Source organism: Klebsiella sp. K-3 (assembly GCF_051207495.1).
In the GTDB taxonomy this organism is placed as follows: domain Bacteria; phylum Pseudomonadota; class Gammaproteobacteria; order Enterobacterales; family Enterobacteriaceae; genus Klebsiella; species Klebsiella aerogenes.
On the sequence record NZ_JBPNXF010000014.1, the window covers coordinates 1 to 56,599 of the forward strand.

Annotated in this window: 56 protein-coding genes, 3 pseudogenes and 1 other annotated feature (1 of these 60 cut by a window edge); of the genes and pseudogenes, 22 read left to right on the forward strand and 37 right to left on the reverse strand. The window is 57.0% G+C overall.

Annotated elements, in window-relative coordinates:
- Positions 1–90 (forward strand): annotated as a pseudogene (locus tag ACSEMK_RS20845) (carbohydrate porin); the annotation flags it as partial.
- Between the two features lie 57 nt (positions 91–147).
- On the opposite strand, the gene phnV reads toward ACSEMK_RS20845, so the two are convergent.
- The 5 genes from phnV to phnR form a co-directional block, all read right to left on the reverse strand.
- Positions 148–945, reverse strand: coding sequence for a 2-aminoethylphosphonate ABC transport system, membrane component PhnV (phnV, locus tag ACSEMK_RS20850; protein WP_430915418.1), 798 nt, complete (start codon positions 943–945; stop codon positions 148–150).
- A 2-nt stretch (positions 946–947) separates the two neighbouring features.
- Positions 948–1,808 carry a 2-aminoethylphosphonate ABC transporter permease subunit gene (gene phnU / locus ACSEMK_RS20855; protein WP_087858896.1) on the reverse strand — a complete coding sequence of 287 codons (861 nt, stop codon included), beginning with the start codon at positions 1,806–1,808 and terminating at the stop codon, positions 948–950.
- Positions 1,808–2,920: a 2-aminoethylphosphonate ABC transport system ATP-binding subunit PhnT gene (phnT, locus tag ACSEMK_RS20860; protein WP_430915419.1), complete on the reverse strand. Its 1,113-nt coding sequence runs from the start codon at positions 2,918–2,920 to the stop codon at positions 1,808–1,810. Before phnT ends, phnU begins: the two co-directional genes overlap by 1 nt.
- Positions 2,921–2,925: 5 nt before the next feature.
- Positions 2,926–3,939: a 2-aminoethylphosphonate ABC transporter substrate-binding protein gene (gene phnS / locus ACSEMK_RS20865; protein WP_411325290.1), complete on the reverse strand. Its 1,014-nt coding sequence runs from the start codon at positions 3,937–3,939 to the stop codon at positions 2,926–2,928.
- A 179-nt stretch (positions 3,940–4,118) separates the two neighbouring features.
- Positions 4,119–4,838 carry a phosphonate utilization transcriptional regulator PhnR gene (gene phnR, locus ACSEMK_RS20870; RefSeq protein ID WP_045397821.1) on the reverse strand — a complete coding sequence of 240 codons (720 nt, stop codon included), beginning with the start codon at positions 4,836–4,838 and terminating at the stop codon, positions 4,119–4,121.
- Between the two features lie 141 nt (positions 4,839–4,979).
- On the opposite strand from phnR, the gene phnW reads away from it, so the two are divergent.
- Both phnW and phnX read left to right on the forward strand, forming a co-directional pair.
- Positions 4,980–6,083 carry a 2-aminoethylphosphonate--pyruvate transaminase gene (gene phnW, locus ACSEMK_RS20875; protein WP_213317683.1) on the forward strand — a complete coding sequence of 368 codons (1,104 nt, stop codon included), beginning with the start codon at positions 4,980–4,982 and terminating at the stop codon, positions 6,081–6,083.
- Positions 6,084–6,092: 9 nt separating this feature from the next.
- Complete coding sequence (gene phnX, locus ACSEMK_RS20880) at positions 6,093–6,902, forward strand: phosphonoacetaldehyde hydrolase (RefSeq protein WP_032715343.1); 810 nt, start codon at positions 6,093–6,095, stop codon at positions 6,900–6,902.
- Positions 6,903–6,907: 5 nt separating this feature from the next.
- On the opposite strand, the gene nepI is transcribed toward phnX, so the two are convergent.
- From nepI to ivbL, 9 genes are all read right to left on the reverse strand, one after another.
- Complete coding sequence (nepI, locus tag ACSEMK_RS20885) at positions 6,908–8,092, reverse strand: purine ribonucleoside efflux pump NepI (RefSeq protein WP_212769317.1); 1,185 nt, start codon at positions 8,090–8,092, stop codon at positions 6,908–6,910.
- 211 nt (positions 8,093–8,303) lie between these two features.
- Positions 8,304–8,756 carry a DUF1198 family protein gene (locus tag ACSEMK_RS20890; protein ID WP_430915420.1) on the reverse strand — a complete coding sequence of 151 codons (453 nt, stop codon included), beginning with the start codon at positions 8,754–8,756 and terminating at the stop codon, positions 8,304–8,306.
- 136 nt (positions 8,757–8,892) lie between these two features.
- Positions 8,893–10,284, reverse strand: coding sequence for a hexose-6-phosphate:phosphate antiporter (gene uhpT, locus ACSEMK_RS20895; protein WP_015369067.1), 1,392 nt, complete (start codon positions 10,282–10,284; stop codon positions 8,893–8,895).
- Positions 10,285–10,429: 145 nt separating this feature from the next.
- Positions 10,430–11,758: an MFS transporter gene (locus ACSEMK_RS20900; RefSeq protein ID WP_015369066.1), complete on the reverse strand. Its 1,329-nt coding sequence runs from the start codon at positions 11,756–11,758 to the stop codon at positions 10,430–10,432.
- An 11-nt stretch (positions 11,759–11,769) separates the two neighbouring features.
- The gene (gene uhpB, locus ACSEMK_RS20905; protein ID WP_430915434.1) at positions 11,770–13,254 is read right to left on the reverse strand and encodes a signal transduction histidine-protein kinase/phosphatase UhpB; all 1,485 of its coding nucleotides are present in this window, start codon (positions 13,252–13,254) and stop codon (positions 11,770–11,772) included.
- Positions 13,255–13,271: 17 nt separating this feature from the next.
- Positions 13,272–13,865 (reverse strand): transcriptional regulator UhpA, encoded by a 594-nt coding sequence (gene uhpA / locus ACSEMK_RS20910; protein WP_015369064.1) that lies wholly within the window; start codon positions 13,863–13,865, stop codon positions 13,272–13,274.
- Positions 13,866–14,015: 150 nt separating this feature from the next.
- Entirely contained in the window at positions 14,016–14,303 is a 288-nt protein-coding gene (gene ilvN, locus ACSEMK_RS20915) for an acetolactate synthase small subunit (RefSeq protein WP_016162014.1), read from the reverse strand.
- Between the two features lie 3 nt (positions 14,304–14,306).
- Positions 14,307–15,995 carry an acetolactate synthase large subunit gene (gene ilvB, locus ACSEMK_RS20920; RefSeq protein ID WP_047044651.1) on the reverse strand — a complete coding sequence of 563 codons (1,689 nt, stop codon included), beginning with the start codon at positions 15,993–15,995 and terminating at the stop codon, positions 14,307–14,309.
- A 104-nt stretch (positions 15,996–16,099) separates the two neighbouring features.
- A complete protein-coding gene (gene ivbL, locus ACSEMK_RS20925) occupies positions 16,100–16,195 on the reverse strand; it encodes an ilvB operon leader peptide IvbL (protein ID WP_016162016.1) in 96 nt (31 codons plus the stop codon).
- A 12-nt stretch (positions 16,196–16,207) separates the two neighbouring features.
- Between ivbL and ACSEMK_RS20930 the strand changes: the two are divergent.
- From ACSEMK_RS20930 to emrD, 5 genes and pseudogenes are all read left to right on the forward strand, one after another.
- Positions 16,208–16,376 (forward strand): annotated as a pseudogene (locus tag ACSEMK_RS20930) (hypothetical protein).
- A gap of 370 nt (positions 16,377–16,746) precedes the next feature.
- On the forward strand, positions 16,747–16,866 hold the full coding sequence (gene tisB / locus ACSEMK_RS20935) for a type I toxin-antitoxin system toxin TisB (RefSeq protein ID WP_004145059.1): 120 nt from the start codon (positions 16,747–16,749) through the stop codon (positions 16,864–16,866).
- 89 nt (positions 16,867–16,955) lie between these two features.
- Positions 16,956–17,402 carry a GNAT family N-acetyltransferase gene (locus ACSEMK_RS20940; protein WP_087858886.1) on the forward strand — a complete coding sequence of 149 codons (447 nt, stop codon included), beginning with the start codon at positions 16,956–16,958 and terminating at the stop codon, positions 17,400–17,402.
- Between the two features lie 67 nt (positions 17,403–17,469).
- Complete coding sequence (locus ACSEMK_RS20945) at positions 17,470–18,303, forward strand: DMT family transporter (RefSeq protein WP_047046121.1); 834 nt, start codon at positions 17,470–17,472, stop codon at positions 18,301–18,303.
- 175 nt (positions 18,304–18,478) lie between these two features.
- Positions 18,479–19,663 carry a multidrug efflux MFS transporter EmrD gene (emrD, locus tag ACSEMK_RS20950; protein WP_015369059.1) on the forward strand — a complete coding sequence of 395 codons (1,185 nt, stop codon included), beginning with the start codon at positions 18,479–18,481 and terminating at the stop codon, positions 19,661–19,663.
- 70 nt (positions 19,664–19,733) lie between these two features.
- Here emrD and dsdC read toward each other — a convergent pair whose 3' ends face one another.
- Positions 19,734–20,657, reverse strand: coding sequence for a DNA-binding transcriptional regulator DsdC (gene dsdC, locus ACSEMK_RS20955; RefSeq protein ID WP_430915435.1), 924 nt, complete (start codon positions 20,655–20,657; stop codon positions 19,734–19,736).
- 224 nt (positions 20,658–20,881) lie between these two features.
- Between dsdC and dsdX the strand changes: the two genes are divergently transcribed.
- Both dsdX and dsdA read left to right on the forward strand, forming a co-directional pair.
- On the forward strand, positions 20,882–22,219 hold the full coding sequence (dsdX, locus tag ACSEMK_RS20960; RefSeq protein WP_430915422.1) for a D-serine transporter DsdX: 1,338 nt from the start codon (positions 20,882–20,884) through the stop codon (positions 22,217–22,219).
- A 16-nt stretch (positions 22,220–22,235) separates the two neighbouring features.
- Positions 22,236–23,564 carry a D-serine ammonia-lyase gene (dsdA, locus tag ACSEMK_RS20965; protein ID WP_430915423.1) on the forward strand — a complete coding sequence of 443 codons (1,329 nt, stop codon included), beginning with the start codon at positions 22,236–22,238 and terminating at the stop codon, positions 23,562–23,564.
- Here the strand turns inward: dsdA and ACSEMK_RS20970 are convergent.
- From ACSEMK_RS20970 to ibpA, 6 genes are all read right to left on the reverse strand, one after another.
- The gene (locus tag ACSEMK_RS20970) at positions 23,561–24,049 is read right to left on the reverse strand and encodes a hypothetical protein (protein WP_047044633.1); all 489 of its coding nucleotides are present in this window, start codon (positions 24,047–24,049) and stop codon (positions 23,561–23,563) included. The genes dsdA and ACSEMK_RS20970 overlap by 4 nt on opposite strands.
- Positions 24,046–24,408, reverse strand: a complete 363-nt coding sequence (locus ACSEMK_RS20975) for a DUF202 domain-containing protein (RefSeq protein ID WP_015703888.1) — start codon at positions 24,406–24,408, stop codon at positions 24,046–24,048. Before ACSEMK_RS20975 ends, ACSEMK_RS20970 begins: the two co-directional genes overlap by 4 nt.
- Positions 24,398–24,745, reverse strand: a complete 348-nt coding sequence (locus tag ACSEMK_RS20980; RefSeq protein WP_015369053.1) for a YidH family protein — start codon at positions 24,743–24,745, stop codon at positions 24,398–24,400. Before ACSEMK_RS20980 ends, ACSEMK_RS20975 begins: the two co-directional genes overlap by 11 nt.
- 100 nt (positions 24,746–24,845) lie before the next feature.
- Positions 24,846–26,507 (reverse strand): putative transporter, encoded by a 1,662-nt coding sequence (locus ACSEMK_RS20985; protein ID WP_045395952.1) that lies wholly within the window; start codon positions 26,505–26,507, stop codon positions 24,846–24,848.
- A gap of 123 nt (positions 26,508–26,630) precedes the next feature.
- Positions 26,631–27,059, reverse strand: coding sequence for a small heat shock chaperone IbpB (gene ibpB / locus ACSEMK_RS20990; RefSeq protein WP_015369047.1), 429 nt, complete (start codon positions 27,057–27,059; stop codon positions 26,631–26,633).
- Positions 27,060–27,175: 116 nt separating this feature from the next.
- Complete coding sequence (gene ibpA / locus ACSEMK_RS20995) at positions 27,176–27,589, reverse strand: small heat shock chaperone IbpA (protein ID WP_015369046.1); 414 nt, start codon at positions 27,587–27,589, stop codon at positions 27,176–27,178.
- Positions 27,583–27,657, reverse strand: a sequence feature (ROSE (Repression Of Heat Shock gene Expression) occurs in the 5'-region of heat shock genes and acts as an RNA thermometer to modulate expression.). (Overlaps the previous gene by 7 nt.)
- Before the next feature lie 234 nt (positions 27,658–27,891).
- On the opposite strand from ibpA, the gene ACSEMK_RS21000 reads away from it, so the two are divergent.
- Positions 27,892–28,221 (forward strand): YceK/YidQ family lipoprotein, encoded by a 330-nt coding sequence (locus ACSEMK_RS21000; RefSeq protein ID WP_162750188.1) that lies wholly within the window; start codon positions 27,892–27,894, stop codon positions 28,219–28,221.
- Position 28,222: 1 nt separating this feature from the next.
- On the opposite strand, the gene ACSEMK_RS21005 is transcribed toward ACSEMK_RS21000, so the two are convergent.
- The 13 genes from ACSEMK_RS21005 to dnaA all read right to left on the reverse strand — a co-directional run bounded on the left by ACSEMK_RS21005 (position 28,223) and on the right by dnaA (position 44,203).
- Positions 28,223–29,449 (reverse strand): DUF3748 domain-containing protein, encoded by a 1,227-nt coding sequence (locus ACSEMK_RS21005; RefSeq protein ID WP_430915424.1) that lies wholly within the window; start codon positions 29,447–29,449, stop codon positions 28,223–28,225.
- Between the two features lie 51 nt (positions 29,450–29,500).
- Positions 29,501–30,838: an MFS transporter gene (locus ACSEMK_RS21010; protein WP_045395955.1), complete on the reverse strand. Its 1,338-nt coding sequence runs from the start codon at positions 30,836–30,838 to the stop codon at positions 29,501–29,503.
- A gap of 174 nt (positions 30,839–31,012) precedes the next feature.
- The gene (gene dgoD, locus ACSEMK_RS21015) at positions 31,013–32,161 is read right to left on the reverse strand and encodes a galactonate dehydratase (protein ID WP_430915425.1); all 1,149 of its coding nucleotides are present in this window, start codon (positions 32,159–32,161) and stop codon (positions 31,013–31,015) included.
- Positions 32,158–32,775: a 2-dehydro-3-deoxy-6-phosphogalactonate aldolase gene (locus ACSEMK_RS21020; RefSeq protein WP_004181595.1), complete on the reverse strand. Its 618-nt coding sequence runs from the start codon at positions 32,773–32,775 to the stop codon at positions 32,158–32,160. The genes dgoD and ACSEMK_RS21020 overlap by 4 nt, the downstream gene beginning before the upstream one ends.
- Positions 32,759–33,637, reverse strand: coding sequence for a 2-dehydro-3-deoxygalactonokinase (locus tag ACSEMK_RS21025; RefSeq protein ID WP_430915426.1), 879 nt, complete (start codon positions 33,635–33,637; stop codon positions 32,759–32,761). Before ACSEMK_RS21025 ends, ACSEMK_RS21020 begins: the two co-directional genes overlap by 17 nt.
- Complete coding sequence (gene dgoR / locus ACSEMK_RS21030) at positions 33,634–34,323, reverse strand: D-galactonate utilization transcriptional regulator DgoR (protein ID WP_015369039.1); 690 nt, start codon at positions 34,321–34,323, stop codon at positions 33,634–33,636. Before dgoR ends, ACSEMK_RS21025 begins: the two co-directional genes overlap by 4 nt.
- A 233-nt stretch (positions 34,324–34,556) precedes the next feature.
- A complete protein-coding gene (locus ACSEMK_RS21035; protein WP_430915427.1) occupies positions 34,557–35,699 on the reverse strand; it encodes a BamA/TamA family outer membrane protein in 1,143 nt (380 codons plus the stop codon).
- Complete coding sequence (locus ACSEMK_RS21040; protein WP_087858874.1) at positions 35,696–36,709, reverse strand: hypothetical protein; 1,014 nt, start codon at positions 36,707–36,709, stop codon at positions 35,696–35,698. The genes ACSEMK_RS21035 and ACSEMK_RS21040 overlap by 4 nt, the downstream gene beginning before the upstream one ends.
- Before the next feature lie 318 nt (positions 36,710–37,027).
- The gene (gene yidA / locus ACSEMK_RS21045; RefSeq protein ID WP_015369035.1) at positions 37,028–37,840 is read right to left on the reverse strand and encodes a sugar-phosphatase; all 813 of its coding nucleotides are present in this window, start codon (positions 37,838–37,840) and stop codon (positions 37,028–37,030) included.
- Between the two features lie 202 nt (positions 37,841–38,042).
- Positions 38,043–40,457, reverse strand: coding sequence for a DNA topoisomerase (ATP-hydrolyzing) subunit B (gyrB, locus tag ACSEMK_RS21050; RefSeq protein WP_087858873.1), 2,415 nt, complete (start codon positions 40,455–40,457; stop codon positions 38,043–38,045).
- A gap of 28 nt (positions 40,458–40,485) precedes the next feature.
- On the reverse strand, positions 40,486–41,559 hold the full coding sequence (gene recF / locus ACSEMK_RS21055; RefSeq protein WP_045378107.1) for a DNA replication/repair protein RecF: 1,074 nt from the start codon (positions 41,557–41,559) through the stop codon (positions 40,486–40,488).
- Positions 41,560–41,697: 138 nt separating this feature from the next.
- A complete protein-coding gene (gene dnaN / locus ACSEMK_RS21060; RefSeq protein WP_045378110.1) occupies positions 41,698–42,798 on the reverse strand; it encodes a DNA polymerase III subunit beta in 1,101 nt (366 codons plus the stop codon).
- Positions 42,799–42,802: 4 nt separating this feature from the next.
- Complete coding sequence (gene dnaA / locus ACSEMK_RS21065; protein ID WP_015703901.1) at positions 42,803–44,203, reverse strand: chromosomal replication initiator protein DnaA; 1,401 nt, start codon at positions 44,201–44,203, stop codon at positions 42,803–42,805.
- A 351-nt stretch (positions 44,204–44,554) separates the two neighbouring features.
- Here dnaA and ACSEMK_RS21070 point away from each other — a divergent pair.
- The 10 genes and pseudogenes from ACSEMK_RS21070 to ACSEMK_RS21115 form a co-directional block, all read left to right on the forward strand.
- Positions 44,555–44,605 (forward strand): annotated as a pseudogene (locus ACSEMK_RS21070) (hypothetical protein); the annotation flags it as partial.
- 217 nt (positions 44,606–44,822) lie between these two features.
- Positions 44,823–44,963: a 50S ribosomal protein L34 gene (rpmH, locus tag ACSEMK_RS21075; RefSeq protein ID WP_015369029.1), complete on the forward strand. Its 141-nt coding sequence runs from the start codon at positions 44,823–44,825 to the stop codon at positions 44,961–44,963.
- Positions 44,964–44,978: 15 nt separating this feature from the next.
- Positions 44,979–45,338, forward strand: coding sequence for a ribonuclease P protein component (gene rnpA / locus ACSEMK_RS21080; protein WP_015703902.1), 360 nt, complete (start codon positions 44,979–44,981; stop codon positions 45,336–45,338).
- Positions 45,302–45,559, forward strand: coding sequence for a membrane protein insertion efficiency factor YidD (gene yidD, locus ACSEMK_RS21085; protein ID WP_015703903.1), 258 nt, complete (start codon positions 45,302–45,304; stop codon positions 45,557–45,559). Before rnpA ends, yidD begins: the two co-directional genes overlap by 37 nt.
- Positions 45,560–45,561: 2 nt before the next feature.
- Positions 45,562–47,208: a membrane protein insertase YidC gene (yidC, locus tag ACSEMK_RS21090; RefSeq protein ID WP_015369027.1), complete on the forward strand. Its 1,647-nt coding sequence runs from the start codon at positions 45,562–45,564 to the stop codon at positions 47,206–47,208.
- A gap of 140 nt (positions 47,209–47,348) precedes the next feature.
- A complete protein-coding gene (gene mnmE / locus ACSEMK_RS21095; RefSeq protein WP_087858872.1) occupies positions 47,349–48,713 on the forward strand; it encodes a tRNA uridine-5-carboxymethylaminomethyl(34) synthesis GTPase MnmE in 1,365 nt (454 codons plus the stop codon).
- A gap of 197 nt (positions 48,714–48,910) precedes the next feature.
- Positions 48,911–50,095: an MFS transporter gene (locus ACSEMK_RS21100; RefSeq protein WP_113374100.1), complete on the forward strand. Its 1,185-nt coding sequence runs from the start codon at positions 48,911–48,913 to the stop codon at positions 50,093–50,095.
- Positions 50,064–51,023, forward strand: coding sequence for an HTH-type transcriptional regulator YidZ (gene yidZ, locus ACSEMK_RS21105; RefSeq protein WP_087858870.1), 960 nt, complete (start codon positions 50,064–50,066; stop codon positions 51,021–51,023). The genes ACSEMK_RS21100 and yidZ overlap by 32 nt, the downstream gene beginning before the upstream one ends.
- Before the next feature lie 309 nt (positions 51,024–51,332).
- Positions 51,333–51,917: a 4'-phosphopantetheinyl transferase family protein gene (locus ACSEMK_RS21110; RefSeq protein WP_395226735.1), complete on the forward strand. Its 585-nt coding sequence runs from the start codon at positions 51,333–51,335 to the stop codon at positions 51,915–51,917.
- A gap of 37 nt (positions 51,918–51,954) precedes the next feature.
- Positions 51,955–52,521, forward strand: a complete 567-nt coding sequence (locus tag ACSEMK_RS21115; protein WP_045378124.1) for an NADPH-dependent FMN reductase — start codon at positions 51,955–51,957, stop codon at positions 52,519–52,521.
- Between the two features lie 45 nt (positions 52,522–52,566).
- On the opposite strand, the gene ACSEMK_RS21120 is transcribed toward ACSEMK_RS21115, so the two are convergent.
- Entirely contained in the window at positions 52,567–53,904 is a 1,338-nt protein-coding gene (locus ACSEMK_RS21120) for an NCS2 family permease (protein WP_015369021.1), read from the reverse strand.
- A gap of 170 nt (positions 53,905–54,074) precedes the next feature.
- On the opposite strand from ACSEMK_RS21120, the gene yieH reads away from it, so the two are divergent.
- Positions 54,075–54,740, forward strand: coding sequence for a 6-phosphogluconate phosphatase (gene yieH / locus ACSEMK_RS21125; RefSeq protein ID WP_015369020.1), 666 nt, complete (start codon positions 54,075–54,077; stop codon positions 54,738–54,740).
- A gap of 69 nt (positions 54,741–54,809) precedes the next feature.
- Here yieH and ACSEMK_RS21130 read toward each other — a convergent pair whose 3' ends face one another.
- Together ACSEMK_RS21130 and ACSEMK_RS21135 are read right to left on the reverse strand one after the other, a co-directional pair.
- A complete protein-coding gene (locus ACSEMK_RS21130; RefSeq protein WP_430915428.1) occupies positions 54,810–55,529 on the reverse strand; it encodes a glucosamine-6-phosphate deaminase in 720 nt (239 codons plus the stop codon).
- A 49-nt stretch (positions 55,530–55,578) separates the two neighbouring features.
- Positions 55,579–56,599, reverse strand: partial view of an alpha/beta hydrolase-fold protein gene (locus tag ACSEMK_RS21135; RefSeq protein WP_430915429.1) — the 3' portion only. It continues 146 nt past the right edge of the window; the window shows 1,021 of its 1,167 coding nt (coding positions 147–1,167); its start codon lies beyond the right edge, outside the window; it ends in the stop codon at positions 55,579–55,581.

Consider the following 56,599-nt stretch of genomic DNA (forward strand, 5'->3'; position numbering starts at 1 on the left):
GATAACGAGCACACCGCGAAGGTCAACGACACCAACGACGAGCGGCTGGATTCGCTGAACATCGGCGGTATGTTTGAGGCCTGGTTCTGAGGCAATCCGATTCCCGGCTGGCGCTACGCTGAGCCGGGCTACAACTCCGGATACAACCTATCTCTGGCCTAATCGGCGGGCGATGCGCTCAAGCTTCATCATCAACAGCAGCGTGACGCCCACCAACACAATGGTCAGCGCCGAGCCATCAGCGATATTGCCGCGATCGGTGAGGCTGAAAATGGTCACCGGCAGCGTCGTCCAACCCGGCGGATAAATCATCACCGTCGCCCCTAACTCTCCCATCGACAGCGATAAACTCAGCGCCAGCGCTGAAATCATCCACGGCGTCATCAGCGGTAGCGTAACATGGCGCAGGCGATACCACGGCGAGGCGCCAAGACTGGAGGCGACGTTTTCAATATCGGCGGAAATCCGCGCCAGCCCGGTCGTTACGTTGCTGAAGGTAAAGGCGGAGATCAGCACAAAGTGCGCCGCCAGGACGATAAAGAAGGTGCCGTTCATCTGCAGCGGCCCCTGGCTGAACGCCACCAGAATGCCCAGCCCGACGGAAACCGAGGGGATGGCGCTGGGCAGATAAAACGCCAGGCCAAGATATTTCTGTAACTTCGCGCCATACTGGCGCAGCGCCAGCGCCGCCCACATCCCGCACAGCAGCGCCAGAAGGCTGGCGCAGAAGCCCACCATCAGGCTCGAAAACAGCGAATCCCACGCCGCGCCGCGAAAGGCGTTAACAAAGTGGGTAAAGGTAAAGCCGGTGGGCAGCAGGCCGTTCCATTGTTTACTCAGGCTGGAGAGTAAAATCACCGCCAGCGGCAGCAGGAAAACGCCGGCAAAAAGCGTCACCGCCAGCGCGCCCGCCGCCGCGCGGCCTTTACGCGACCAAATCAACATCGTTAACTCCTTACGCCAGTGCGCGCCGCAGCCAGCCGATAGAGCATAAACAGCCCCAGCGACAGCAGAATATTAATCAGCGCAATCATGCAGGCCACGCTGTAATCCGACTCCAGAATCGCCTTGCTGTAGACCATCATCGGCAGGGTATTAACCCCTTTGGCGCCAATAAACAGCACGATACCGAACTCGTTAGTGGTCAACAGCAGGCAAAGGCTGCCGCCTGCCATCAGCGCCGGTAGCGCCGCCGGGAAGATAACCTGGGTAATCACCCGTAACGGGTGAGCGCCGAGAATACTCGCCGCTTCCAGCTGGCTCTTATCTATCTGCCGCAGTCCGGCCATTAGCGGGCGCATCACCAGCGGCGTAAAGACGGTGATCTCCGCCAGGATCACGCCGTTAATCGAATAGAGAAAGTCTACCGGCGGCAGTTCAAAAGCAAACAACGCCATCAGGGTGCCGTTGAGCAGCCCCGCCGAGCCGTAAATAAAGGTGAATGCGAGGGTAATCAGGAAGGTCGGCAGCGCGATAAACGTATCGATGACCCGGCTCACCAGTTGGCTGCCGGGGAACGGAATAAACACCAGAATCAGCGCCAGCACGCTGCCGAGCACCAGGCAGCCGAGCGTCGCGAAAACGGCGATCTGCAAGGTATTAAACAATGCGCTGATAAAGCGCTTAGAGTCGATCACCTGCCAGAAAGTCTCGAGGCTTAGATTGCCGCTGGCGTCGCGTAACGCCTGTTCGGCGATCAGCAGTAGCGGATAGAAAAATAGCGTCGCCAGCACCAGCAGCGGCAACGCCAGCCACAGGTAAGGGCGTAGGTTTCGCGCCGGACGCGCAAGCGTGAGGGTTTGCGCCATTATTGCACCTCGATCAGAACCGCATCGCCAGGTTCAAAGTAGAGCGCCAGCTTGTCCCCTGCGCGCGGCAGTGGGTTTACGTGGGTCATCACAATCCGCACCGCTTCGCCAGCGACGTCGCACAGCAGATGCGTCAGATCGCCCTGCCAGTGTACCGAGGTCAGGGTAGCGTTGAGGCGATTACTGATTGCCGATCGCGGCGCCAGGCTCATGTGCTGCGGGCGAATGCATAACAGCTTGTTGTTGCCATGCAGGCCGCCCCGGCTGAAGGCGTTAATCAGGCCGCCGCCGCAGCTCACGCTAACCAGCCCCGGCTCGGTACTGTCTTTCAGCGCCGTTGCCTGCAGGATATTGGCGCGGCCGAGGAATTCGGCGCTAAAGCGGTTCGGCGGATAGTGGTACAGCTCGTGCGTTTCACCGTGGGCGATCAGCGAACCGTCTTTCATGATGCCGATTTTGTCCGCCAGGGTCAGCGCTTCGGTTTGATCGTGGGTGACGTAGAGGATGGTGAGCTCCGGCAGTTCGCGATGCAGACGGGCAATCTCTTCCACCATGTTATGACGAATTTGCGCATCCAGCGCCGACAGCGGTTCATCAAGCAACAGCACCCGAGGACGCACGGCAATCGCGCGGGCTATCGCGACGCGCTGCTGCTGGCCGCCAGAAAGCTGATGCGGGTAGCGGGTGGCATAATCCGCCATACCGACAATTTTTAAGGCTTCAGTCACCCGCTCGGCGATAAGCCCCCTGGGCTGCTTTTGCGCCCGCAGGCCGAAAGCAACGTTATCTTCCACCTTCATATGCGGGAACAGCGCGTAGTTCTGCACCACCATCGCCAGCCCGCGTTTGTACGGCGGCAGCTGGGTGACGTCCGTGTCGCCAATCAGGATCCGACCGCCAGCCGGTTGCACAAAACCGGCAATCGCCCGCAGCACCGTGGTTTTCCCGGAACCGGAAGGGCCTATCAGCGCCAATACTTCTCCGGGTTCAATGGTCAATGACAGCGGTTTTAAGACCACGTTGCCGTGGTATGAAACGCGCAGCGAGTCCAGGGTGATCCCGGAAGTCCCCGCCAGCGACGGGGAAGGAGTGACGGTGGTTTTCATCAACATCAGGCTTACTCGCTATCGGTCACTTTATGCCAGCGGGCGATATCCGCCGACAGCGATACTGCAACGTCGTCCCAGTTCGGCTCCCAGCTCTTCACGCCGTCGAGCGCCGCTTTCGCCGCCTTAAAGTTAGCGTCATCCGGCGCCACATCACTGCGTACCGGCAGGCCCCAGGAGAGCGCGCTAACGCTGGATTGCGCTGGTTTATCCAGCAGGAAATTAATCAGCTTCTTGCCGTTTTCGCTGTTCGGTCCGTTCTGCACCAGCCCGATGGTATAGGGCAGCGCCAGCGCGCTGCGCTCGCCTTTGTCATCCGCCGGCCAGAAAATTTTAACGTTCGGGTTACGCGCCATCTGCGACAGGTTCATCTGCAAATCGCCGTTGGCGACGTACAGCTCGCCTTTGTTGACCAGCGCCGTCAGCTTACCGGTCGAGGCCGATGGGCCGACATTATTGGCCTGTAGCTTACCCAGATATGCAAAACCGGCGTCTTTACCGCCGAGGCTGTGGAACGCCTGCAGCATCACCGCGGTACCGTCGCCCGCCTGCCCCGGCGTGGAGTACTGCAACTTGTTCTTAAAGCGGCTATCCAGCAGATCCTGCCAGCTGGCCGGCGCGGTTTTCAGCAACTGGCCGTTATAGATGAAGGTCAGATAGTTGTTCACCAGCGGCGCGTAGCGGTCGTTAGCGCCGGGGATCTGCGCGCTACCCTGCGGGGTAAAGGTTGCCAGCAATTGCTCTTTCGCGGCGCGCTGGATAAACGGCGGCACCGTGACCAGTACATCAGCCTGTGGATTGGTGCGCTCCTTGGCCAGACGTTCAACAATCGCGCCGGAGCCGCCTTCCACATACTGCACTTTGATGCCCGTCGCTTTGGTGAAGGCAGCGAACTGGCTCTGATACCAGCTGTTATCGCCGTCATGCAGGCCGTCGGCGGAATAAACCGTGACGACGCCGTCCGCCCAAACCGGAGAGCTGGTCAGCGCGAACAGGGACAGCAGAGCAAGTCGGGAGAGTTTCATCGTTTAAGCCTCATCGGATAGTCAGTTATTCTGGTGTAGACCAGATTTGCTTTCACGCTACCGAGGGTTTATGACAAAACGATGAAAGAAGTGTGTCGAAAGAGTTAAAACGAGGGGAGGTGCGTAGCCCCGGCACGCGCAAGCGCCACCGGGGAGATCAAAAAATTTAACCAATAAAATCAATGGGTATCGACTTCGATCCGCAGGCTGTCATGCCGCCAGTATTCAATATCGTAATCGAGAATACGCCCATGCTGATCGTAATTCAGCCGGCGCAGCAGCAGCGCCGGGCGCCCTTCCATCACCCCCAATGCTTCGGCAGCCTGCGGCGGCATTGAAGTGGGATAAAACGACAGATGCATACTGGTATAGATCAGGTCGTACTGAGTTTGATAAATCTCGGTCAGACTGCCGTTAAGATCGTGGCGCAGCAGTTCAGGCACCCGTGCGGGCAGACAGTGGTTTTCGCAGTAGCACACCGGCCGGCCGTCGGCATAGCGCAGCCGGGTCAGCAAATAGACCTGATCGAAGGGCTGCAGCGCCAACGGCGCCATCACATCCAGCGGCACGGCAGCCAGGCGGCCATCAAGCAGCACCGTTTTCGGTTCGCGCCCCTGCTCGAGACACAGCTTGTGGAAGTTGGTATTTTGCGTCGGATCCAGCCATAGACGCTCCGGCGTCACAAACCAGCCGCGGCGGTCGGCGCGGTAAATCACGCCGCTGGCCTCCAGCTGCGCCAGGCTCTCACGCACCGTAATCCGGGTCGTGTTGAACAGCGCGCACAGCTCGCGCTCGGAAGGCAGCTTGTCGCCGCTTTTGAGGGCGCCGTTTTGAATACGCGCCTGCAGCTGCGCTTTAATCATCAGGTATTGCGGCATCTCGCCAGAGGGTGATTTCATGTTTACTCACTGCCACTTTTCGTGCGCTCATTATACATAGCCAGATGAATTTTTTGTTGCAGCGCCACATTTCCTTTGACCCTTCCCCGGCTTTGTCTCCATGATAAATATAAATCTGGTATAGACCAAATGGTGAGACAAATGACTTCACGGAACTACCTGCTGCTGACCCCCGGCCCACTAACCACCTCCCGTACGGTAAAAGAGGCGATGTTGTTCGACAGCTGCACCTGGGATGATGATTACAATCTCGGCGTGGTACAGACCATTCGCCAGCAGCTGGTGCAACTGGCTACCCCAGCCGACGGTTATACAGCGGTACTGCTGCAGGGCAGCGGCAGCTACGCGGTCGAAGCGGTGCTCGGCAGCGTCATCGGCGGACAGGGCAAAGTGCTGATCGTCAGCAATGGCGCCTATGGCGCGCGTATGATTGAGATGGCGCAGCTGATGGGCATCGCCTGCCACCCTTACGACTGCGGCGAAGTCGCACGCCCTGATGCGGCGGCGATCGAACAGATCCTGCAGAACGACCCGGCGATCACCCATATCGCGATGGTACATAGCGAAACCACCACCGGCATGCTGAATCCGATCGAAGAGGTGGCCGAACTGGCGAAACGGTACGATAAACGCTATATCGTCGATGCGATGAGCAGCTTTGGCGGCATTCCGTTGGATATCGCCGCGCTGAATATTGATTACCTGATAAGCTCCGCCAACAAATGTATTCAGGGCGTGCCGGGCTTTGCCTTCGTGATTGCCCGCGAAGCGGAGCTGGCCGCCTGCAAAGGCCGTTCACGCTCGCTGTCACTGGATCTATATGCCCAGTGGCGCTGCATGGAAGATAACCACGGCAAGTGGCGCTTCACCTCGCCGACCCATACCGTGCTGGCCTTTGCCCAGGCGCTTAAAGAGCTGGCGCAGGAGGGCGGCGTTAGCGCGCGCCATCAGCGCTACCGCAACAATCAACGCCGTCTGGTGGCAGGGATGCGCGCGCTCGGCTTCCGGCCGCTGCTCGACGATAGCCTGCATTCGCCGATCATTACCGCCTTTTATTCCCCGGATGCGCCGCAGTATCGCTTTCACACCTTCTACCAGAAGCTGAAAGATCAGGGCTTCGTTATCTATCCGGGCAAAGTATCGCAAAGCGACTGCTTCCGTATCGGCAACATTGGCGAAGTCTACGACGCCGATATCACCGCCCTGCTGGCGGCTATCGACAACGCCATGTACTGGAAACAATAAGGAACCGCCATGAACCGTATTAGCGCACTGATCCTTGACTGGGCAGGCACCACCGTAGACTTCGGCTCTTTCGCCCCGACGCAAATTTTCGTCGAGGCCTTCCGCCAGGCTTTCGATATTGAGATCACTCTTGAAGAGGCCCGCGTGCCGATGGGGCTTGGCAAGTGGCAGCACATTGAAGCGCTGGGCAAACTCCCTGCTGTCGATAGCCGCTGGCAGGCCAAATTCGGCCGCGCGATGACTGCCGCCGATATCGATGCGATCTACGCCGCGTTTATGCCGCTGCAAATCGCTAAGGTTGTCGATTTTTCCGCACCGATTGCCGGCGTTGTCGACACCCTCGCCGCGCTGCGCGCCGAGGGCCTGAAGATCGGCTCCTGCTCAGGTTATCCGAGGCCGGTGATGGAAAAGCTGGTACCGGCCGCCGCCGCCCATGGCTACGCCCCGGACCACTGGGTCGCTACCGATGACCTTGCCGTCGGCGGTCGACCGGGCCCGTGGATGGCGCTGCAGAACGTGATTACCCTGGGCATAGACGATGTGGCCCACTGCGTGAAGGTCGATGACGCCGCACCGGGCATCAGCGAAGGGTTACATGCCGGGATGTGGAGCGTCGGCCTCGCGGTGTCCGGTAACGAATTCGGCGCTACCTGGGAGGAGTACCAGGCGATGTCGAAAGAGGAAATCGCCACCCGTCGCGAGCGGGCGGCAGGCAAACTGTATGCCGCCGGGGCTCACTATGTGGTTGATACCCTGGCGGATCTGCCGGAAGTGATTGCCGACATCAACGCCCGGCTGGCAAAAGGCGAGCGGCCGTAAGCGGGTTAATTCACCTTCACTTTGGTCGTCACCAGCAGGCCGGTAAACAGCATTAATATTCCTGACAACACCAGCGGCGACAGCAGCCCTAAGTGGTCGAGCGCAACGCCGCCGACCGCGGCGCCGCAGGTGTTGGCAAGCTGGATCACCGCCACCTGAATCGACCCGGCTTTTTCCGCCTGATCGGAGAGAGAACGGGTGATCCACGTTGACCACCCCACCGGGATTAGCGCAAACGCGAAGCCCCAGATAATCGCCACCGTCGAGGCGACGATTTTGCTTTCTCCCCACAGTACCAGCGCCACTGCGCAGGCGGTCAGCACCAGCGGCGAAATCGCCAGCGCCGCTTTGACCGAGCGCTTCAGCACCACCGAGGAGAGCGAGGTGCCGATAAAGCTGGCGATACCAAAGCTCAGCAGCACCAGCGTCAGGCCGTCGACGTCAAAACCGGCGAGGGTCATGTAAACCGGGCGAATATAGGTAAAGAAGGCGAACTGTCCGGCGAAGGCCATGAAAATGGCGCACATCCCGGCCATCACCCCCGGACGCTTCAGCAGACCAAACATATTTTGCTGCTGAGCCGCCGATTCACCCGGCAGCGACGGCAGCGCTTTCAGCACCCAGAGTGTACACAGCACGCCCATCACCGCCGCGCCGTTAAAGACGTTGCGCCAGCCGATAAGCCCGCCAAGGAAACTGCCCAATGGGGCGGCGATCACCAGCGCGATTGATACCGCGCCGAAGATAATCGATAGCGCTTTCGGTACCACGCGCATCGGCACCAGACGCATGGTCAGCGACGCCGACATCGCCCAGAAACCGCCGAGCGCCAGACCCAAACAGGCGCGTCCCAGCAGCAGCAGGGTGAAACTATCGGCAAACGATACCAGCAGGCAAGAAAGGGTCAGCAGCAGCGAAAACAGGATAACCACGTAGCGGCGATCGGTTTTGCCGATAACCGTGGTGATAAACAGGCTGGAAAACATCGCGACGAATGCCGTCGTCGTCACCGATTGCCCGGCCATCCCTTCGGAGATGCCTAAATCCAGCGCCATCGGCGTCAGCAGACTAACCGGCAAAAACTCGACGGTAATCAGGCAGGCGACGCAGAAAGCAACCGCGAAGACCGCCGACCAGTTTGGCCGCGCGAGATCGCTTGCATGGGGTTTGGCTTCATTTGAATGACTCATGAGTTACCTGCGAAGAAAGTGGCGGAAAGCTGCGCAGTGTAACATTTTGTATGTGACGTACTTAACGTTTTCGCAACTCTTCTCGCTTTTCATAACGTAATACAAAAGCGTAGCCTGAGAATACAGACCTCGTCATTCTGCCGGATGGCGCTTACGCTTATCCGGCCTACAAGTGACGAGTGCGTAAACCACAGGCCGGATAACAATGAGATCAGTGCAACCAGTGCACGCCGTCTTCCGGGAGAAACAGATCGTTATAGCGCTGCTGTAGGTTATGTAAATCGCTCACATCCGGGTCCAGTTCGCGCAGAAAACCTTGCGCCAGGCGGATCTGTACGTCGGTAATCGGCGCCGCTAATCGCGCTTTTTGCATCAGGCGATACCAGTAGTGCAGGTTTTTCTCGCTGGCGTCGACAATCGCGACCTGCCAGATAAGCAGCACCTGCGCGGCGTTCTGCAGATGTGCTTCATTGGGCCGCTCCAGGTAACGCAAATACTCATTACCGGCGGTTTTTCCCAGCTGATCGATCATCGATTCCAACGGAACAGGCGTAATGCCAAGGCGTTCGCTCAGGCGGCGAATCGCGCGGCGTGAATCAGAGGTAAGCACCCGAAATCCCACAACAAATACCACTACCAGGGTGGCCAGTCCTATCCAGATCATGCATCCTCTCATCCAATCGCGGCCTCACTATCATAATGGGAATTTGCCTGCTGTCGACTGTCGGACCTGGCATATTACGCAAGAAATAAAAAAGCCCGGCGCAATGGCCGGGCAAGGTTACCAAATACCTGGTGAATCAGGCAGTCTGCAAAACTCGATTCTTTTTCTCGCGGCGAATTTTACGCTCTTCGAAGATAGCCACGATGGCCATCAGGCAGATACAGCCGATGGCGGCGGCGTCCAGCGCCGCAAAGGTGCCGGCCCAGCCGGTCAGGCCGAAGACCGGCGTGCCGTCGGCGATCATCCCGAGACCCAGTTTGGCGAAGCTATCGCCGATCAGATAGGCGAAGGTGCCCTTGATTCCATCGGCGGCGCCGATCGCTTTTTTCGGCACAAAGCCGACGGCAGCGACGCCGATCAACAGCTGCGGACCAAACACCAGGAAGCCCAGCGCAAACAACGAGGCCAGATAGACGTACTGGTTGCTGGCATGTTGGTAAACCCCGAGGGTGGCGATAATCAGCGCCAACGCGACGCAGGCCACCAGCGCGCGGCGGCCGTTGGCCAAGTCCGACAACCAGCCCCACAGTAGCGTGCCAACCAGCGCGCCGACTTCAAACAGGGTAAAGCCCTGAATCGCCACCTCTTTAGACAGCTTCAGCTCCTGGAAAGCATACACGGTGGACCACTGATCGATACCGATACGCACCACGTAGAGGAAGATGTTGGAGAAGCACAGCAGCCAGATCACTTTGTTTTTCAGCACGTACTCAACAAAGATCTGCCACTTGGTCATCGCATTTTCTTCGGTTTCTTTGTCCTCTTCGCTAATCGCTTCGCCAAACAGCTCTTCCGCCGTGCCAAGGCCGTAGGATTCCGGAGAGTCGCTACCGTAACGCAGGCCAATAAAGCCGACGATCAGCGCAATAATCGACGGGAAGATAAACATGCCGATCACGTGGCCGTCGAACAGATAGTTGGCGCCAAACAGCGCCACGCCCGCCGCGCCCGCGCCGCCGAGGTTGTGGGAGATATTCCAGAAGCCGAGGAAGGTGCCGCGTTTGCGTCTGGGCGTCCACTTGGTGATGGTGGAATAGCTGCACGAGCCGCCGGTGCTCTGGAAGAAGCCGCTCAGCGCATAGAAGGCGATCATCAGGAACAGGCTGGTTGAACCCGCCCCCATGCTGGCGCTAAAGCCCAGCATACAGATGGCGGAGAGGATCAGCATAAACGGCAGGAACTGCTTGGTGTTTTTACCGTCGGCATAATAAGAGACCAGCGTCTTGCCCACACCGTAGGTAATGGAAAAGCCCAGGCCAATCATCCCCAGCTGCGTCATGCTCAACCCGTAGGTGGAGATCATGTCGTTCTGCGCGATGTTAAAGTTCTTGCGGATCAGGTACATGGTCAGGTAGCCGATGAAGACCACCAGGTAGGACTGCATGAAAGGTTTGAACCACATTTTGCGCCGCACGTCGAGCGGCAGATCCAGGGTCGGCTTGCGCACCTGATTCAGAAAGGCCAGCATGGGTATCTCCTGAGCTGATTTTTTATGCCTGCGTAATAACCAGGCATTGTAAAAACCAGCGCGCCGTCTGGCCTGAGACGGCGTCCAGGTGAAACCGGGAAAATTTCTTAGTTTTGCCCCGTTCGCGGCGAAAGGGTGAGCTACATCACGCTTCGCTGGCGGTACGCGGCGCCTGCGCGTTTAAAAACGGCAGCAGCAGCAGCGCGGAAATGCCGGCGGCAATCGCAATCACCACGAAGAATCCGGTCCAGTGCCAGATATCCATCACCTGCGCCAGCGGCCAGCCGGAAAGCGAGGCGCCAAGATAAGCGAACAGGCCGACAAACCCGGTCGCCGCCCCGGCGGCTTCTTTATGCGAACATTCCGCCGCCGCCATACCGATCAGCATCTGCGGGCCGAAAACGAAGAACCCGGTGGTGAAGAAGCAGGCCGCCTGCATGACGTAGCTGGCGAACGGCATCAGCCACAGCCCGCCAACCGACAGCAAAATTCCGGCGGCGAAGATCAGGTTCATCGGCCCGCGATTGCCGTTAAACAGCTTATCCGAGCCCCACCCCGCCACCAGCGCGCCGATAAAACCGCCCAGCTCAAACATGGTCACCGCCGAGTTAGCGGTCACCAGATCGACGCCAAGCGTCTCCGACATATACAGATTGCCCCAGTCGTTAATCGCCGCCCGCACCACGTACACCAGCACATAGCACAGCGATAACAGCCAGATATAGGGATTGGCCAGCACGTAGCGGGTCAGTATCTCTTTACGCGTCAGCCCTGCGCCTTCCTGCTGCTGGGCGATTTCCAGCGCATCGTGACGCCAGTCGCCTACGGCGGGTAACCCCACCGCCTGCGGGCGATCGCGCAGCCGCCAGCACAGATACAGTCCGGCGAGGATCGCCAGACAGCCGGCAATCGTCATCCCCATTCGCCAGCCGTAATGCAGCGCCGCCGCCCCCACGACCATTGGGATCAGCGCGCCGCCGACGTTATGCGCGGTATTCCACAGCGCCCACCAGCCGCCGCGTTCGGTCCGCGAATACCAGGCCGTCAGCAGCCGGGCGCACACCGGCGAGCCCCAGCCCTGGAAGAAGGCATTCAGCGCCCACAGCAGCGCGAAGGCCCATAGCGAAGTAGAAAAACCGAACAGGATATTCACCACCCCGGTGGCGATGAGCCCCAGCCCCATAAAATAGCGGGCGTCGGAGCGGTCGCTGACGATACCGGAGAAAAATTTCGACAGCCCGTAAGTGATGTAAAACAGCGTGGCCAGTAGGCCAATATCGCTACGAGTCAGTACATTGCTGGCCAGAATTTCAGGCACCGCGGCATTAAAGCTTTTGCGGGTGAAATAAAACAGCGCGTAACCAAGCCAGATGGTAAGCAGGATATGGCGACGCCAGTAACGATAACGCTCGTCCAGCTCGCGTTTATCGCTAATCGGCGCGGCGTCCGGCGGCGCTTTTAAAAAGGCAAACATCGGCGCTCCTCTCAGACGTAACGCAGCGGTAAATTGACGCACACGCGGGTACCGTGTGTGCAGGAGATAGTTAACGTACCGCCCAGCGCTGTCACGCGCTCACGCATGCCGGTCAGGCCGAACCCCTGCAGATTCGACCCCGGCGGCAGGCCGCAGCCGTCATCTTCCAGCACCAGCATCAATCGCCCATCCTGCTGCCAGCCCTGGAGGGTGACGGCGCTGGCGCTGGCGTGCTTGACGATATTATTCAGTCCCTCCTGGCAAACGCGAAACAGCGTCACGCGCTGGTTTTCGCTCAGCCCCGCCTCGTTAATCCGCCATTCGAGATGACTGACGATACCGCGGTCTTCCAGTTCCATTTCACGCATCAACGAACGTACCGCCTGTTCAAGCGGCAGATCGTCAAGCTGGCGCGGACGCAGACGACCAAGCAGTCTTCGCACAGAGTCGTAAACCCCCAGCGACAGCTGTTCTATCAACTGGCCGCTCTGCCGTACGCTGGCGTTGTTTGGCGCCAGACGCTGCACGATCCCCGCCTGGGTGCGAATTGCCGTGATAGTCTGGCCAATATCATCGTGGAGCTCGCGCGCCACGTCACGCCGCACGCTCTCTTCCGTTTCCAGCAGGCGTTCCGCCAGCCGCCGATTACGCGCCAGCTCGTTCTGTAGCGACAGGTTAAGCTCGCGCAATCGCTGGATCCCCGCGCCCAGCAGCAGTCCGGTCAGGCTCTGCGCCAGCAGTGAAAGCAATAAATCAACCGGGTGATCGTGCCAGGTCTGGCTGGCAATCAGCGCAATGGCGTTCATCAGGGTGGCGATCAGCGCCCCCTGCCAGCCGTAGTGCCAGGCGAGAGCGATAATCGGCAGCGCCAGACAAAAAGGGGTAAAGCGGGAGAGTTCGGCGGGCAACCCGAGCTGTAGCCACAGGCTGACGGTAAAGAGCAGCAGGTACCAGATCAGATGCCGGCCACGCCAGTTAACTGGCTGCGACACCAGCGACGGCCCCAACGGCTGCCAGACGGTACTGGTCAGATAATGCCAGATAACCAGGCAGGTCGGCGCCAGCGTCAGGCCGCCGGTCAGCGTCAACAACAGCGCGGTCAGTCCCTCACTGCCTTCTTGCGCCAGCCACGGCAGCGATTGCAGCAGCGAGGCGGCGATCAGCGCCCCGCCCTGGCGCAACAATGTCAGCCAGTCTCGCTGCTGGCGATAGCGTGAAATCAATGCCACCGGCAGCAGGGTCAGCAGACTTCCGGTCATCAATATTATCGGGTGCGCCAGCGCCACTTCCTGCGCCAGCCAGAAGATAAGCAGCCACTCGGCTCCCAGCAGCACCGGCCAGTAGCCACGCGGGCATTGCAGCATCAGCCCTAAACGCAGGCCAAAGGGAAACAGCAGCACCGCTAAATCCGCGCGTTCCACCAGATGCAGACTGATACTCCACAGGCAGAACCAGGCGGCTGAGAAGATAAAGGCGCAGCCGATCACCGACAGCAATCGTGAAACGACGGTGTTCATTGCCAGCTATCGAACATGCGGCGCGCCAGCTCAACGTCGTTACTGACGCCCAGTTTTTCCAGCAGGTTGGCGCGATGAACGTGAACGGTTTTCGGCGACAGACCGAGCTCGGCGGCGATCTCTTTCACCGCCATACCCTGCGCCAGCTTTTCCGCCACCTGGCGTTCGCGTTTGGTGAGCGGATCCTGGCGCCCGGCGGCCAGCTTCATGGCGATATCCGGCGTGAGATAGCAACCGCCCGCCGCCACCGTACGGACCGCGGCGATCAGTTCATCCGGACTGCAGCGTTTCGACAGGAAGCCGCGCGCGCCGGCGTTCAGCGCCTGCTCGATCAGCGCCGGGCTATCGTGCACCGACAGCATGATGGTCGCCATCCCCTTCGGCAACTGGCTTAACAGCTCCAGCCCGGAAATATCCGGCATTGAGATATCGCAGATACAAACCTGTACACCGCGCCCCGGTAGCCCCGCCAGCGCCTCGCGTCCACAGCCGAATTCAGCGACAACCTGAAAATCAGCTTCCAGCCCCAGTAGCTGAGCAAAACCGGAGCGGACAATCAAATGATCGTCAATAAGGGCGATGGTAGTCATGGTGTTTCCTGGTGCCTGAAAGCGCCGGATGGCGGCGTAAACGCCTTATCCGGCCTACGGATTCACTCCCTGTAGGCCGGATAAGCGCAGCGCCATCCGGCAAAGGCGCTTACCTTAGCGGTAAGCGCGTAGCTGTTCAAGCCTTGAGCGCTATTCGAAGAACACCGCAATTTTGTTAAACATGGTGGGATCGGACTGGTTACGCGCCACATTGGTGACATCTTCCAGCTTTTCAATCTGACTAATCATCTGCCCCAGTCGCTGGTCATCATTTACCAGCAGCCAGATGCGGCTATGCTCGCTGCCCTGGATCGGCAAGCAGAGAATGCCTTCAACGTTAAACGCGCGGCGGGCAAATAGCCCGCAGACGTGGGTCATGACGCCAGGGTGGTTGCGGACGGTGAGTTCCAGAATGACGTTATCGTGTTGCTTTTGCATGGCTTATTCCCCCACCATCTCAGTATTGGCCGCACCCGGCGGTACCATCGGATACACTTTCTGCTGCGCGTCGATACGCACGTGGATCAGCGCCGGGCCGGGACGGTCGATAATCGCCTGCAGCGCCGCTTGCGGATCGGCTTCGTTATTTAAATCACAGGTTTGCAGACCAAAACCGGCGGCGATCTGCATAAAGTTAATCATCCCCGGATAGGTCGCGGCGAAGACACCCTGCTGATAGAACAGGCTCTGCTGCTGGTGCACCAGCCCCAGCGCTTCGTTGTTCATCAGGATAATTTTTACATCCAGCTGATTTTCGGCGGCGGTGGCCATCTCCTGAATATTCATCATCAGGCTGCCGTCACCGGAGAAACAAATAACCTTACGTTGCGGATTGGCCAGCGCCGCGCCGATGGCCGCCGGCAGGCCGAAGCCCATGGTGCCGAGACCGCCGGAAGTCAGCCACTGGCGGGGACGGTTGAGTGGATAGGCCTGCGCCGTCCACATCTGATGCTGACCCACATCGGTGGTGATGATCGCCTCATCATCAACGCAGGCGGCCACGGCGTTAATCAGGCCGTAATGGGAGAGCGGATCGCTTTCCTGCGGAATGGCGCAGGGGAATTCTCTTTGTAAATCGGCCACCAGTTGGCGCCACTCATCACGCGGCTGCGCCTCAATCTGCGGAATAAGCTGGGCTAAAACCTCCGCCACGTCGCCCTGAATCGCTACGTGCGGTTGCTTAATTTTGCCAAGCTCCGAGCGATCGATATCGACGTGAATTATCTTCGCGTTCGGGCAGAACTGCTCGGTCTTTCCAATCGCCCGATCATCAAAACGAGCCCCTAAAACAATCAGTAAATCAGCTTCTTGCAGAATAAAGTTAGTGCTGCGCGCGCCGTGCATCCCCAGCATGCCCAGCGACAGAGGGTGCGCCTTCGGCAGCATACCCAGCGCCATTAAGGTCATAGTGGTCGGCAGGTTGGCTTTTTCCGCCAGTTCACGAATCGGCTGCGGCGCGTTAATTACGCCGCCCCCCAGATACAGTACCGGGCGTTTCGCCGCATTGATCATTGCCGCCGCTTCACGCACGCTTTCAGGCGCGAATGCCGGTGCCGGGGCGCGCTCGCCGGGCTCTGGGAGCGTTTCCAGTTCAATGGTTGCCGACTGCACATCCTTAGGAATATCTATCCACACCGGCCCGGGACGCCCGGACTGGGCAATACGGAAGGCGTCGCTCATCACCTGCGGCAGCTCGGCGATGTCGCGCACCAGGTAGTTATGCTTGGTGATGGGGATAGAGATGCCGTAGGTATCGACTTCCTGGAAGGCATCGGTGCCGATCATTGAGGCCGGAACCTGTCCGGTGATGCAGACCAGTGGAATAGAATCGAGGCGGGCATCGGCGATGGCGGTAATCAGGTTGGTGGCGCCAGGGCCGCTACAGGCCATACAGACTGCGGGTTTACCTTCGGTACGCGCCATCCCCTGAGCGATAAAACCCGCCCCCTGCTCGTGTCGCGCCAGGATGTGGCGGATCTGCGTGCTTTGGCTCAAGGCATCATAGATAGGCAGAATGGAGCCGCCCGGAATGCCGCTGACCATAGTGATACCCTGGCGTTCCAGTAAATGAACAACCAGCTGCGCGCCGGTAAAGCGCATTGTGTTTGATGTGGTGCCCGAACTTGCCATGCTCCAGTCCTTTTATTCTGGGCCGACTTTACCGGGGGGCTCGCCAACAAAAAACCCCGCTCGGTTTGCGCCGGCGGGGTTTGGAATTCGTGTTGTTCCGGACCCTACGGCGCATTGCCGACGACGACCACCACAGACACGACGACCACCGCGGCAGGCGCGGTTTTTAGTAGGGTCGAAGTCATCATGGCAGCGTTCATTAGGGACCTGTTGTGTCGAAAAATAAGCTGAATTTATACAAACACAGGTTTTGCGTTTTCACAATGGATTTATTTTCATCCACGAGAATTTGCGCGAAAGATCACAATTTGCGACATCAGCGGCAGAAAACAAAAAACCCCGCCGGAGCGAGGTTTTTATCAGCATTTTTACGGGTGGTAGCCGTAAGCACACTGTATTACGTCAACGACAAAAGTATACGCGATCGCTGCAATTCGCGCAATTTAAGGTCGAAATTTCTCTGTCATAGAGTATGTACGACGGGTGCGAATTTGTCCAAAAAATACTGTTCATACATACAGTATTTATCTATACTGGATGTGTTCACTTTGTGCCATTCGGGGGCCGCAAGTTTGACCGGCGCAACGAAGTCCTGGCTGAAACGGGTGGTGCCGTCAGTGCCTTAACCCCGAGAGAGCACACTGTGTTACGTCAACAATGCGTCGTGTCCGGCCCGTGCGGCCACCACTGCGCAACCCCTGTGAGAACAGGGATAAGCTGGCAACAGGCAGCGGAAAGGTACGTCAGCTTATTGTGTTCCTTAACCACAGGAGACGCGCGTATGGGCGGAATGGATATTATTATTTTAATCCTGAAACTCATGGTTGCTGTGTTGCAACTACTTGATGCAGTCCTGAAACAGTTCCGCTGATTCAGGTTCAAGTCGCACCTGAGGGGGGCGGGAAACCGCCCCCCTACAGGCGTCCTTCGGGCGTTCCGGGAAGACTTGATGGAGGAACCATGCCACCGCTATTAATTGCCGCAACGACGCCGGAGGATCCGGGGTTCGTCGCGCTGCGCACCGAAAGCCTTGAACAGCATTTCAATATGCTGCGCCGTCTGGCGGAAAACTGGCAAAGCGGCAAAAACCGCTTTAACGCCCCTGGTGAAAAGCTACTGGGCGCGTTTGTCCGTGGCCAGTTGGTTGGGGTCTGCGGTCTGAACGTCGACCCCTTCAGCCAGCAGCCGCGGGCCGGGCGCATTCGCCATCTCTATATTCGCGATAGCCATCGCCGCCAGGGAATTGGCCAGCAGCTGCTGCTCTCAGTCATCACGCATTCCGGCGCCTGGTTCGATTTCCTTAACACTCATGCCCCGGCGCAGGCCTGGCCCTTTTATGAACGCTTTGGTTTCCGCCCGGTATACGATGAGCCTCGGGTTACGCATCGCCTGTTCTGCTCGCTGTAAGCGCGGCTGGTTGGCGCAGCGGGCGCATGTTACAGTCCGCTGACCTTAACTGCTGAATCTGCCTGCGATGACCATCACCGTATTCTGCATTTTGCTTTTCGCTGCACTGCTGCACGCCAGCTGGAACGCTATCGTCAAAGCCAGCGGCGATAAAATGTACGCGGCGATAAGCGTCAGCGGGTCGGCCTCGCTGATTGCCCTGGTGATGCTCCCCTTCGCGCCGCAGCCGACGCTGGCCAGCGCCCCCTATCTGGTGGCGTCATGTGCGTTGCAGGTGGTGTATACGGTACTGGTGGCGAAGACCTATCAGGTGTCGGATATGAGCCAGACCTATCCGCTAATGCGCGGCACCGCGCCGCTGCTGGTCGCGGCTATCAGCGTGATATTTCTCGGCGATCGCTTATCGCCGTTGGCCTGGTTGGGTATTGGCGTCATCTGCCTGGCGATTCTGGCAATGGCCTTTAACGGCCGCGTCAGTTCCCGTAAAGGCATCATGCTGGCGCTGATCAACGCCTGTTTTATCGCGGGCTATACGCTGGTAGACGGCACCGGGGTACGGCTGGCGGGATCGGCGCTCGGCTATACCCTGTGGACCTTTTTTATGAACGGTTGCTGCCTGCTGTGCTGGGCCATGGCGGCACGGCGGCGCGAAGCCAGCCGTTATTTACGCCAGCACTGGAAAAAGGGCATCCTCGGCGGCGTCGGCACCATGGGCTCCTACGGCCTGGCGCTATGGGCGATGACTCAGGCGCCGCTGGCGGTGGTCGCCGCGCTGCGTGAAACCTCCATTCTGTTCGGCGCGCTGATCGCGTTTATCGTCCTGAAAGAACAGGTGGTAGCGCTGCGCATCGTTGCCGCCTGCGGTATTGCCGCCGGAGCAATCCTGCTGCGCCTCTCATAGATTAAAATGGCAACATTAGTTGCCGATCCTGTTTACAAAACCTGCCTGAATTTTCCCCAACAATCGGTGCTATGTAGTTGTTCTGTCATTTTATTGTGGTAGATTCCTCCATCGTTTAAGGGGTGTGCCAGTCACATATTCTTCATTTCTCATTGCTCGCGAAGTATTCATCGACATGAAACGGCATAAGAACTTCAATTTGTTGTTGATGCTGGTACTGCTGGTGGCCGTTGGCCAGATGGCGCAGACCATTTATATTCCGGCTATCGCCGACATGGCGGTATCGCTTAACGTCCGCGAAGGGGCGGTACAAAGCGTGATGGCGGCCTATCTCCTGACGTACGGCATTTCCCAGCTGTTCTACGGCCCGCTCTCCGACCGCGTGGGCCGCCGCCCGGTGATCCTCGTCGGGATGTCTATTTTTATGCTGGCGACGCTGGTTGCCATCACCACCCATAGCCTGCCGGTGTTGATCGCCGCCAGCGCCATGCAGGGGATGGGTACCGGCGTCGGCGGCGTGATGGCGCGCACCCTGCCGCGAGACCTGTATGAAGGCGCGCAGCTGCGTCACGCCAATAGTTTGTTAAATATGGGAATACTGGTCAGCCCGCTGATTGCGCCGCTGCTCGGCGGCATCCTTGATACCCTGTGGAACTGGCGCGCCTGCTACGCTTTCCTGCTCATACTGTGCGCTGGCGTGACGATTAGTATGGCGAAATGGATGCCGGAAACGCGCCCACAAGGCGCGCCGCGGACGAAACTACTGGCCAGCTACAAAACGCTGTTCGGTACCGGCGCCTTTAACTGTTACCTGTTGATGCTGGTGGGCGGGCTGGCCGGGATTGCGGTGTTCGAAGCCTGTTCCGGCGTGCTGATGGGCGCGGTCCTCGGCCTGAGCAGTATGGCGGTCAGTATTCTGTTTATTCTGCCGATCCCGGCGGCGTTCTTCGGCGCGTGGTTCGCTGGCCGTCCGAATAAACGCTTCTCGACGCTGATGTGGCAGTCGGTTATCTGCTGCCTGCTGGCGGGAATTATGATGTGGTTGCCGGGGCTGTTCGGCATTATGACCGTCTGGACACTGCTGGTGCCTGCGGCGCTGTTCTTCTTCGGCGCGGGTATGTTGTTCCCGCTGGCTACCAGCGGCGCGATGGAACCATTCCCGTTCCTCGCCGGTACCGCTGGCGCGCTGGTTGGCGGCCTGCAGAATATCGGCTCCGGCGTGCTGGCCTGGCTGTCGGCAATGATGCCGCAAACCGGGCAAAGCAGCCTCGGCCTGCTGATGATGTTAATGGGCCTGTTGATTCTGCTGTGCTGGCTGCCGCTGGCCTCGCGCTTTACCAGCCACCAGCAGCCGGTCTAAGCGCCGCTGGCGCTCCCCGGATAGCGGCTTACGCCTTATCCGGGCTACCCCCTCGGCGGCTGCTTTTGCCTTATGTCAGGCTGTGCAACCATTCGATAAAGGCGTCGATTTTCGGCCACTGACGGCCCGGCAGGGTCGTCACATAGTAGTGCTGGTGACACTTCAGCGTCATGTCGCCGAACGGCGCGATAAGCTCCCCGCTTTCTAACCGCTTCTGCACCAGCCGTTTACGCCCCATCGCTACCCCGACGTCATTCATCGCCGCAATCACCGCTAAATCAGAACGATCGAAGCCGATACCCGACGATTGCGGCAATTCAATCGCAAATTGCTGCGCCCAACTGAACCACTCATCGGTACCGGAATCATTGCTCCATGCCTGACGGTCATGTAGTAACGTGCAGTAGCGCAGATTGCCTGGATTGCGGATTATCTGCTGCTGCTGTGCGTATTTCGGCGTACATACCGGCACGATCGCTTCATCCATCAGAAAATGATGGCTTAGCTGTGATGACGGCGCATCATCAAAATAGATCGCCAGATCGATACCCGCACGCTGTAGATTGACGTTATCGTTGCCGGTGAGCACAGTCAGCGAGATGGACGGGTAGCGGCGGGTGAAATCGCCCAGCGCCGGCACCAGCCAGCATTGGGCGATCGACGGGCGCGAGTATACCGTCAGCGTGCCGGAGAGCTCCTGATTTTTAATATCCAGAATCTCCTGGTTAAGGCTATCCAGCGAGGATTTCAACGCCCAGAATACCCGCCGCCCCTCGCGCGTCAACTCCACCTTGCGGTGCGAACGTATAAATAGCTGAATACCCAGCTCTTCTTCCAGCTGGTTGATGCGATGGCTAACGGCGCTCGGGGTCAGCGACAGCTCTTCCGCCGCCAGTGCAAAGGACTCATGGCGAGCCGCAACTTCAAAGGTATACAGCTTTGACAACTGCCAGCCGTTCAGCAGGCGATTACCTATCTCTTTCATTACATCCATCACGATTCCCCGCCTTTTCTTTGCCGGTAAGTGTAAAAAAAAACGCAGCCGGAGCGCGCCTGAAAGATGAATAAAAGTGACTCAACACACATTTAACGGGCTATTTAAGAACCAAATCACGCATTTGCATCAATTTGGCTCATCTGAAAAGCGATTTATATCGTTTGTCAGCCTATGTCGCTTTTCTGTTCAATAACCACACGTTATTTACGGCGAGGTGGGGTATGGAATCTCAAATCTGGGTGGTAGGCACGCTGTTTATCAGTATCGTGCTAATCGTTTTAACGATCGTCAAACTGAAGTTTCATCCGTTTCTGGCGCTCCTGCTGGCAAGCTTTTTCGTCGGCGCGATGATGGGCATGGGGCCGCTTGATATGGTCAACGCCATTGAGAGCGGTATTGGCGGTACGCTTGGCTTCCTGGCGGCGGTGATCGGTCTCGGTACCATCCTCGGGAAGATGATGGAAGTCTCCGGCGCGGCGGAACGCATCGGCCTGGCGCTGCAGCGCTGTCGCTGGTTGTCGGCAGACGTGATCATGGTGCTGGTTGGCCTGATCTGCGGCATTACGCTGTTTGTTGAGGTTGGCGTGGTGCTGCTGATCCCGCTGGCCTTCTCCATTGCCAAAAAAACCAATACCTCGCTGCTGAAGCTGGCCATCCCCCTGTGTACCGCGCTGATGGCGGTGCATTGCGTGGTGCCGCCGCATCCGGCCGCGCTGTTCGTGGCGAATAAACTCGGCGCGGATATCGGCACGGTCATCGTCTACGGCCTGCTGGTTGGCCTGATTGCCTCGCTGGTAGGCGGCCCATTGTTCCTCAAGCTGCTCGGCAACCGCCTGCCGTTTAAACCGGTGCCGACCGAGTTTTCTAACCTTGAAGTACGCGAAGAATCGACGCTGCCCTCGCTCGGCGCTACGCTATTTACCGTGCTGCTACCGATTGGGCTGATGCTGGTGAAAACCGTCGCTGAATTGAACATGGCTAAAGGCGGCACGCTGTATATGTTGCTGGAATTTATCGGCAACCCGATCACCGCGATGTTTATTGCCGTCTTTGTCGCTTATTACATTCTTGGTATTCGTCGCCAAATGGGGATGGGCGTCCTGCTGACCCATACTGAAAACGGCTTCGGATCGATTGCTAATATTCTGCTGATTATTGGCGCGGGTGGCGCGTTCAACGCGATTTTGAAGTCCAGCGGCCTGGCCGATAGCCTGGCGGTGCTCCTCTCGAATCTGCATATGCATCCGATTCTGCTAGCCTGGCTGGTGGCGCTGATCCTTCACGCCGCCGTCGGCTCCGCTACCGTGGCCATGATGGGCGCGACCGCTATCGTCGCCCCGATGCTGCCACTGTATCCTGGGGTAAGTCCGGAGATCATCGCTATTGCCATCGGTTCCGGCGCGATTGGCTGCACGATCGTAACGGATTCCCTGTTCTGGCTGGTGAAACAATACTGTGGCGCAAGCCTCAGCGAAACATTCAAGTATTATACGACGGCGACATTTATCGCTTCTTTACTTGCACTCGCCGCCACCTTCCTGCTTTCTTTCATCATCTAAGCGAACGAGACGTAATATGAAAAACGCTGACCTGACCCAATTAACCGCGACCTTCCCGCTTGTACAGGAGCTGATCGCGCTGAAAGAAACCACCTGGTTTAACCCGGCGACCACGACGCTGGCGCAAGGTTTGCCCTATGTCGGCCTGACCGCCGAAGATGTAAAAGACGCTCACGAACGCCTTCAGCGCTTCGCGCCGTATCTGGCGGAAGCCTTTCCGGAAACGGCCGTCACCGGCGGGATTATCGAATCAGAAGTGGTTGCCATTCCGGCAATGAAACGCCGCCTCGAGCAACAATTCAATCAGCCGATTCACGGCGAACTGTTACTGAAAAAAGATAGCCACCTGCCGATTTCGGGCTCCATTAAGGCGCGCGGCGGCATTTATGAAGTGCTGACCCATGCGGAAAAGCTGGCGCTGGAAGCCGGGCTGCTCACCACCTCAGATGATTATCGCAAATTGCTGACACCGGAATTCAAGCAGTTCTTCAGCCAGTACAGCATCGCCGTTGGTTCTACCGGCAACCTCGGTATGTCGATCGGCATCATGAGCGCGCGCATTGGTTTTAAGGTCACGGTACATATGTCTGCCGATGCCCGCGCATGGAAAAAGGCCAAACTGCGCAGCCACGGCGTAACGGTTGTTGAGTATGAAGAAGATTACGGCGTGGCGGTCGAACAGGGGCGCAAGGCGGCGGAATCCGACCCGAAATGCTTTTTCATCGACGATGAAAACTCGCGCACGCTGTTCCTCGGCTATGCCGTGGCCGGCGAACGCCTGAAAGCGCAGTTTGCCCGGTCAGGACGCGTGGTCGATGCCGATCACCCGCTGTTTGTCTATCTGCCATGCGGCGTTGGCGGCGGCCCCGGCGGCGTCGCATTCGGCCTGAAACTGGCGTTTGGCGACCACGTTCACTGTCTGTTCGCCGAACCGACCCATTCCCCATGCATGCTGCTCGGCATTTACACCGGGCTCCATGACCAGATTGCGGTGCAGGATTTAGGGATTGATAACCTGACCGCCGCCGATGGTCTGGCGGTCGGCCGCGCTTCCGGCTTCGTTGGCCGGGCGATGGAACGCCTGCTCGACGGCCTGTATACCCTCGACGATCAAACGATGTACGACATGCTGGGCTGGCTGGCAACGGCGGAAAACATTCGCCTTGAGCCGTCCGCGCTGGCCGGGATGGCCGGGCCGCAGCGCGTCTGCGCCAGTAAAGCGTACCATCAGCTACAAGGACTGAGCGACGAACAGCTACGTCAGGCCACCCACCTGGTATGGGCGACCGGCGGCGGTATGGTGCCGGAAGAAGAGATGGCGCAGTATCTGGCGAAGGGGCGTTAAATCGCCCGCAGCAGCGGCATCAGTTCGCCCGGTGACCGCTGCTGTTTACGCAGATCGCGCATAACCCGCATACAGGGAGCGCTGGCGACATAGAACTGGCGGTAGCCTTCACAGAGCGGATCGTCGTCGCCTGCGCATAATCGCCGCCACGCACAGACAAAACAGGCGCTATTGGCGGCCACCTGCCGTTGTTCGCGCAGCGGTTCGCCGCACCAGATACGCAGAGTTTCCTCAAACAACGTAATCGTTATGCGGCCAATATCTTCCCGCGCCCAGATATGGAAAATGGCGCAAAGGAAGTTTCCCCACGCATTGGCATCTTCCGCTCTGAGCTGCGGAATAAAACGAACGGCGCGCACGCCCTGTGCGCGTAGCTCCCGATATAGCTGCTGCGGTTGCTGGCAATGGTGGCGATAAACTTTCACCTCCTGCACTGCCGGTTCGTTGTGAGCGAGGGAGTGGCATTCTGTCCGACATCCTGTCATGTCACATCCTTAAGAAATAAAATGATCTGCCGTAGATGCGTTACAGCAAACAATAATGACAGCGAAAGCACTGCGAGGGAGATCAAAAATTTGTCACGAACTGCTCCCGGCTGCAAAAAATCGCTCTCGCCGACATCCATCAAATGGCGGCTACGGGTGTAGCGCCAGAGAATGATCGCCACCACTGCCAGTACGCCAATCGATATCCAGAACGCCAGCCCGGCGCTATGCCAGTTATGTTTAATCGCCAGCGCCATCAGCGCCCCGTAGCCCAGCAGAGTACGAAACCACGCCAGCGAGGTGCGCTCCGGCTGCAGACCGGGATCGCTCTCCCGCCGCGCCCGGCGTTTATCCGCCATACAGCACCAGCAGCATCACCGCCGCCACGACCGCCAGCAGCAGGACGCTAATCACCAGTAGCGTACGGGTATAGGGGAGATCCTGCTTCAGGCGCATCGCCTTTTCGTTGCTCAGCCAGCGCAGATAGCCGTACACCGCCAGCCCGCCGGCAAACAGGCATAGTAGCAACGCAAGCACTTCGCGAATAAGCGGAGTGGCAAAATCCGGCGCCAGCTGATCGAGCCCGACGCCCGCGGCGAGAAAGCCGAGCGCCGTACGGATCCACGCCAGAAAGGTGCGTTCATTGGCCAGCGAAAAGCGGTAATCCGGCGCTTCGCCAATGCGGGAAATTTTCATCAGCAGTCCTTGTTCGTCACGCAAACAGGCCACAGCATAGCCTAAATCACGAACAGGAGAGAAGAACCGGCACCCGATGGATGCCGGTATTCGGAATTCGCTAACTCAGCCCCCAGAACAGCACGGCCAGTAGCTGAGGAGTGATTATCCGCAGGAACATCACCAGCGGATAAACCGTGGCGTAGGAGAGCGCCGCCGCGCCGCTGGTGGCGTGAAGATTGTTGGCGAAGGCCAGCGCCGGCGGGTCGGTCATTGAGCCGGCCAGCATGCCGCAGAGGGTCAGATAGTTCATCTTCGCCAGTATCCGCGCCAGTATACCCACCGTCAGCAGCGGAATAGCGGTGATGAAAATACCGTAGGCTATCCAGCTAAGTCCCTCGCCGTGGAGCAGGGTGTCGACAAAATCGCCGCCGGACTTCAGCCCCACCACCGCCAGAAACAGCACGATACCGAGTTCGCGCAGCGCCAGGTTGGCGCTCGGCGGCATAAACCAGTACAGCTTGCCGATGCTGCCGATACGCCCGAGGATCAGCGCCATAATCAGCGGCCCGCCGGCTAGCCCCAGTTTCAACGCCGCCGGGAAACCGGGAATAAACAGCGGAATAGACCCCAGCAGCACCCCGAGACCAATGCCGATAAACACCGGTAGCATTTGTACCTGCTGCAGCTTTTGCTGCGCGTTGCCGAGTTCATTGGCCACCGCGTCAATGGCCTGTGGACGTCCAACCAGGTTAAGAATGTCGCCAAACTGCAGGCTGGCATGGCTGCTGGCTACCAGCTCCACCCCGGCGCGATTAAGCCGCGAAATCACTACGTCATAGCGTTGTTTAAAGTGCAGATCGCGGATTTTCTTCCCTAATACCTTCTCGTTAGTGACCACCACGCGTTCCACTTTGAGATCGGTACCGCGCGTTGAGAGCGAAGTCGCCACTTCTTTACCAATCACCAGCTGCGCATTGTGTAAATCCTCCGGCCGCCCGACCAGGTGCAGCAGATCGCCATGCTGGATAAGCGTACCCGGCGCCGGCACCATCAATAGCTCATCGCGCTTCAACCGCGAGCAGATAATTTTGTCGCTGTTGAGCATTGGCACATCCTGAATCGCCATATTATTCAGGTTCGGGTTCTCCACCCGCACGTTAATGGTATGCAGATGAGCGTGCCCGTTGCCGCTGCTCTCATCAAACTGCTGCGCCTCTTTTTCCACATTAATGCGAAAGAACAGCCGCACCAGCCACATGGTCAGCAAAATGCCGCAGATACCAAACGGGTAGGCCATCGCGTAACTCATCCCCATCTGATCGACGACATCAAACGGCAGGCCAAGATCGCGCAGGATTTGCTGCCCGGCGCCAAGCGCGGGGGTGTTAGTGACCGCCCCAGAGAAGATGCCGAGAACGACCGGAAGCGGAATATTGAACAGCTTATGCAGGATCGCCGTCACCAGTCCGCCAAGTACGACGATAAGGATCGCGAACAGATTGAGCTTAAGCCCGGAGACGCGTAACGAGGCAAAAAAGCCCGGACCGACCTGAATACCGATGGTATAAACGAAGAGAATAAGGCCAAATTCCTGGATGAAATGCAGCATCGGGCTGCTCAGCGTAATCCCTGCCTGATCCACGAAGTGGCCCACGATAATGCCGCCAAACAGCACGCCGCCGATACCAAAGCCAACGCCGCGGATTTTGACATTGCCGATCCACAATCCCACCACCGCAACCAGCGCCAACACGCTGACGGTCAATGCTATATCACTCATACTATTTTCCCTGTGAATAACATTATTATTAACAGGGATTATGACTGAAGGCGGGAATACTGTATGTAGTCCCGCGCACAAAAAAGCCCCGAGTTATCGGGGCTTGAAAGCGATGTGGCTGAATTAACTATTCAGCGCCGGGCGCTCGCTAATAGCGATACGCTGCGGGGCGGCGACTTCCGGCTCGTGGCGGGTTAAGTCGATATGCAATAAGCCATTGGTAAAGGTGGCACCGGAGACTTCCATATTATCCGCGAGGGTGAAACTCAAGCTGAAGGCCTGATTCACCAGCCCCTGGTGCAGCCATTTAGTCTCTTTTTCAGCGGCCTGCGGCGTGCCTTTAACGGTCAGACGCGTACCTTCCAGCTGAATATCCAAATCTTCCTGACGGAACCCGGCTACCGCGAGGGTAATGCGGTAATGGTTATCGTCGCTTTTTTCGATGTTATAGGGCGGGAAGGTTTGGCTTTCACCGGCGGTTTGCAGGGCATTAGCCAGTTTGTCAAAACCGATCCATTGACGCAGCAGTGGGGATAAATCGTAGTTACGCATAGTGTTTTCTCCTTCTGAGAAGCGAGTAAGTACCTGCGAATTCAGCGAATTCGCATTTGCTCCCTGACGGCAAGCAAGTTGTTTATTCAGGCCGCCGCGCGGCCTGAAGCGGAAAATTAGTTAATTTCGATACGGCGCGGTTTGTTCGCTTCCGGAATCACGCGTTCCAGATCGATATACAGCAGGCCGTTGACCAGGTTAGCGCCGCGAATATGAATGTTATCGGCGAGCTGGAATTTACGCTCGAAGTTGCGTTCCGCGATCCCCTGGTACAGGTAGGTGCGCTCTTTCTGCTCGGCGGCATGGGAGCCTTTCACCACCAGAAGATTGTCTTGCGCGGTTATCTCTAATTCGCTTTCCGCAAAACCGGCGACGGCAATCGCGATGCGGTAATTGTTTTCATCCACTAATTCAACGTTATACGGAGGGTAGCCGCCGTTACCCTGGTTTTGATTATTTTCTAACAGGTTGAACAGACGGTCGAAACCAATAGCAGAACGATAAAGCGGGGAGAGATCGAAATTACGCATAGTAAATAGCTCCTGAAATCAGCGAGAATTCAATGGCTTTCCATCATGGACAAGCCGTTATGACCCGGAATACCCCTCAGGCGTATCCTCATTGGGTGACACTACTAAAATGGGTGTGCCCCGACGCTTTTCAAGCCCTTTTCAGCCAAATTTTTTTTGCAGTTTGCTGGCGAATGCTTAGACTGGTTGCAAAGCACAAAAGGCAAAGTGCGATACTCGCCACAGTGCAGTGCAATAACGCTAGGCATTCACGGGACGGCTCGTTATAACCGAAGTAACCCCGATAAAATGACGGAAGAGTGATGAAAAGCGGATTGTTAAAGCTGGTCCTGTTCAGCGGGATGATTAGTATGGGCGGTTGCTCCAGCGTGATGTCGCATACCGGCGGCAAGGAAGGAACCTACCCAGGCACGCGCTCCAGCGCCCATACGCTGGGCGACGACGACACCAACTGGGGCGTGAAATCGCTGGTGGCCCTCGATATGCCGTTCACCGCGGTTATGGACACGCTACTTCTGCCGTGGGATATGTTCCGCACCGACAGCTCGGTAAAATCGCGCGTCGAGAAAAGCGAACAGGAGACGCTGGCGACTAACTCCGTCATCCCGCCAGCGCCAATGCCTTCGCGCTAAGCTAGCGCTGCGTTTCGGTTATCCACAACTGGCGATAACCGTCGACGTCTTCCATCCACGCCAGGTATTTTCCATCCGGTGAAAATACAACGGCATCCGCGGACGGCGGATTTTCGCGATCGGTCGTCAAATAACTTACCGCGCCGCTGCGGGCATCGCAGAGCGCGATTTTGTTTTCCACCACGCATCCCAGCCACTCGCCCGATGGATGCCAGTTAAACGCCGACTGAATCCCCTTTGCAGTATGCGTTAACTGACGCGGCTCGCCGCCCGCAGGCGCGATAAGCCACAGTTGTACAACGCCTGCGTCATCACGCATCAGAAAGGCGATCTCGGTGGCCTGCGGATTGGCGCGTACCCAATGGCGCGGTACATTCACCAGCCCCGGATAGCGGCGCTGGTGGGTATAGGTCAAACGACGCTGGCTGACGCCTGCCGGCGGCGCGGGCATCGTCGTTGCACTTCCGGCCAGCGGCGCATCGCCCTGCCGCTTCCACCCTGCCTCATCCCGCGGCAGCGTCACAATAAACAGTTCAGGCACTTTGTCGCCGTTTTCCGCCAGCGTATCGCCGATAAAGGCTAGTGCATGATTGCCGACCCACCCCTCTTCATAAGCGCGATTGATCTCATCGCTGCCCGGCAATGGGTTCGCCGTGGTACGGCTCACCAGCACGCACCAGTGGCTGCCGGCATATTCGCGGGGATGGGCGCCCTGCGGGCTCACCGGGCCATAGGGCGCGGCTACGCCAACGTTGCGCAGATCCAGCGCCGGATCGTATTCGTGAAGTACGTGGTCGTTATACGTGAAGCTAACGAACTGGCCGTCTGGGCTGAAGACATGAACGTGGCTGCCGCCGCGCAGCGCGCCGGGGGTATAAGGCGCGGTAATATCCAGCGCATCAAGATTGCGGGTTTCACCCTGCCAGTTCACCACCCCGCGACGGTGATGAAAATCGTAATGCCAGTTGGCGTCCGGGTGTTCCGGGCCGTGAATAAAAACGTATTTATCTTGCGTCGGGTGTACGGTGACCACACCAACGCAGGCACCGTCAGCGGCGCGATTGAGCGTCTCAACGGCGCCGCTATGGATATTCACCCGCTCAATGGTCTCGCCGGTGAAAGAGGCCCCCGACGGACGGACGTCGAAAACCAGCCACTGGCTGTCCGGGGTCCAGGTATTGATATTGGTAAGCTGATGGTGACGGGGAGCAAAAGTGACTTGTTTCATGACGATACCCTGATGCGAGACTTACGCATCAGGGTAGCGTATCGCCAAAATTTAGCCTACACGTTTCACATCGCCGACCAGCAGGATATAAGACAGCGCGCCTATCAGCGCCACTACGGAGATATAAACCAGCGCCGGGCCAAAGCCGTAATCCTGCGCCAGATAGCCAATCACCAGCGGGACGGTGATGCCACCCAGTCCGCCAACGAAGTTAAAGACCCCGCCGGTCAGGCCGATCAGGCGCATCGGCGCCAGGGAGGAGACCAGCGACCAAGTGATAGACGCAAAGCCGTTGCCGAAGAATGCCAGCGCCATCAACGCCATGATCCAAACGGGGTCGTTGGTATAGTTCGCCCCCATGATGCAGGTGGAGATCAGCAGCCCGCAGATAATCGGCGTTTTGCGCGCCACGCCCAGCGAGTAGCCTTTTTTCACCAGCTTATCCGCCAGCCAGCCGGAGAGCAGGACGCCAAAAAACGCGGCGAGGAAGGGTACCGTGGTCATAAAGCCGGCCTTCAGCGCGGTGATGCCTTTTTCCTGGGTTAAGTAATTCGGGAACCAGGTCAGGAAGAACCACAGCGTCGAGGTAACCGCGAACTGCCCAAGGTAAACGCCAACCAGCTTACGGTGAAAGACCAGCTTCCAGTCCGCTTTTGATAACGGTTGACGCGCCTCTTTCTTCAGCGGCGCATCGCCATCCACCAGGCCGCCTCCGTCGCGGATATAGTCGAGTTCGGCTTTACTGATGCTTTTAGTCAGGCGCGGCGGTTGATAAACCTTAAACCAGATTAACGACCAGATAATGCCGATACCGCCGGTAACGATAAATACCCAGTGCCAGCTTAATAGCTCCTGGATCCAGATCAGTAGCGGCGTGAGGAAGGCCAGACCCACAAATTGCCCCGAGGTATAAAACCCAACGGCAGAGGCGCGTTCGTGTTCGGGGAACCAGCTGGTCACCATGCGGTTGTTGGTCGGGAAAGCTGGCGCTTCGAAGATGCCGGTAATGGCGCGTAAACCAATCAGCGACATTAAGCCGGTGGCGAAGCCTTGTAGCAACGTCGCGACGGACCAGCCAAATATAGCGATAAAGTAGGTAAGCCTGGATCCTACGCGGTCAAGAAACCAACCGCCAGGGATCTGGCAGAGGGTATACAGCCAGGCAAAGGCGGAAAATACATAGCCCATTTCCGCTTTGCTAATACCAAACTCCTCCTGAATATGCGCCGAGGCGACAGCGAGGTTGGCGCGGTCAACATAACAAATAACCACGGTAATAAAGATCATGATGAGCGTCAGATAACGGCGACGCCCGGGTTTTACAGCGGTAACTGAAATATCCATCGCAATCTGTCTCCAGATTTTGGGCATAGCGAAGCCGCTCACCATGCCCGGTAATTTACAGAGGGTGTTTTTGTTTTTTATTTTTTACTTAAGAATGCTCTAAATAGTTCACGTCGCAGGAAGGCGGCAAGATTGCAAATCCCCAGGAGCTTACATTAGTAAGTGACTGGGGTGCGCAATCGCAGCCAACGCACCCGTGGCGTGAAATATGAAGAGCATTTACCATTCGGCGACAGAGCCATCCTCATATCGCCACAACGGATTTCGCCAGTCCGGCGCATTTTTACTTAACTCAATCACGCGGGCCTCATCAATTTCCACGCCCAGCCCCGGCTTCATCAGAGGTTTAAAGAAGCCGCCTTCCATATTGAAATCTTCTTTATTTTTCACGAAATCAAGCAGTTCGGCGCCTTTGTTGTAGTGGATCCCCATGCTCTGTTCCTGGAAAACCGCGTTATGTGAAACGAAATCGACGTGCAGACAAGCGGCCAGCGCGATCGGCCCCAGCGGGCAGTGCGGCGCCAGCCCAACGTCATAGGCTTCCGCCATTCCGGCAATTTTATAGCATTCGGTAATACCGCCTGCGTGCGACAAATCGGGCTGTAAAATAGCCACCCCGCCCGCTTCCAGTACCCGTTTAAATTCAAAGCGCGAGAACATACGTTCGCCGGCGGCAATTGGAATATGCGTTTGCGCCGCCAGCCGCGGATAATATTCCGCCTGCTCGGCTAATACCGGCTCCTCAATAAATAATGGGCGATATGGCTCCAGCTCTTTAATTAATACCTTAGCCATCGGCGCGCTAACGCGGCCATGAAAATCGAGACCAAACTCAATTTCATTGCCAAACGCTTCGCGGATTTGCGCTACGGTATTCACCGCCGCATCAACCGCACGGGAATTATCGATGAGCCCCATCTCTTCGCAGCCGTTTAATTTAAAGGTGTCGAAACCAATACCGCGCAGCTTCTTAATCCCGTCAATTACTTCGGCGGGGCGGTCGCCGCCCACCCAGCTGTAGGCTTTAATTTTGTCGCGCACCAGCCCGCCAATCAGTTGCCAGACCGGGGCATTCAGGACCTTACCTTTAATATCCCATAGCGCCTGGTCAATACCGGCGATGGCGCTCATCATAATCGGGCCGCCGCGATAAAAGCCGCCGCGGTACATCACCTGCCACAGGTCGTTAATCCGCGCCGGATCCTGGCCAATCAGGTAGTCGCCAAATTCATGAACGGCCGCCTCCACCGTGCGGGCGCGCCCTTCAATCACCGGTTCGCCCCAGCCGACAATGCCTTCATCGGTTTCAATCTTCAGGAACATCCAACGCGGAGGTAAACGGTACGTGGTGATATTGGTTATTTTCATTTCACTGCCTCTCGATACGCTTTTACGAATGCGGCTGCCTGTTGCGCGGTACGTTCAACCGGCTGGCCGGCGCGATAGAGATCGCTACCCAGCCCAGCCCCCACACAACCGGCATTAATCCACTGCGCCAGGTTTTCCGGCGTCACGCCGCCAACGGCAAAGACCGGAACCTCCGGCGGCAGCACGGCTTTCAACGCTTTGATGTAATCCGGTCCAAAAGCCGATGACGGGAAGATTTTCAGCGCCTGCGCGCCGGCATCGAGCGCGCTAAAGGCTTCGCTGGCGGTGGCGCAGCCTGGACACACGGTCATGCCGTAACCCACCGCCCGCCGGATCACTTCCGGCTGAATGTTTGGCGTCACGATCAGCCGACAGCCCATGGCCGCCAGCCTGTCGACCTGCTCCGGTTGCAGCACGGTGCCCGCGCCGATAAGCGCCTGCTCGCCGTAAGCATCGACGACCTGCGGAATACTCTTCTCCCACTGCGGCGAGTTCAGCGGGATTTCGACCGCGTCGAAACCGGCGTCGATAACGGCGCCAACGTGAGCCAGCGCCTCGTCTGGCGTAATACCGCGCAGGATAGCGATAAGCGGAAGGTTAGTTTGCCACTGCATAAGCGATGCTCCTTATTCCTGTCTGAAATGCCGTATCGCCCGCAACCGCGGTGACTTCGCGGCCAATGGCGGCGAATGCCTGCTGATAGCGGGACGTTAACGATGATCCGGCGACGAGGCTAATAGCCTGCTTCCCGGCGAACGTGTCGCTGAGGGTGGCAACTTCAGCGCCAATCAGCAGGCCGGAAAGAAATTCGCTAACCTGCTCGCGAGGCAGCGCGCCCAGCACGTGCGAAGCGCGCACTTCAAACAGCTGCGGCAGGACGGCGGGGTTGTTGATACCGCGCTGCAGACCGGCCGCGAATGCGTCGGCGGACGTCTCCTGCGGCGGTAAGCCGGCGCCCACCAGCGAGTGCTGAAGCAACAGATGATGCAACTCACCGGTCAAAACGGTACGAAAATCGTGAATTTGCAGGCGATCGGCCAGTACCCATTTGCAGTGGGTTCCCGGCATCACGTAGACAGACGAAGGGGCTAAGGCGCGTGCGCCCAGCAGTTGCGTTTCTTCTCCGCGCATGACGTTATGGTTATCGTCACGGGAAACGCAAAGGCCGGGAATTATCCAGATATTGTCGCCAACGGCAGTTAACTGCTGGCCAATGTCCGAGAAAGCGGCAGGAAGCGGCAAATAGGGGGAGATTTTCCAGCCCACGTTGCTGCCGACCATCCCTGCCATCACCACCGGTGTGGCGCCATCGCGCCAGTGTTGGGTAATTTCCGCTAACACCGCAGCGGGAGAGCGACCGTTCAGGCGCGTTACGCCCGCTTCAGATTGCCTGCTTTCCAGGCATTCTTCGCCCTGATAAAGCCAGGCGCGTAAATTCGTCGATCCCCAATCTATTGCGATGTAGCGAGCCGTCATGTGATTTCCTTGAGCCTTCGTGTCGAGCTGGCGATCATCGTCAACGCCGCCTGCTCCGCCGCGTCGCTATCCTGATGCCGAATGGCGTCAAATAGCGCTTTATGTTCCTGCAGGGTTTTCGGCATGTTGCCTTCATCACCCATCCAGGTCCGTTCAAATACCGCCCGCTGCAGCGAACTGATCGCCACGCTAAGCTGCTGCAAAACCGGGTTATGTACTGACTGCAGCACCGCTTCGTGGTAACGAATATCGGCCTCGTTAAAGGCATCCCGGTTTTGGTTGTTGGCGATCATGTCATTGAGCGCCGACTCGATTTCCGCCAGATCGCTCGAGGTGGCGCGTTCCGCCGCCCAGCGGGCAATAGCGGGCTCGACCAGGTTGCGCACTTCACTCATCGCGCTGATAAGACGCGGGTCATAATCATTTTCCAGTACCCACTGCAGTACCTCGGTATCGAGGTAGTTCCACTGGTTTCTCGGAGCGACAAACGCGCCGCGATAACGCTTCATTTCGATCAGCCGCTTCGCCATTAGCGAGCGAAATACTTCGCGGATGATGTTGCGCGAAGTTTCAAACTCTTCACACAGTTCCGCTTCGGCCGGTAGCGCTGAACCCGGTACGTACTTACCGCTGACAATCTGTTTGCCCAGCGTGATCACGATGCGATCGGTCTTATTGAGAGTCATGGAGAGTCCTTATGCTCTATGTGTACTGCTCTACTTTACCGTCGCTGTCGAATTTTGCCTCACTTTTGTACTACTAGCGTGATGTCAGTCGTCGTCGCCATGAGCACAATGTAGTACAACATGATTGTGTTGTACTACAATTTAGATCACAAAAAGAACAACCCATAAAAATAAAAATGCCTGTGGCCACGGCAGATGGCGCCGTCAAAGCAGGAAAGGAGGGTAAATAAGAGTTAGAACGCTTCGCCGACCTGGAAGTAAAAGCCGCTGCTGCCCTTACCGATACCGTAGTCGAGGCGAATATTAACGCGAGGTTTGAATTCAAAGCGGTAGCCGACGCCCGCCGAAGGTAGCCAGCGCCCATCATTCAGAGAATCAATGGATGGCCCCATGGTGCCCGCGCCGACCCAGGCAACAACGCCGTGTCGCCACGTCAACTGACGACGGTATTCCAGCTGAGAGCTGACCACGTTTTTATCGCGGTAGCGCCCCTGGTAGTAGCCGCGCATACGTTCATCGCTGCCGAGCAGCGGCATCATGCTCCACGGCACATCGCCCTGGGTGAAGGTGCCATCCGCTTCCCAGGCCAGCACGCTTTTATCGCTCAGGGCCTGATAGCGGCTATAGTGCAGGCGAAACTCATCAAAACGCGTATCGCTGCCGAGTCCCGGCGCATAATGGGTATAGCGAAAATCGGCGTACTGGCCCTTGCGTGGGTTGGGAACAAAATCGCGATCGTCCCAGTTGATATCAATACTGGCGCCGGAGCTGAATACCGACGGCCCCTGTGGGGTGTTTTCTATTTTCGGCAGATCGTCATGGTCCATCTCATCGGCATTTTGCGCCGCCAGCGACCACCCCGCCCCCAGGTAGACATTATCGACGAGCTGCCGGTAGACCATCGGGCGCAGAGTCAGCACCTGGGCGGTATATTTTTCTTTCTCATTGTCTTTGTCGCCGGCGTGAAAACCCTGTCCCCAGTAGTAAGTCGGCGTGTTGGCCATCGAGCCTTCAACAAATACCCGCCACAAATCGTTGTCGAAAAAAGCATAGTTTTTAACGCTGAGGCCAAACGCGCCGGTGGAGCTAACGTAGCCGCTAAGCGTCAGCGTGGAGTTCTGGCTGATGGTGTCATTTGGGTCCGGGCGATACATGCCCACAACGGCCGTACCCAATCCAAGCCCCAGCTCCGGCGTATAAAATGGCCCTGGCATGACGCCCCAGTCGATGCCTTTGCTGGCGTCGAACTTGTCGCTGGCGCCAAGGTTTTGCAACCAGCCGTCGATTTTTTCGCGGCTGAGCGCCTGTGCCTGCGCCTGCGCCTGCCCAATAACAAGGCATGTTAGCAGCAGGATGGCGCTAAACAGTCGTCTCAAAAGCGATACTCGCCGGCGATAAAGAAACTGTTACGTTCGGCAAAACCAAACTCCGTAGTGATATTAAAGTTCCGGGTCATCTCATACTGCGCGCCCACCAGCACGTTCCACGGCGACTGTAGATGCTGTTTCACATCAAAGCGACCGTTACCGTTCTTGTTAGCCAGATTGACCATGTTTTGCAGCATCGTCGACGGCATCGACAGATCGTTCAGGCTGCCCTTAAATTCCTGCTGCACATCCTGATACATGCTGCCAACCCAGATATTCAGCTTCCCGTTGGGCAGATGCAGCGCATCTACCGACGGCGTATTGAAACGATAGCCCAAACGCGGCGAAAAGGTAAAAGCATCAATGCTGCCGTCGAGAATATCAAAACGCGTCTGCGTATAGTTGGCGTCTAATACCGTGAACCAGTTGCCGACGCCGCCCACCAGCGTGGTGCCAACGCCGTAAGTCGTGCCTTTAAAATCAAGGCGAAAATCAAGATCCTGCATACCTGGCATGGGCACTACTTTACCATTCGGCCCTTTCAGACCGACGGCGATTTGCGAGATTGAATGGCCTTTAGTATGTCCAACCAGGCCATAGACGTTCATAAACGGCAGCAGCCAGGCATCCAGCTTAAGGGTCTCGGTTTTACTGCTTTCCCGCGTATTACCGACGCCAATCTGGAAGGCGTTATCCAGTGAAAAATTACCTAACGATAAACCGGTAAAATTAATGCTATCGACATTAATATTTTGCCGCATATCCATATAGTTAACGCCGACGCCAAACGGCAGCGGCAGGACGTAGCCGTGCTTTCTGGCTTCATCGCCTAAAAAAGGCAAGACCGACGTCGATTCCGGCGCCGCGACCTGGCTATTGTCAGGCGCGGGCAGATCCGCCGGTTCGCTACCGTGCCAGGCGTATACGGGTTCAAGTTGAGTCGTTGGTTCTGCGGCCGCGCAGGCCTGAAAAGAGAGAAAAGGCAGCGCAACCAACATCAAAAAGTGATTTTTATTCATAGGAAATATGATGTTAGTTCTTAAGAACAGAATTCATAAAATGGGGCGGGTAGCTTATAGAATCCCCTGCGCTGATTAAGGGATTTAAATGCGGATTAACATCTATTCATGAAAAAAGAGAAGACAGGCCCGGAGAATTCCGGGTCTGAGATTGATGACAAACCTCATGCAACCGTTGCACTTACAGATTGCACCAGACAAAAACATGGAAAATCAATTTATTGATTTTCGGCTGATAACCACAAAGAAGGAAAAACCACGCTTTTTCCTTCTTTGTCAGCAGTCTGAGGCCCGGAGAATTCCGGGCCCGAAATGCGCTTAGGCTAAGACGTATTTTTCAATGGCGAAGGCGACGCCATCTTCAAGGTTCGATTTAGTGACGAAATTCGCCGCTTCTTTCACCGTCGGGATGGCGTTATCCATCGCCACGCCGACGCCGGCGAATTCAATCATCGCGATATCATTTTCCTGATCGCCAATCGCCATAATTTCTTCCGGCTTGATGCCCAGCGTATCGGCCAGCGACTTCACGCCGGTGCCTTTATTGACGCGTTTATCGAGGATTTCGAGGAAGTACGGCGCACTTTTCAGCACGGTATACTTCTCTTTCACTTCCGCCGGAATACGGGCGATGGCCCGATCGAGAACAGCAGGCTCATCGATCATCATCACCTTCAGCAGCTGAATATTACGGTCCATCTTTTCTGCTTCGCAGAATACTAGCGGAATGGTCGCCACGTAGGATTCATGCACCGTGTAGTAGCTGATATCGCGGTTCGCGGTATAAAGCGTATTACGATCGAGCGCGTGGAAGTGCGAGCCAACGTCGCGAGAGAGTTGCTCAAGGAAGCGATAATCATCGTAGCTTAACGCCGTTTGCGCCACGGTGCTGCCGTCGCTGGCTTTCTGAACCAGCGCGCCGTTATAGGTGATGCAGTAGTCGCCCGGCTGTTCCATGTGCAGCTCTTTCAGGTAGCTATGGACACCAGCGTAGGGGCGGCCGGTCGTCAGCACCACGTTAACGCCGCGGGCGCGCGCTGCCGCGATGGCGGTTTTCACCGCCGGAGAAATGGTATGGTCAGGCAGCAACAGCGTGCCGTCCATATCAATTGCAATCAGTTTAATAGCCATGGGATCCCCGGGTAAGATGAGTCTTCACTCATGCTAACGCGATTCCGCTCAAAAAACAGCTCTCGCAGCGGGAGAAAACGAGGATGGATTGCGCAGGCGGATTCCCCTTTTGCCGCAAAAGAAAAACCCGGCAGCGCAACGCGTACCGGGTTTAGCAAAACCGTAGCCCCGATAGACATCATGTCACCGGGGAAATACAGGCTTAGATATCGATGTTCGCCGCTTTCAGGGCGTTCTCTTCGATAAAGGCGCGACGCGGTTCAACGGCATCGCCCATCAGGGTGGTGAACAGCTGGTCGGCGGCAATCGCATCCTTCACGGTGACGCGCAGCATGCGGCGGCTGTCCGGATCCATGGTGGTTTCCCACAGCTGATCCGGGTTCATCTCGCCCAGTCCTTTATAACGCTGGATAGAGAGGCCGCGACGCGACTCTTTAACCAGCCAGTCGAGCGCCTGTTCGAAGCTGGCTACCGGCTGGCGGCGCTCGCCGCGTTCGATAAACGCGTCGTCTTCGATAAGCCCGCGCAGCTTCTCGCCGAGGGTGCAGATACGGCGGTATTCCGCGCCGGTGATGAACTCGTTATCCAGCGGGTAGTCGGTATCGACGCCGTGGGTACGCACGCGCACGATCGGCTCGAACTGCTGCAGCTCGCTGTTTTCACGAACATCAAACTTCCACTGGCTGCCGTGCTGCTCTTTTTCGTTCAGCTCGCTGATCAGCTGGTTAATCCAGCGGGTGACGGTCTGCTCGTTGCTCAGATCGGCTTCGGCCAGCGTCGGCTGATAGATAAGCTCTTTGAGCATCGCTTTCGGGAAACGGCGCTCCATGCGGCCAATCATTTTCTGCGTCGCGTTGTACTCGGCCACCAGTTTTTCCAGTGACTCGCCGGCTAAGGCCGGTGCGCTGGCGTTGGTGTGCAGGGTCGCGCCGTCGAGCGCGATGGAGATCTGGTACTGATCCATCGCTTCGTCGTCTTTAATGTACTGTTCCTGCTTGCCTTTCTTCACTTTGTACAGCGGCGGCTGAGCAATGTAAACGTGGCCGCGTTCCACGATTTCCGGCATCTGACGATAGAAGAAGGTCAACAGCAGGGTACGAATGTGCGAGCCGTCGACGTCCGCATCGGTCATGATGATGATGCTGTGATAACGCAGTTTATCCGGGTTGTACTCATCGCGGCCGATGCCGCAGCCCAGCGCGGTGATAAGCGTGGCCACTTCCTGAGAAGAGAGCATTTTATCGAAGCGGGCTTTCTCGACGTTAAGGATTTTACCCTTCAGCGGCAGGATAGCCTGGTTCTTACGGTTACGGCCCTGTTTCGCAGAGCCGCCCGCGGAGTCCCCTTCCACGAGGTACAGTTCAGACAGCGCCGGGTCGCGTTCCTGGCAATCCGCCAGTTTGCCCGGCAGGCCAGCCAGGTCAAGCGCGCCTTTACGACGGGTCATTTCACGGGCGCGACGCGCGGCTTCACGCGCACGCGCGGCGTCGATAATTTTGCCGACCACGATCTTCGCATCGGACGGGTTTTCCAGCAGGTATTCGCTCAGCAGTTCGTTCATCTGCTGCTCAACCGCCGATTTCACCTCAGAGGAGACCAGCTTGTCTTTGGTCTGAGAGGAGAACTTCGGATCCGGCACCTTCACGGAAACCACGGCAATCAGGCCTTCACGAGCATCGTCGCCGGTGGCGCTGACTTTCGCTTTTTTGCTGTAGCCTTCTTTATCCATGTAGGCGTTCAGGGTACGGGTCATCGCCGCGCGGAAGCCCGCCAGGTGAGTACCGCCGTCACGCTGCGGAATGTTGTTGGTAAAGCAGTAGATGTTTTCCTGGAAACCGTCGTTCCACTGCAGTGCCACTTCAACGCCGATACCGTCTTTTTCGGTGGAGAAATAGAAGATATTCGGATGGATCGGCGTTTTGTTCTTGTTGAGATACTCAACAAACGCCTTGATGCCGCCTTCGTAGTGGAAATGGTCTTCTTTGCCGTCGCGCTTATCGCGCAGGCGGATAGAGACCCCGGAGTTCAGGAACGACAGCTCGCGCAGACGTTTCGCCAGGATTTCGTATTCGAATTCAGTGACGTTGGTGAAGGTTTCCAGGCTTGGCCAGAAACGCACCATGGTACCGGTGCTTTCTGTTTCGCCGGTTACCGCCAGCGGCGCCTGCGGCACGCCGTGCTCATAGATTTGTTTGTGGACTTTGTTATCGCGTTGGATAACCAGCTCCAGCTTCTGCGACAGGGCGTTAACCACCGAGACGCCTACGCCGTGCAGACCGCCGGACACTTTATAGGAGTTATCATCGAATTTACCGCCGGCGTGCAGGACGGTCATGATAACTTCCGCCGCGGAGACGCCCTCTTCCGGGTGAATGCCGGTTGGGATGCCGCGACCGTCATCCTGTACGGAGACGGAGTTATCGCTGTGGATAGTAACAACGATGTCTTTACAGTAACCTGCGAGCGCTTCGTCGATAGCGTTATCCACAACCTCGAATACCATGTGGTGCAGACCGGTGCCGTCATCCGTGTCGCCGATATACATACCCGGGCGCTTACGCACCGCATCCAGCCCTTTCAGGACTTTGATACTGGAGGAGTCATAAGAATTCGACATCAACGTTTCTCGCTCATTTAATCTTGGGTTAATCCGTTATTTTACCCTTTTCCACGGTGAACATCTTCGAATTTTTGTCCGACATGTCCATTACGTGTTCAGCGCTGATCGCGCTGACGAAAACCTGCGATTGCGTGGCTTTTAAGCGGCTGGCAAGCAGCCCGCGCCGGGCATCGTCAAGCTCCGAGGCAAAATCATCTATCAGGTACAGGCAGCGCCGCCCGCTTTCGCGGGTCAGGAACTCCCCCTGCGCCAGTCGTAGGGCGCACATCAGCAGCTTAAGCTGCCCGCGCGACAAGGTGTCTTCCACCGGCGCCCCATCAGCGCGAATGCGAAAATCCGCTTTATGCGGGCCGTGGGCGGTGTAGGTTAACATTCTGTCGCGTTCGAAATTCCGCTCCAGCACCTCGGCGTAGTCCGTTTCTTTTTCCCAGCCGCGCTGGAAAGAGAAGGTGAGGGTGAATTCCGGTAAAAATTGCTGACAGGTATCCGCCATGTCTTCGACAATAGCGGCGCTGTATTCGGCACGCCAGCGGCTGATTTGCTCCGCCAGCGGAATTAATTCCAGATCCCACGGCCGCAGTTGCGCATAACGGCTCACCTGGCGCAGCGCGGCGTTGCGCTGTTTCAGCAGGCGCTTCAGGTTGCTCCAGGCGGTGAAGAATCCGGCTTCGTTATGAAAGCATCCCCAATCAATGAACGCTCTTCTGTATTTGGGGCCGCCGTTGAGTAAAGTAAACCCCTCCGGCGTGATTAGCTGCATCGGCATCAGGTGCGCCAGTTCCGCCACCTTGTGGCCGTCGGTGCCGTCGATACGCACCTTGCTGTCGCCCTGTTTGTCTTTGGTCAGGCCAATGGCGGTTTCGCGCTCTTCGCCCTGTAAACGCCCGTGCAGGACAAACGAATCCTGCTCGTGACGAATCACCCGGCCAATTTGCAAACTGCGAAACGCACGGCCGTGGCCGAGCGTATAGATAGCTTCCAGCACGCTGGTTTTGCCGCTGCCGTTTGCGCCAACCAGGAAGTTAAAGCTGGGGGATAAAGCGAGATCCGCATTTTCAATATTGCGGAAATCTTTGATTAAGAGTCGGGATAGCGACATATCAGCTCATAACCAGGGCGTTATCGGCGCAGTTAGTCTGGTTTCGGCCAGCGCGCAGCAACCGGAGCGTACTAAAGTACGTGAGGATTGCGAGCACTGCCCGGAGCCAGAATAACAAGCAAGATAGCCCGATATTTTCTACAGCCGCATAGGCATGACAACGTAGGCGGCGGATTGCGAAGCCGCATCCTCAATCTGCACGCTCGATACGGAATCCGTCAGCAGTATGCGCACATTCTCGCATTTCAGCGCATTGAGCACATCCAGCACATAGCTAACGTTGAAGCCAATCTCCATCTCCGTTCCGGCGTAGGTCACGTCAAGGATCTCTTCCGCCTCTTCCTGTTCCGGGTTGTTAGCGGTGATTTTCAGCTGGTTCTCGCTGACGTACAGCCGCACGCCGCGGAATTTCTCATTCGAGAGGATTGCCGCGCGGGCGAAAGCCTGCTTGAGAATGTCGCAGCCGGCATCAAGATGTTTATCCGGGTTTTTCGGCAATACGCGGCGATAGTCCGGGAAACGGCCATCAACCAGTTTCGAGGTGAAGATAAAATCGCCGACGTGAGCGCGGATATTGTTGCTGCCGATCTGCACGCGCAGCGGCGTATCGCCGCCGTCGAGCATACGCATCAGCTCAATCACCCCTTTACGCGGCACGATCACCGAATGGTTCGGCAGCGACTCTTCCAGCGGCATTGAACAAACCGCCAGACGGTGGCCGTCGGTGGCGACGGTGCGCAGTTCGCTACCTTCGGTTTCAAACAGCATGCCGTTTAAGTAGTAACGAACGTCCTGGTGCGCCATCGAAAACTGGGTGGCTTCAATCAGGCGCTTCATCGTCGCCTGCGGCAGGGTAAATTCCACTTCGCTCTGCCAGTCGTCGAGATTCGGGAAATCGGCGGCAGGCAGGGTCGACAGCGAGAAGCGGCTGCGGCCGGAGCGCACCAGCATACGGTCGCCTTCAAGCTGCACGGCGATCTCCGCGCCTTCAGGCAGGCCGCGGCAGATATCAAAGAATTTACGCGCCGGAACGGTGGTGGCGCCCGCTTCGTGCGGCTGAATCAGCGACACGCGCGCGACCATTTCCATTTCCAGATCGGTACCGGTTAGCGACAGCGTGCCGTCCGCGACCTGAAGCAGCAGGTTACCGAGAATCGGCAGCGTCGGACGACCACCTAACGGACCGCTCACCTGTTGCAGCGGTTTTAATAAATGTTCACGTTCTACGGTAAATTTCATAGCGTCACGAGGATAATGTTCTGATTAAATTGGAAAAATCTTCTTTAATATCGTGGCTTTCTTCACGCAACTGCTCAATCTTACGGCAGGCGTGCAGCACGGTGGTATGGTCGCGGCCGCCAAACGCATCGCCGATTTCCGGCAGGCTGTGGTTGGTCAGCTCTTTGGCCAGCGCCATCGCCATCTGGCGTGGGCGCGCCACCGAACGGGAGCGGCGTTTGGACAGCAGGTCCGCTACCTTAATCTTGTAATACTCCGCCACCGTCTTTTGAATATTGTCGATGGTGACTAATTTTTCCTGCAGCGCCAGTAAATCGCGCAGCGCTTCGCGCACGAAATCAATAGTGATAGCCCGGCCGGTAAAGTTGGCGTTAGCAATGACGCGGTTCAGCGCCCCTTCCAGCTCACGCACATTCGAACGCAGACGCTTGGCGATAAAGAACGCGACTTCGCCCGGCAGGCGGATGTCGTTTTCATCGGCTTTTTTCATCAGGATCGCAACACGGGTTTCCAGTTCAGGCGGCTCGATCGCCACCGTCAGGCCCCAGCCAAAGCGCGATTTCAGACGATCCTCTACGCCGTTGATCTCTTTTGGATAACGATCCGAAGTGAGGATGATCTGCTGATTACCTTCCAGCAAGGCGTTGAAGGTGTGGAAGAACTCTTCCTGTGAACGCTCTTTATTGGCGAAGAACTGAATATCATCGATCAGCAGGGCGTCAACGGAGCGGTAATAGCGTTTAAATTCTTCGATGGCGTTGTTCTGCAGGGCTTTAACCATGTCCTGCACGAAACGCTCGGAGTGCATATAAACCACTTTAGCATTTGGCTTACGCGCCACAATGCCGTTGCCGACGGCGTGTAACAGGTGGGTTTTCCCCAGACCGGTGCCGCCATAAAGGAACAGCGGGTTATACGCGCCGCCAGGGTTATCGGCCACCTGACGCGCCGCCGCGCGTGCCAGCTGGTTAGATTTACCTTCGACGAAGTTATCAAACGTATGCTTGACGTTGACGTTGGAACGGTAGGTTGGCTCTGCCGGCGCCGGAACGTTATCCCAGCCCTGACGGGCGACAGCCGGCGCGACGCGCGCGGTTTGCACCTGAGCGGCCGGGATCGCCGTGGCGACGTTGGCCGTCCCCTGGTGGGACGGCGCCGCAGGCTTCGCGCCCACTTCAAAGCGCAGTTGTGGGGCGTCCGCGCCACAAAAGTCATTGAGGAGCCCATTGATATTATTAAGGTATTTGTCCCTTACCCAATCGAGCACAAAACGGTTTGGCGCATACAGTGCCAGCGTGTTATCGCTCAGTTCCGCCTGCAATGGGCGGATCCACATGCTGAATTCTGTGGCTGGTAACTCATCCTGCAATCGGGCAAGACACTGCTGCCAAAGCGAAAGTGACACGGCGGACTCCACTCGAACATAAAATCGATATAAAAGAAAAACTGAAACAATCGTGATTGTTGGCACACGTCGCAAGACCCTGCATAAGCCGAAAAAGCCCCTGCGCAAAAGGGGTGACGTGCGAACCGCTATTTGCGGTTTTACCCGGGACGGATCCGTGGATCGCGATCGGGACCGGGGATCATAGCCTAAACTGAGAAAGAGATCTTGTGTTTCTCAACAGATTCTTCCCGATTTATCCACAGGAGGATCGAAACCGGGTAAGTGTAATCGATCCTGGCGAGAGTGCGGCACGATTTCGCCCGCATATTGGAAAAATTAATGAGCTATGCCGGTTTTGGATAGAATTGATCTAACAAAGATCCTTTACGATCCTTGCGCTTTACCCGCCAGGCCGTATAATCCCCCACCCGGCGCGTAACGCCCGTTTTCGCAACTCGTCTCAGCTTATTTTTTGTGCGGCAAGGTGCGAGAAATAAGGAAAGAGAATTGACTCCGGAGTGTACAATTATTACAATCCGGCCTCTTTAATCACCCACGCTGAGGCGTAAGTCGTTCGAAGTTCGTTCGGGTCTACGCAAAAGTCAGTGAATTTATTCAAGTTTAGGTAGAAATCGCCATGAAACGCACTTTTCAACCGTCTGTACTGAAGCGCAACCGTTCTCACGGCTTCCGTGCTCGTATGGCTAATAAAAATGGTCGTCAGGTTCTGGCACGTCGTCGTGCTAAAGGCCGCGCTCGTCTGACCGTTTCCAAGTAATAAAGCTAACCCTGCGTGGTTAAGCTAGCATTTCCCAGGGAGTTACGTTTGTTAACTCCCAGTCATTTCACTTTCGTCTTCCAGCAGCCACAACGGGCTGGCACGCCGCAAATCACCATCCTCGGCCGCCTGAATTCGCTGGGGCATCCCCGCATCGGTCTTACCGTCGCCAAGAAAAACGTTAAGCGCGCGCATGAACGCAATCGGATTAAACGTCTGACGCGTGAAAGCTTCCGTTTACGTCAACATGAACTCCCGCCAATGGATTTCGTGGTGGTGGCAAAGAAAGGGGTTGCCGACCTCGATAACCGTGCTCTCTCGGAAGCGTTGGAAAAATTATGGCGCCGCCATTGTCGCCTGGCTCGCGGGTCCTGATAGGCCTTATCAGGGTCTATCAGCGCCTGATTAGTCCGCTACTCGGGCCGCACTGTCGTTTCACGCCAACCTGTTCTCAATACGGAATTGAGGCATTGCGCAGGTTTGGAGTGATAAAAGGCAGTTGGTTGACGGTGAAACGCGTATTAAAATGCCACCCTTTACACCCTGGTGGTGACGACCCCGTCCCGCCTGGACCATTTGATACCAGAGAACACTAACGATGGATTCGCAACGCAATCTTCTTATCATCGCTTTGTTGTTCGTGTCTTTCATGATCTGGCAAGCCTGGGAGCAGGACAAAAATCCGCAAACCCAGCAGCAGACCACGCAGACTACGACCACAGCAGCGGGTAGCGCCGCAGACCAGGGCGTACCGGCCAGTGGCCAGGGGAAACTGATTACGGTTAAAACTGATGTGCTTGATCTGACCATCAACACCAGCGGTGGTGATGTTGAGCAAGCGCTGCTTCCGGCTTACCCGAAAGCGCTGAAATCTACTGAACCGTTCCAGTTACTGGAAACCACGCCACAGTTTATCTATCAGGCACAGAGCGGCTTAACCGGTCGTGACGGCCCGGATAACCCGGCTAACGGCCCGCGTCCGCTGTATAACGCTGATAAAGATGCGTATGTACTGGCAGACGGCCAGAACGAAATCGTTATTCCGCTGACCTACACCGACAAAGCGGGCAACGTCTTCACCAAAACCTTCACCCTGAAACGCGGTGATTATGCGGTGAACGTTGGCTACAACGTGAAAAACGTCGGCGAAAAACCGCTGGAGATCTCCTCCTTCGGTCAGCTCAAGCAAACAGCAGCGCTGCCATCAAGCCGCGATACGCAAACCGGCGGTCTGTCTACCATGCACACCTTCCGTGGCGCGGCGTACTCCACTGCTGATTCGAAATACGAAAAATATAAATTCGATACTATCGTCGACAACGAAAACCTGAACGTCAGCACCAAAGACGGTTGGGTGGCGATGTTGCAGCAGTACTTCACCACCGCGTGGGTTCCGCATAACAACGGCACCAACAACTTCTATACCGCTAACCTCGGTAATGGCGTTGTCGCTATCGGCTATAAATCACAGCCGGTACTGGTGCAGCCAGGTCAAACCGACAAGCTGGAAAGCGTGCTGTGGGTCGGCCCGGCTCTGCAGGATAAAATGGCTGCCGTCGCGCCGCACCTGGATCTGACCGTCGACTACGGCTGGTTGTGGTTCATCTCCCAACCGCTGTTTAAGCTGCTGAAATTCATCCACGGCTTCCTCGGCAACTGGGGCTTCTCAATTATCGTCATCACCTTTATCGTTCGTGGCATCATGTACCCGCTGACTAAAGCGCAGTACACCTCCATGGCGAAGATGCGTATGCTGCAGCCGAAGATTCAGGCAATGCGCGAGCGTCTGGGCGACGATAAACAACGTCAAAGCCAGGAAATGATGGCGCTGTATAAAGCAGAAAAAGTTAACCCGCTGGGTGGCTGCTTCCCGCTGATTATTCAGATGCCAATCTTCCTTGCGCTGTACTACATGCTGAGCGCCTCGGTTGAACTGCGTCATGCGCCGTTTATCCTGTGGATCCACGACCTGTCCGCGCAAGACCCGTACTACATCCTGCCGATCATCATGGGCGCGACCATGTTCTTCATCCAGAAGATGTCGCCGACCACCGTGACCGACCCGATGCAGCAGAAGATCATGACCTTTATGCCGGTCATCTTCACGGTGTTCTTCCTGTGGTTCCCGTCTGGTCTGGTGGTGTACTACATCGTCAGCAACCTGGTAACCATTATTCAGCAGCAGCTGATTTACCGTGGTCTGGAGAAGCGTGGCCTGCATAGCCGCGAGAAGAAAAAATCCTGATTCGGTGTAGGCCGGATAAGGCGAAGCCGCCATCCGGCAATGCGCGCCGGGTTGCCTGATGGCGCTAACGCTTATCAGGCCTACAATCAAAAGGCGGTCGAATGACCGCCTTTTTTTATTGCGATTTGAAGAGACATATCATGAGCCATAACGACACTATCGTCGCCCAGGCAACCCCTCCGGGACGCGGGGGTGTGGGCATCCTGCGTATCTCCGGCCTTAAGGCGCGCGACGTCGCGCAGGCGGTACTCGGCAAGCTGCCGAAGCCGCGCTATGCCGACTATCTGCCGTTCAAAGACGCCGACGGTACGCCGCTGGACCAGGGGATTGCGCTGTGGTTCCCGGGACCCAACTCCTTTACCGGCGAAGATGTCCTCGAACTGCAGGGCCACGGCGGCCCGGTCATTCTGGATCTGCTGCTCAAACGTATTCTGACCTTGCCCGGCGTACGCATCGCTAACCCGGGGGAGTTTTCCGAGCGCGCGTTCCTCAACGACAAGCTCGACCTGGCGCAGGCAGAGGCCATCGCCGATCTTATCGACGCCAGCTCAGAGCAGGCGGCCCGTTCGGCGTTGAACTCCTTGCAAGGGGCCTTCTCCGCGCGTGTGAACCATCTTGTGGAAGCACTCACTCACCTGCGCATCTACGTGGAAGCGGCGATTGATTTCCCGGATGAAGAAATTGATTTCCTCTCCGACGGTAAAATTGAAGCCCAACTGAACGACGTGATCGCCGATCTCGACGCCGTCCGCGCCGAAGCCCGTCAGGGCAGCCTGCTGCGTGAAGGGATGAAAGTGGTGATCGCCGGACGGCCTAACGCCGGTAAATCCAGCCTGCTCAACGCGCTGGCCGGACGAGAAGCGGCGATCGTCACCGATATCGCCGGCACCACCCGCGATGTGCTGCGCGAGCATATTCATATCGACGGTATGCCGCTGCATATCATCGATACCGCAGGCCTGCGTGACGCCAGCGATGAAGTGGAGCGCATCGGCATCGAACGCGCCTGGCAGGAAATTGAACAGGCGGATCGGGTGCTGTTTATGGTCGACGGCACCACCACCAGCGCCGTTGACCCGGCGGAGATCTGGCCGGACTTTATCGAGCGCCTGCCGGCTAAGCTGCCGATTACCGTGGTGCGTAATAAAGCCGACGTCACCGGCGAAGCGCTGGGGCTCAGCGAAGTAAATGGCCACTCACTGATCCGCCTGTCGGCGCGTACCGGTGAAGGGGTCGAGGTGCTACGCAACCACCTTAAGCAGAGCATGGGCTTCGATACCAACATGGAAGGCGGTTTCCTCGCCCGTCGTCGCCACCTGCAGGCGCTGGAAGCGGCGGCGAACCATCTGCAGCAGGGCAAGGCCCAGCTGCTGGGCGCGTGGGCCGGGGAGCTGCTGGCGGAGGAGCTGCGTCTGTCGCAACAGGCATTAAGCGAAATCACCGGCGAATTTACCTCTGACGACCTGCTGGGCCGCATCTTCTCCAGTTTCTGTATCGGTAAGTAAGCGTTACTGGTAAGCATCTACTAACCCGCCATAACGTTCTGTTATGGCGGTTTTTTTTATTTGATTGCCTTAATCACATCAACTCTGTGAGGCAATAACCCGTTTTTCCTTTCAGGAAAAGAGTGTTGTCCAAATGGCAACTCGTACTCCCTGGCGCTAGCCACTATGCTGTACGCCATTCTTATTGCGAGGGTCCTATGGCACGCTTTCTTATCTGCAGTTTCGCATTGGTACTGCTCTATCCATCCGGCATTGATATGTATCTGGTCGGCCTACCGCGTATCGCCCAGGATCTTGGCGCCAGCGAGGCGCAGCTGCATATCGCCTTCTCGGTCTATTTAGCCGGCATGGCTACCGCGATGCTTTTTGCCGGGCGCGCGGCGGATAAATCCGGGCGTAAACCGGTCGCGATTTTCGGCGCCATCACCTTCATACTGGCCTCGCTACTGTGCTCGCAGGCGCATAACAGCACGCATTTCCTGATCGGCCGCTTTATCCAGGGGATCGGCGCGGGAAGCTGCTACGTCGTCGCTTTTGCCGTTCTGCGCGATACGCTGGACGAGCGCCGCCGCGCCAAGGTACTGTCGCTGCTTAATGGCATTACCTGCATTATTCCCGTCCTCGCGCCGGTACTTGGCCATCTGATCATGTTGAAATATCCGTGGCAGAGCCTGTTCTACACCATGACAGGCATGGGGGTGATGGTAGGGTTATTGTCGGTGTTTATCCTGCGTGAGACGCGCCCGGCAACGCATTTTCATGCAGGCGCACAGCACAATGGCGCCGCAGAGTCGCTGCTAAACCGTTTTTTCCTCAGCCGTATAGTCATTACGACTCTCAGCGTCACCGCAATTCTGACCTACGTAAACGTCTCACCGGTACTGATGATGGAAGAAATGGGTTTCGACCGCGGAACTTATTCAATGGCGATGGCGCTGATGGCAATGGTCAGCATGGCCGTGTCGTTCTCCACGCCGTTTGCCCTGACGCTGTTTAAACCGCGCACCCTGATGCTGACCTCGCAGACGTTGTTCCTTGTCGCTGGCGTGGTATTGAGCCTCGCCGCCAGCCAGCCCATCACCATGCTGGGATTAGGCATGATCTGCGCGGGTTTCTCGGTTGGCTTTGGCGTCGCGATGAGCCAGGCGTTGGGGCCTTTCACGTTGCGGGCGGGCGTCGCCAGCTCCGCTCTCGGCATCGCTCAGGTCTGTGGTTCTTCGCTGTGGATTTGGCTGGCGGCTATCATCGGGCTGAGCGCCATGAATATGCTGATCGGGATACTCATTGCCTGTAGCATAGTCAGTATTGTTCTGATACTGGTCGTCTCGCCGGCGCGCGCGACGCAAGATAATGAAGAAATCCCTGTCGAGTCTCGATCTTAACTTACTGCTATGTCTGCAGCTTCTGACCCAGGAGCGCAGCGTCACCCGCACGGCGAAACGGATGAACGTTTCGCCGTCGGCGGTGAGTAAATCACTGGCCAAGCTACGCGCCTGGTTTGACGATCCGCTATTTGTTAAAACCCCACTAGGGCTGGCGCCAACGCCGTTAATGAGCAGCATGGAGCAGGATCTTGCTGACTGGATGCAGATGGGCAATCAGATCCTCGATAAACCGCACCATACCATGCCAAGCGGCCTGAAGTTCGAGCTGGCGGCGGAATCGCCGCTGCTGATGATCCTGTTCAACACCCTCTCCCAGCAAATTTATCAACGTTATCCACAGGCGCTGATCCGTTTACGCAACTGGGATTACGACTCGCTGGATGCCATTATTCGCGGCGAGGTTGATATCGGTTTTTGCGGCCGGGAAACCCATCCGCGTTCGCGCGAACAGTTGAGCCTGCTGCCGTGGTATATCGATTTTGATGTCCTGTTTAGCGACCTGCCGCAGGTGTGGCTGCGCGCCGATCATCCGGCGCTCAATGAAGAGTGGAACCTGGCGGCTTTCCTGCGCTATCCGCACATCAATATCTGCTGGGAACAAAGCGACACCTGGGCGCTGGATGATGTGCTGCATGACCTGGGCTACAAACGGACCGTCGCGCTGACTCTGCCCGGCTTTGAACAGTCGCTGTTCATGGCGGCGCAGCCGAATCACACCATGATAGCCACCGCGCCGCGCTATTGTCAGCACTATAATCAGCAGCATCATCTGCCGCTGGTATCACGCCCGCTGCCGCTGGAGCCGCAGCTGCTGGAAAAAATGCGCGTGCCGTTCACCCTGCTGTGGCATAAGCGTAATAGCTATAATCCAAAGATCGTATGGCTCAGAGAGACCCTTAAACAGCTCTATTCCAATACGCTGTAGGGAAATTGCCCATCATCCTCACGTTGTTGCGCAAGAAATTGTAAAAGTCAGACATTATCCCTTCTCAAGGAAGAATTTCCGCATTAAAACCTGCTCATTGTGAGCGATAATATCATTCACAATTTTTATCTCTGACCATTAATCACGGAGCGACGAATGGCAACGCATTTTGCAAGAGGGATACTCAACACCAGGGAGCCGCTATCGACGCGTTTGTCGGCGGCATGTCATCAATCCGCACGTAACCTACCCGAATACCGACAGAGCCGCTATCGCGCCTCGCGTTCGCTGCTCGCTGAACTGCTTTTCATGCTTTATGGTATCGGCGAGCTGCCGGAAATCATCAGCGAACCCAGTGGACGGCCCGTATTTCGCGATCACCACCTTCCCCGCTTTTCCATCTCTTATGCCGGGAATATCGTCGGCGTAGCGCTGACGACCGAAGGTGACTGCGGTCTCGATATGGAACTGCAGCACGCCTCGCGTGGCGTCCATCCTCTGCATGCCGCGGATCGCTATGTCTTCAATAGCAATGAGAATTTATGGATTAACATCCAGCACGATCCGGATGAAGCCCGCGCTCAACTGGTGGCGCTGCGCCGAAGCGTGCTGAAGCTCACCGGTGAAGCCCCCGTGCGAGTACAACTGCTGCCGGGGTCTGGTCGCCTGCGTACCGCTGGCACCCAATCGATTGAAGCCATCTGCGATGCTGAGACGCTGCTGGTGTGGTCAATCGCCGTCACCCCGAATATCGGGCCGCTGAAGGTCTGGGAATTTGATAGTAAAGAGGGCTGGCGCTGCCTGCCTGATGCGCAAACGCGCGCCAAAGAGACTGACGCGCGCCTGATGCGCTTTACCAGCTTACCGGTAGAAAAAGTATTCTCCCTCAACTGACCGGTTTAGCCGGCCATCATGATGCAAAGGAGCACTCATGTCTGATACGTTGAAAGTTGTTACGTTACTCGGAAGTCTGCGCAAAGGTTCTTTTAATGCCATGGTTGCGCGCACGCTGCCAGGCATTGCGCCTGCGGGCATGGAAATCTCCGCGCTGCCGTCGATCGGCGATATTCCGCTGTACGATGCCGATATCCAACAGGAAGAGGGGTTCCCGCAGAGCGTGCAGGAGATCGCGAAACAAATCCGCGAAGCGGACGGCGTGGTGATCGTTACCCCTGAATATAACTACTCGGTACCCGGCGGCCTGAAGAACGCCATCGACTGGCTCTCACGTCTGCCGGAACAGCCGCTGGCCGGTAAGCCGGTGCTGATCCAGACCAGCTCAATGGGCGCTATCGGCGGGGCGCGTTGTCAGTATCATCTGCGCCAGATTCTGGTCTTCCTCGATGCGATGGTGATGAACAAGCCGGAGTTTATGGGCGGCGTGATTCAGAACAAAGTCGATCCGCAGGCAGGGGAAGTGGTCGATCAGAGCACGCTGGACCATCTGCGCGGCCAATTGACCGCCTTTGGCGATTATATTCAGCGGGTTAAAGCATAAAAAAAGCCCGGCAGCGATGCCGGGCTTTCTCATCATGTGTGCGGATCAATGCGCATCGATAAAGACAATTTTCAGCACGAACAGCAGCGAAACGATAATCACGCACGGGCTGAGTTCACGCAGACGGCCGGTACCAATCTTCATCACGCAGTAGGAAATAAAGCCCAGGGCGATACCTTCGGTAATCGAGAAGCTGAACGGCATCATCACCGCGGTGATAAACGCCGGTACCGCTTCCGTCAGGTCATCCCACTTCACGCGCGCCAGACTTGAGGTCATCAGCACGCCAACGTAAATCAGCGCCCCGGCGGCAGCATAGGCCGGAACCATCCCCGCCAGCGGCGACAGGAAGATGACCAGCAGGAACAGGATACCCACGACAACAGCGGTCAGGCCGGTACGCCCGCCAACGGAAACACCGGAGGAGGATTCGATATAGGCCGTAACCGAAGAGGTGCCAATAAAGGAGCCGGCGACGGACGACACGCTATCGACAAACAGCGCCTGCTTCATGCGCGGGAATTTACCCTGCGCATCCGCCAGCCCGGCTTTATCGGTGACGCCAATCAGGGTGCCGGAGGAGTCGAACAGGTTAACCAGCATGAACGAGAAGATCACGCCCGCCAGGCCAAGGTTCAGCGAACCGGCCAGATCGACCTGACCCACAACCGAGGTTACGCTCGGCGGCGCGGAGACGATGCCGGTGTAGTGCACATCGCCGAGCATCCAGCCCAACAGGGTGGTAACGACGATAGAGACCAGAACGGCGGCATGAATATTACGCGATGCCAGGATAGCGATAATAAAGAACCCGAGAACGCCCAGCAGCACGCTATGGGAAGTCAGGTTGCCAATGCTGACCAACGTGTCCTGGTTCGCCACGATAACGCCAGCGTTCTTCAGGCCCATCATGCCGATAAACAGCCCGATACCGCTGGTGATACCGACGCGCAGGCTCACCGGGATATTGGCAATCATCCAGTAGCGAACGCGGAAGAGGGTCAGCAGCAGCAGGCCGACGGCGCCCCAGAAAATCGCGCCCATTCCCACCTGCCACGGCAGGCCCATCGCCTGAACCACCACGAAGGCAAAGAAGGCATTCAGACCCATCGCTGGCGCCAGCGCCACCGGCAGATTCGCGAACAGCCCCATCAGGATGCTGCCGAAAGCCGCGATCAGACAGGTGGTCACAAAGACAGCGCTGGTATCCATACCCGCCACGCCAAGAATTTGTGGGTTCACGAAGACGATGTAGACCATCGTCAGGAACGTGGTGAAACCGGCGATCGCTTCAGTGCGCACCGTGGTGCCGTGCTCGCGCAGTTTAAATACGCGCTCCAGCAGACCCTGGCCAGAAGACTGGCTGGTTGGTTGTTGACTCATTATCGGTTTCCGAACGTAAAGGAGGGAAAATTCGAGGCTATCCTATACCAAATTACGGCACCAGGCGCGGTTGTATGGTAATTTTTTTCATTTATTTTGCTTATACGGCAACGATTGCGTCGCGGCATTGAGCATTACGAAAACGTTAAACTTGTTAAACTGGAAAAAGTATGACCCAACCACAAGCAGTATTTTTCGATTGTGACGGCACGCTGGTCGATAGCGAGGTGATTTGCTCACGCGCCTATGTTCACATGTTTCAGGAATTCGGTATTACGCTGGATTTAGCCGAAATTTTTAAGCGCTTCAAGGGCGTTAAGCTGTACGAGATTATCGACACCATCAACGCTGAATATGGCGTTAACCTGCAGAAAGAGACTCTGGAGCCGGTGTATCGCGCCGAAGTCGCCCGTCTGTTCGATAGCGAGCTGGAGATCATCCCCGGCGCCGCTGCGCTGCTGGACGCGGTGAAGATCCCCATGTGCGTGGTGTCGAATGGCCCGGTCAGTAAAATGCAGCATTCGCTCGGTAGAACGCAGATGCTGCACCACTTCCCAGACCGGCTGTACAGCGGTTACGACATTCAGCGCTGGAAACCCGACCCGGCGCTGATGTTCCATGCGGCAGAGGCCATGCAGGTACAAGTCGAAAACTGTATTCTGGTCGATGATTCCAGCGCGGGAGCCCAATCAGGAATTGCCGCGGGTATGGAAGTCTTTTACTTCTGCGCCGACCCGCACAACCAACCGATCGATCATCCGAAAGTAACGACCTTTACCGATTTAGCTGAGCTGCCGGCATTGTGGAGAGCGCGTGGCTGGGATATTACTCGTTAAGACCCGACGTCACTACGCTCGGTCGGGCTACGGTTGGTCACAACGGTAGCCCCGCTGGCCAGCGGCTTTTTAGTGCTGCAATTCCGCCGCAGCCGCTTTATCCGCAATAATCACCAACGAAGGGTGCAACTTGAGCACAGAGGCCGGCACCTGTTCGCTGACCGGGCCCTCCACCAGCTGCTTTAGCGCTTGCGCCTTCGCCGCGCCGCTGACAATCAGCAGCAGGTTTTTTGCCGCCATCACGCTTTTCGGCCCCATGGTGACATAGCTATCCGGCACCACATTGAAATCGCCCCCCATTTCGCCGTTCGCGACAATGCCAATCAGCTCCCCCTGAATCGGTACTTCGACCGTCTCATCATGAAAACGTGTAGTGTTCGGCAGGTTGCCGCAAAAATGGCCGTCGGCGCCCAGCCCCAGCACGACCAGGTCAAGACCGCCGGCCTCTTCGAGGCGGCGATCGTGTTGAGCCGCGTTCTCCAGCGTCAATTTATGGATATTCTCTTCTTTGATCTGCGCTGGAGTAAAAAACAGCTGGCGCAGGTTGGAAATCGTCACCCCTTCACGCTGCTGGCCGCGAAAAGGTATCTCATCAAAGTTGTAATAGTGAACCCGATCATAGAATGATTTCCCTTTGATGGCGGCCACCAAATGCTCATACATACGCTTTGGCGTACTCCCCGCCGTCACCGCCAGATTCATCCGTCGCGGCACCGTGATATAGCCTAAAAGATGATGGCAGGCGACCAGGCTCATCTCTTCATAATCTTCCGTCACAATCAATTTCATCTCATCTTCCTTTACTGGTTGAGACAGGGGGCGCCATGCCCCCTGACGGTTATTTAAAGAGCTTTTGCACAAACTCGGCATAGGCCGGACGCCAGACGTCCATTTCATGATTCAGGCCGGGATACGGGTGGTAATCAAATTTGATCTTCTGCTTTTCCAGCTCGCTTTTCAGGCCGGCAATATCTTTGCCAGTGACGGCGTCTTTTTCGCCAACCGCCAGCGTAAAGTTACGCAGTTGCTTATTGATGGCGTCAGGGTTATTCAACTGCGCCTCCACGCCAGCGTCGGGAACCGTGGTTGTCGTAACCCCGCTAAAGGTGGCAAGCCACCCGAAGCTATCAAGATGGTTCATCCCGGATACCAGCGCCTGGTAACCGCCCTGCGACAGCCCCGCTAGCGCCCGGCCGTCGGCATCTTTACGCACGTTAAATCGGGAATCGATCAGCGGAATGATGTCGTGCATCAGTTCGTTGTCTGCGGCTTTCGCATTGAGTGGATAGAAGTTTTTACGCCGCTCCTGCGGCGGGAAGTTTTCCGCGATCGCTTGAGGAATATCGGTTTCGGTATCCGGCACCACCATCAGCATCGGCTTGATTTTGCCCTCCGCCAGCAGGTTATCCATCATTTGCGGGATGCGTCCCTGGTCGATGGCCGACAGACCGCTATCGCCAAAACCGTGGTAGAAATAGAGCACCGGCAAAGGCTCGCCGCTGCCGTTATAGCCCGGTGGTGTCCAGACGTAGACGCGACGCTCTGACTTAAGCGCCGTCGAATGGTAGGTGACGGTACGCAGATCGCCGTGCGGGACCGCCCGATCGTCAAGAATGCTGCCGGGCACCAGGATCAGGCTGGTATTCACCTGGCGTTGCGGTTTCTGGTAGCGGCTGCCGGTATCGACGGAACGAAAACCATCCACATCGAAGTAGTACTCATAAAGATTGGCGGCAAGGCGATCGCTTTTCCACGTCCATACGCCCTGGGTGTCTTTGGTCATGTCATGAGAGACAAAGGTATCCGGCGTCGACCCCGTGACGACGGATACGCGCCTGGCATCGGGGGCAAATAACCGG

Bases quoted from the DNA above. Each gene is read 5' to 3' on its own strand.
- ACSEMK_RS21040 (WP_087858874.1), bottom strand. From the start codon at position 36,709: ATGAATAAAAATCACTTTTTGATGTTGGTTGCGCTGCCTTTTCTCTCT.
- ACSEMK_RS20900 (WP_015369066.1), bottom strand. From the start codon at position 11,758: ATGTTTGCCTTTTTAAAAGCGCCGCCGGACGCCGCGCCGATTAGCGAT.
- ACSEMK_RS20945 (WP_047046121.1), top strand. From the start codon at position 17,470: ATGACCATCACCGTATTCTGCATTTTGCTTTTCGCTGCACTGCTGCAC.
- ACSEMK_RS20940 (WP_087858886.1), top strand. From the start codon at position 16,956: ATGCCACCGCTATTAATTGCCGCAACGACGCCGGAGGATCCGGGGTTC.
- ACSEMK_RS20970 (WP_047044633.1), bottom strand. From the start codon at position 24,049: ATGACAGGATGTCGGACAGAATGCCACTCCCTCGCTCACAACGAACCG.
- emrD (WP_015369059.1), top strand. From the start codon at position 18,479: ATGAAACGGCATAAGAACTTCAATTTGTTGTTGATGCTGGTACTGCTG.
- ACSEMK_RS21005 (WP_430915424.1), bottom strand. From the start codon at position 29,449: ATGAAACAAGTCACTTTTGCTCCCCGTCACCATCAGCTTACCAATATC.
- yieH (WP_015369020.1), top strand. From the start codon at position 54,075: ATGACCCAACCACAAGCAGTATTTTTCGATTGTGACGGCACGCTGGTC.
- dgoR (WP_015369039.1), bottom strand. From the start codon at position 34,323: ATGACTCTCAATAAGACCGATCGCATCGTGATCACGCTGGGCAAACAG.
- dsdA (WP_430915423.1), top strand. From the start codon at position 22,236: ATGAAAAACGCTGACCTGACCCAATTAACCGCGACCTTCCCGCTTGTA.
- ACSEMK_RS20980 (WP_015369053.1), bottom strand. From the start codon at position 24,745: ATGAAAATTTCCCGCATTGGCGAAGCGCCGGATTACCGCTTTTCGCTG.
- ACSEMK_RS21000 (WP_162750188.1), top strand. From the start codon at position 27,892: ATGAAAAGCGGATTGTTAAAGCTGGTCCTGTTCAGCGGGATGATTAGT.
- ACSEMK_RS21020 (WP_004181595.1), bottom strand. From the start codon at position 32,775: ATGCAGTGGCAAACTAACCTTCCGCTTATCGCTATCCTGCGCGGTATT.
- dgoD (WP_430915425.1), bottom strand. From the start codon at position 32,161: ATGAAAATAACCAATATCACCACGTACCGTTTACCTCCGCGTTGGATG.
- dsdX (WP_430915422.1), top strand. From the start codon at position 20,882: ATGGAATCTCAAATCTGGGTGGTAGGCACGCTGTTTATCAGTATCGTG.
- ilvB (WP_047044651.1), bottom strand. From the start codon at position 15,995: ATGGCAAGTTCGGGCACCACATCAAACACAATGCGCTTTACCGGCGCG.
- ACSEMK_RS20975 (WP_015703888.1), bottom strand. From the start codon at position 24,408: ATGGCGGATAAACGCCGGGCGCGGCGGGAGAGCGATCCCGGTCTGCAG.
- gyrB (WP_087858873.1), bottom strand. From the start codon at position 40,457: ATGTCGAATTCTTATGACTCCTCCAGTATCAAAGTCCTGAAAGGGCTG.
- ibpA (WP_015369046.1), bottom strand. From the start codon at position 27,589: ATGCGTAATTTCGATCTCTCCCCGCTTTATCGTTCTGCTATTGGTTTC.
- phnS (WP_411325290.1), bottom strand. From the start codon at position 3,939: ATGAAACTCTCCCGACTTGCTCTGCTGTCCCTGTTCGCGCTGACCAGC.
- phnX (WP_032715343.1), top strand. From the start codon at position 6,093: ATGAACCGTATTAGCGCACTGATCCTTGACTGGGCAGGCACCACCGTA.
- phnV (WP_430915418.1), bottom strand. From the start codon at position 945: ATGTTGATTTGGTCGCGTAAAGGCCGCGCGGCGGCGGGCGCGCTGGCG.
- ilvN (WP_016162014.1), bottom strand. From the start codon at position 14,303: ATGCAAAAGCAACACGATAACGTCATTCTGGAACTCACCGTCCGCAAC.
- phnU (WP_087858896.1), bottom strand. From the start codon at position 1,808: ATGGCGCAAACCCTCACGCTTGCGCGTCCGGCGCGAAACCTACGCCCT.
- phnW (WP_213317683.1), top strand. From the start codon at position 4,980: ATGACTTCACGGAACTACCTGCTGCTGACCCCCGGCCCACTAACCACC.
- ACSEMK_RS21115 (WP_045378124.1), top strand. From the start codon at position 51,955: ATGTCTGATACGTTGAAAGTTGTTACGTTACTCGGAAGTCTGCGCAAA.
- ivbL (WP_016162016.1), bottom strand. From the start codon at position 16,195: ATGAACGCTGCCATGATGACTTCGACCCTACTAAAAACCGCGCCTGCC.
- ACSEMK_RS21130 (WP_430915428.1), bottom strand. From the start codon at position 55,529: ATGAAATTGATTGTGACGGAAGATTATGAAGAGATGAGCCTGGTCGCC.
- ACSEMK_RS21025 (WP_430915426.1), bottom strand. From the start codon at position 33,637: ATGACGGCTCGCTACATCGCAATAGATTGGGGATCGACGAATTTACGC.
- ACSEMK_RS20985 (WP_045395952.1), bottom strand. From the start codon at position 26,507: ATGAGTGATATAGCATTGACCGTCAGCGTGTTGGCGCTGGTTGCGGTG.
- phnT (WP_430915419.1), bottom strand. From the start codon at position 2,920: ATGTTGATGAAAACCACCGTCACTCCTTCCCCGTCGCTGGCGGGGACT.
- uhpA (WP_015369064.1), bottom strand. From the start codon at position 13,865: ATGACTACCATCGCCCTTATTGACGATCATTTGATTGTCCGCTCCGGT.
- ACSEMK_RS20890 (WP_430915420.1), bottom strand. From the start codon at position 8,756: ATGATCTGGATAGGACTGGCCACCCTGGTAGTGGTATTTGTTGTGGGA.
- yidD (WP_015703903.1), top strand. From the start codon at position 45,302: ATGGCGCCGCCATTGTCGCCTGGCTCGCGGGTCCTGATAGGCCTTATC.
- rpmH (WP_015369029.1), top strand. From the start codon at position 44,823: ATGAAACGCACTTTTCAACCGTCTGTACTGAAGCGCAACCGTTCTCAC.
- dsdC (WP_430915435.1), bottom strand. From the start codon at position 20,657: ATGGATGTAATGAAAGAGATAGGTAATCGCCTGCTGAACGGCTGGCAG.
- dnaN (WP_045378110.1), bottom strand. From the start codon at position 42,798: ATGAAATTTACCGTAGAACGTGAACATTTATTAAAACCGCTGCAACAG.
- ibpB (WP_015369047.1), bottom strand. From the start codon at position 27,059: ATGCGTAACTACGATTTATCCCCACTGCTGCGTCAATGGATCGGTTTT.
- ACSEMK_RS21110 (WP_395226735.1), top strand. From the start codon at position 51,333: ATGCTTTATGGTATCGGCGAGCTGCCGGAAATCATCAGCGAACCCAGT.
- ACSEMK_RS21100 (WP_113374100.1), top strand. From the start codon at position 48,911: ATGGCACGCTTTCTTATCTGCAGTTTCGCATTGGTACTGCTCTATCCA.
- uhpT (WP_015369067.1), bottom strand. From the start codon at position 10,284: ATGCTGGCCTTTCTGAATCAGGTGCGCAAGCCGACCCTGGATCTGCCG.
- yidC (WP_015369027.1), top strand. From the start codon at position 45,562: ATGGATTCGCAACGCAATCTTCTTATCATCGCTTTGTTGTTCGTGTCT.
- phnR (WP_045397821.1), bottom strand. From the start codon at position 4,838: ATGAAATCACCCTCTGGCGAGATGCCGCAATACCTGATGATTAAAGCG.
- yidA (WP_015369035.1), bottom strand. From the start codon at position 37,840: ATGGCTATTAAACTGATTGCAATTGATATGGACGGCACGCTGTTGCTG.
- recF (WP_045378107.1), bottom strand. From the start codon at position 41,559: ATGTCGCTATCCCGACTCTTAATCAAAGATTTCCGCAATATTGAAAAT.
- mnmE (WP_087858872.1), top strand. From the start codon at position 47,349: ATGAGCCATAACGACACTATCGTCGCCCAGGCAACCCCTCCGGGACGC.
- nepI (WP_212769317.1), bottom strand. From the start codon at position 8,092: ATGAGTCATTCAAATGAAGCCAAACCCCATGCAAGCGATCTCGCGCGG.
- ACSEMK_RS21010 (WP_045395955.1), bottom strand. From the start codon at position 30,838: ATGGTGAGCGGCTTCGCTATGCCCAAAATCTGGAGACAGATTGCGATG.
- yidZ (WP_087858870.1), top strand. From the start codon at position 50,064: ATGAAGAAATCCCTGTCGAGTCTCGATCTTAACTTACTGCTATGTCTG.
- ACSEMK_RS21120 (WP_015369021.1), bottom strand. From the start codon at position 53,904: ATGAGTCAACAACCAACCAGCCAGTCTTCTGGCCAGGGTCTGCTGGAG.